At 57.3% G+C, this 55,800-nt stretch carries 57 protein-coding genes and 1 riboswitch (2 of these 58 cut by a window edge); of the genes, 22 read left to right on the top strand and 35 right to left on the bottom strand.

Annotated features, from left to right (window positions below; genetic code table 11):
• Positions 1-3, bottom strand: partial view of an ATP-binding cassette domain-containing protein gene (locus tag NYE85_RS20695; protein ID WP_259006620.1) — the start only. 708 nt of this gene lie to the left of the window's left edge; the window shows 3 of its 711 coding nt (coding positions 1-3); it begins with the start codon at positions 1-3; its stop codon lies beyond the left edge, outside the window.
• A gap of 1,171 nt (positions 4-1,174) precedes the next feature.
• Between NYE85_RS20695 and uvrB the strand changes: the two genes are divergently transcribed.
• Entirely contained in the window at positions 1,175-3,187 is a 2,013-nt protein-coding gene (gene uvrB, locus NYE85_RS20690; protein ID WP_259006619.1) for an excinuclease ABC subunit UvrB, read from the top strand.
• A 105-nt stretch (positions 3,188-3,292) separates the two neighbouring features.
• On the top strand, positions 3,293-3,538 hold the full coding sequence (locus tag NYE85_RS20685; RefSeq protein WP_259006618.1) for a VF530 family protein: 246 nt from the start codon (positions 3,293-3,295) through the stop codon (positions 3,536-3,538).
• Here NYE85_RS20685 and yvcK read toward each other — a convergent pair.
• A complete protein-coding gene (gene yvcK, locus NYE85_RS20680) occupies positions 3,535-4,452 on the bottom strand; it encodes a uridine diphosphate-N-acetylglucosamine-binding protein YvcK (protein ID WP_259006617.1) in 918 nt (305 codons plus the stop codon). The genes NYE85_RS20685 and yvcK overlap by 4 nt on opposite strands.
• Before the next feature lie 385 nt (positions 4,453-4,837).
• A riboswitch (molybdenum cofactor riboswitch) is annotated at positions 4,838-4,980 on the top strand.
• Between yvcK and moaA the strand changes: the two genes are divergently transcribed.
• The 7 genes from moaA (at position 4,967) to NYE85_RS20645 (ending at position 9,165) form a co-directional block, all read left to right on the top strand.
• Complete coding sequence (gene moaA / locus NYE85_RS20675; protein ID WP_259006616.1) at positions 4,967-5,953, top strand: GTP 3',8-cyclase MoaA; 987 nt, start codon at positions 4,967-4,969, stop codon at positions 5,951-5,953. (Overlaps the previous riboswitch by 14 nt.)
• Positions 5,954-6,002: 49 nt before the next feature.
• Positions 6,003-6,515: a molybdenum cofactor biosynthesis protein B gene (moaB, locus tag NYE85_RS20670; RefSeq protein WP_259006615.1), complete on the top strand. Its 513-nt coding sequence runs from the start codon at positions 6,003-6,005 to the stop codon at positions 6,513-6,515.
• Between the two features lie 4 nt (positions 6,516-6,519).
• A complete protein-coding gene (moaC, locus tag NYE85_RS20665; protein WP_259006614.1) occupies positions 6,520-7,002 on the top strand; it encodes a cyclic pyranopterin monophosphate synthase MoaC in 483 nt (160 codons plus the stop codon).
• Positions 6,995-7,240: a molybdopterin synthase sulfur carrier subunit gene (gene moaD, locus NYE85_RS20660; protein WP_004965690.1), complete on the top strand. Its 246-nt coding sequence runs from the start codon at positions 6,995-6,997 to the stop codon at positions 7,238-7,240. Before moaC ends, moaD begins: the two co-directional genes overlap by 8 nt.
• Positions 7,241-7,242: 2 nt before the next feature.
• Positions 7,243-7,695, top strand: coding sequence for a molybdopterin synthase catalytic subunit MoaE (gene moaE, locus NYE85_RS20655; RefSeq protein ID WP_259006613.1), 453 nt, complete (start codon positions 7,243-7,245; stop codon positions 7,693-7,695).
• 124 nt (positions 7,696-7,819) lie between these two features.
• Positions 7,820-8,530, top strand: a complete 711-nt coding sequence (locus tag NYE85_RS20650; RefSeq protein ID WP_259006612.1) for a Bax inhibitor-1/YccA family protein — start codon at positions 7,820-7,822, stop codon at positions 8,528-8,530.
• A gap of 206 nt (positions 8,531-8,736) precedes the next feature.
• Entirely contained in the window at positions 8,737-9,165 is a 429-nt protein-coding gene (locus tag NYE85_RS20645; RefSeq protein WP_259006611.1) for a DUF2628 domain-containing protein, read from the top strand.
• Between the two features lie 31 nt (positions 9,166-9,196).
• Here the strand turns inward: NYE85_RS20645 and NYE85_RS20640 are convergent, their stop codons facing one another.
• Genes NYE85_RS20640 through cecR form a run of 6 tightly spaced genes read right to left on the bottom strand, consistent with a single transcriptional unit; the run spans position 9,197 to position 15,324 of the window.
• Positions 9,197-9,514: a hypothetical protein gene (locus tag NYE85_RS20640; protein WP_259006610.1), complete on the bottom strand. Its 318-nt coding sequence runs from the start codon at positions 9,512-9,514 to the stop codon at positions 9,197-9,199.
• Between the two features lie 46 nt (positions 9,515-9,560).
• The gene (locus tag NYE85_RS20635; protein ID WP_259006609.1) at positions 9,561-10,667 is read right to left on the bottom strand and encodes an ABC transporter permease; all 1,107 of its coding nucleotides are present in this window, start codon (positions 10,665-10,667) and stop codon (positions 9,561-9,563) included.
• 9 nt (positions 10,668-10,676) lie between these two features.
• Complete coding sequence (locus NYE85_RS20630) at positions 10,677-11,837, bottom strand: ABC transporter permease (RefSeq protein WP_259006687.1); 1,161 nt, start codon at positions 11,835-11,837, stop codon at positions 10,677-10,679.
• A gap of 8 nt (positions 11,838-11,845) precedes the next feature.
• Positions 11,846-13,594, bottom strand: coding sequence for an ATP-binding cassette domain-containing protein (locus tag NYE85_RS20625; protein WP_405050695.1), 1,749 nt, complete (start codon positions 13,592-13,594; stop codon positions 11,846-11,848).
• A 17-nt stretch (positions 13,595-13,611) separates the two neighbouring features.
• Positions 13,612-14,607 (bottom strand): secretion protein HlyD, encoded by a 996-nt coding sequence (gene hlyD, locus NYE85_RS20620; RefSeq protein WP_259006607.1) that lies wholly within the window; start codon positions 14,605-14,607, stop codon positions 13,612-13,614.
• Positions 14,608-14,625: 18 nt separating this feature from the next.
• Positions 14,626-15,324: a transcriptional regulator CecR gene (gene cecR / locus NYE85_RS20615; RefSeq protein ID WP_259006606.1), complete on the bottom strand. Its 699-nt coding sequence runs from the start codon at positions 15,322-15,324 to the stop codon at positions 14,626-14,628.
• Positions 15,325-15,630: 306 nt separating this feature from the next.
• Here cecR and rhlE point away from each other — a divergent pair, with 306 nt between their 5' ends.
• Together rhlE and dusC are read left to right on the top strand one after the other, a co-directional pair.
• Positions 15,631-16,977 carry an ATP-dependent RNA helicase RhlE gene (rhlE, locus tag NYE85_RS20610; RefSeq protein WP_259006605.1) on the top strand — a complete coding sequence of 449 codons (1,347 nt, stop codon included), beginning with the start codon at positions 15,631-15,633 and terminating at the stop codon, positions 16,975-16,977.
• A gap of 122 nt (positions 16,978-17,099) precedes the next feature.
• Complete coding sequence (gene dusC / locus NYE85_RS20605; RefSeq protein WP_259006604.1) at positions 17,100-18,035, top strand: tRNA dihydrouridine(16) synthase DusC; 936 nt, start codon at positions 17,100-17,102, stop codon at positions 18,033-18,035.
• A gap of 36 nt (positions 18,036-18,071) precedes the next feature.
• Here the strand turns inward: dusC and ansP are convergent, their stop codons facing one another.
• Together ansP and NYE85_RS20595 are read right to left on the bottom strand one after the other, a co-directional pair.
• The gene (ansP, locus tag NYE85_RS20600; protein ID WP_259006603.1) at positions 18,072-19,538 is read right to left on the bottom strand and encodes an L-asparagine permease; all 1,467 of its coding nucleotides are present in this window, start codon (positions 19,536-19,538) and stop codon (positions 18,072-18,074) included.
• Between the two features lie 562 nt (positions 19,539-20,100).
• Positions 20,101-20,538 (bottom strand): PACE efflux transporter, encoded by a 438-nt coding sequence (locus NYE85_RS20595; protein ID WP_259006602.1) that lies wholly within the window; start codon positions 20,536-20,538, stop codon positions 20,101-20,103.
• Between the two features lie 135 nt (positions 20,539-20,673).
• Between NYE85_RS20595 and NYE85_RS20590 the strand changes: the two genes are divergently transcribed.
• Positions 20,674-21,555 (top strand): LysR family transcriptional regulator, encoded by an 882-nt coding sequence (locus NYE85_RS20590; protein WP_259006601.1) that lies wholly within the window; start codon positions 20,674-20,676, stop codon positions 21,553-21,555.
• A gap of 133 nt (positions 21,556-21,688) precedes the next feature.
• Here NYE85_RS20590 and NYE85_RS20585 read toward each other — a convergent pair whose 3' ends face one another.
• Complete coding sequence (locus NYE85_RS20585) at positions 21,689-22,255, bottom strand: DedA family protein (RefSeq protein ID WP_259006600.1); 567 nt, start codon at positions 22,253-22,255, stop codon at positions 21,689-21,691.
• A gap of 291 nt (positions 22,256-22,546) precedes the next feature.
• On the opposite strand from NYE85_RS20585, the gene pbpG reads away from it, so the two are divergent.
• Together pbpG and NYE85_RS20575 are read left to right on the top strand one after the other, a co-directional pair.
• The gene (gene pbpG / locus NYE85_RS20580; RefSeq protein ID WP_259006686.1) at positions 22,547-23,476 is read left to right on the top strand and encodes a D-alanyl-D-alanine endopeptidase; all 930 of its coding nucleotides are present in this window, start codon (positions 22,547-22,549) and stop codon (positions 23,474-23,476) included.
• A gap of 369 nt (positions 23,477-23,845) precedes the next feature.
• Positions 23,846-24,763: a DUF808 domain-containing protein gene (locus tag NYE85_RS20575; RefSeq protein WP_259006599.1), complete on the top strand. Its 918-nt coding sequence runs from the start codon at positions 23,846-23,848 to the stop codon at positions 24,761-24,763.
• Positions 24,764-24,797: 34 nt separating this feature from the next.
• Here NYE85_RS20575 and NYE85_RS20570 read toward each other — a convergent pair whose 3' ends face one another.
• The 6 genes from NYE85_RS20570 to NYE85_RS20545 all read right to left on the bottom strand — a co-directional run bounded on the left by NYE85_RS20570 (position 24,798) and on the right by NYE85_RS20545 (position 29,524).
• Positions 24,798-25,349: a GNAT family N-acetyltransferase gene (locus tag NYE85_RS20570; protein WP_259006598.1), complete on the bottom strand. Its 552-nt coding sequence runs from the start codon at positions 25,347-25,349 to the stop codon at positions 24,798-24,800.
• 150 nt (positions 25,350-25,499) lie between these two features.
• Positions 25,500-26,528: a MerR family transcriptional regulator gene (locus tag NYE85_RS20565; RefSeq protein WP_259006597.1), complete on the bottom strand. Its 1,029-nt coding sequence runs from the start codon at positions 26,526-26,528 to the stop codon at positions 25,500-25,502.
• Positions 26,529-26,658: 130 nt separating this feature from the next.
• The gene (locus NYE85_RS20560; protein WP_259006596.1) at positions 26,659-27,471 is read right to left on the bottom strand and encodes a MetQ/NlpA family lipoprotein; all 813 of its coding nucleotides are present in this window, start codon (positions 27,469-27,471) and stop codon (positions 26,659-26,661) included.
• 114 nt (positions 27,472-27,585) lie between these two features.
• Positions 27,586-28,419 carry a DUF1460 domain-containing protein gene (locus NYE85_RS20555; protein ID WP_259006595.1) on the bottom strand — a complete coding sequence of 278 codons (834 nt, stop codon included), beginning with the start codon at positions 28,417-28,419 and terminating at the stop codon, positions 27,586-27,588.
• A 98-nt stretch (positions 28,420-28,517) separates the two neighbouring features.
• The gene (locus NYE85_RS20550; protein WP_259006594.1) at positions 28,518-29,057 is read right to left on the bottom strand and encodes a GNAT family N-acetyltransferase; all 540 of its coding nucleotides are present in this window, start codon (positions 29,055-29,057) and stop codon (positions 28,518-28,520) included.
• Positions 29,057-29,524 (bottom strand): acyltransferase, encoded by a 468-nt coding sequence (locus NYE85_RS20545; protein WP_259006593.1) that lies wholly within the window; start codon positions 29,522-29,524, stop codon positions 29,057-29,059. Before NYE85_RS20545 ends, NYE85_RS20550 begins: the two co-directional genes overlap by 1 nt.
• 203 nt (positions 29,525-29,727) lie before the next feature.
• Here NYE85_RS20545 and NYE85_RS20540 point away from each other — a divergent pair, with 203 nt between their 5' ends.
• Complete coding sequence (locus NYE85_RS20540) at positions 29,728-30,318, top strand: Yip1 family protein (RefSeq protein WP_004965639.1); 591 nt, start codon at positions 29,728-29,730, stop codon at positions 30,316-30,318.
• 59 nt (positions 30,319-30,377) lie between these two features.
• On the opposite strand, the gene NYE85_RS20535 is transcribed toward NYE85_RS20540, so the two are convergent.
• The 5 genes from NYE85_RS20535 to NYE85_RS20515 all read right to left on the bottom strand — a co-directional run bounded on the left by NYE85_RS20535 (position 30,378) and on the right by NYE85_RS20515 (position 35,961).
• Entirely contained in the window at positions 30,378-31,229 is an 852-nt protein-coding gene (locus tag NYE85_RS20535; protein WP_259006592.1) for a DMT family transporter, read from the bottom strand.
• Between the two features lie 445 nt (positions 31,230-31,674).
• On the bottom strand, positions 31,675-33,048 hold the full coding sequence (locus NYE85_RS20530; RefSeq protein WP_259006591.1) for an NAD-dependent succinate-semialdehyde dehydrogenase: 1,374 nt from the start codon (positions 33,046-33,048) through the stop codon (positions 31,675-31,677).
• A 164-nt stretch (positions 33,049-33,212) separates the two neighbouring features.
• Positions 33,213-34,931: a D-lactate dehydrogenase gene (gene dld, locus NYE85_RS20525; RefSeq protein WP_259006590.1), complete on the bottom strand. Its 1,719-nt coding sequence runs from the start codon at positions 34,929-34,931 to the stop codon at positions 33,213-33,215.
• A gap of 35 nt (positions 34,932-34,966) precedes the next feature.
• Positions 34,967-35,761, bottom strand: a complete 795-nt coding sequence (gene map / locus NYE85_RS20520) for a type I methionyl aminopeptidase (RefSeq protein WP_259006589.1) — start codon at positions 35,759-35,761, stop codon at positions 34,967-34,969.
• Complete coding sequence (locus NYE85_RS20515; protein WP_004965629.1) at positions 35,758-35,961, bottom strand: ParD-like family protein; 204 nt, start codon at positions 35,959-35,961, stop codon at positions 35,758-35,760. The genes map and NYE85_RS20515 overlap by 4 nt, the downstream gene beginning before the upstream one ends.
• Positions 35,962-36,131: 170 nt before the next feature.
• Between NYE85_RS20515 and ddlA the strand changes: the two genes are divergently transcribed.
• Positions 36,132-37,238, top strand: a complete 1,107-nt coding sequence (gene ddlA, locus NYE85_RS20510; protein WP_259006588.1) for a D-alanine--D-alanine ligase — start codon at positions 36,132-36,134, stop codon at positions 37,236-37,238.
• A gap of 42 nt (positions 37,239-37,280) precedes the next feature.
• Here the strand turns inward: ddlA and NYE85_RS20505 are convergent, their stop codons facing one another.
• Together NYE85_RS20505 and NYE85_RS20500 are read right to left on the bottom strand one after the other, a co-directional pair.
• Positions 37,281-38,063, bottom strand: coding sequence for an ABC transporter substrate-binding protein (locus tag NYE85_RS20505; RefSeq protein ID WP_259006587.1), 783 nt, complete (start codon positions 38,061-38,063; stop codon positions 37,281-37,283).
• Positions 38,064-38,096: 33 nt separating this feature from the next.
• On the bottom strand, positions 38,097-39,251 hold the full coding sequence (locus NYE85_RS20500) for a methionine aminotransferase (RefSeq protein WP_259006586.1): 1,155 nt from the start codon (positions 39,249-39,251) through the stop codon (positions 38,097-38,099).
• A 114-nt stretch (positions 39,252-39,365) separates the two neighbouring features.
• Here NYE85_RS20500 and NYE85_RS20495 point away from each other — a divergent pair, with 114 nt between their 5' ends.
• Both NYE85_RS20495 and bglX read left to right on the top strand, forming a co-directional pair.
• Positions 39,366-40,295: a LysR substrate-binding domain-containing protein gene (locus tag NYE85_RS20495; protein WP_259006585.1), complete on the top strand. Its 930-nt coding sequence runs from the start codon at positions 39,366-39,368 to the stop codon at positions 40,293-40,295.
• A 298-nt stretch (positions 40,296-40,593) separates the two neighbouring features.
• Positions 40,594-42,894: a beta-glucosidase BglX gene (bglX, locus tag NYE85_RS20490; RefSeq protein WP_259006584.1), complete on the top strand. Its 2,301-nt coding sequence runs from the start codon at positions 40,594-40,596 to the stop codon at positions 42,892-42,894.
• Positions 42,895-43,069: 175 nt separating this feature from the next.
• Here the strand turns inward: bglX and NYE85_RS20485 are convergent, their stop codons facing one another.
• The 6 genes from NYE85_RS20485 to lsrK all read right to left on the bottom strand — a co-directional run bounded on the left by NYE85_RS20485 (position 43,070) and on the right by lsrK (position 48,625).
• Positions 43,070-43,384, bottom strand: a complete 315-nt coding sequence (locus tag NYE85_RS20485) for a hypothetical protein (RefSeq protein ID WP_259006583.1) — start codon at positions 43,382-43,384, stop codon at positions 43,070-43,072.
• Positions 43,381-44,016 carry an AAA family ATPase gene (locus tag NYE85_RS20480; protein ID WP_259006582.1) on the bottom strand — a complete coding sequence of 212 codons (636 nt, stop codon included), beginning with the start codon at positions 44,014-44,016 and terminating at the stop codon, positions 43,381-43,383. The genes NYE85_RS20485 and NYE85_RS20480 overlap by 4 nt, the downstream gene beginning before the upstream one ends.
• Positions 44,017-44,362: 346 nt before the next feature.
• Positions 44,363-44,704, bottom strand: coding sequence for an HNH nuclease YajD (gene yajD, locus NYE85_RS20475; protein ID WP_004965614.1), 342 nt, complete (start codon positions 44,702-44,704; stop codon positions 44,363-44,365).
• Positions 44,705-44,775: 71 nt separating this feature from the next.
• The gene (locus tag NYE85_RS20470) at positions 44,776-45,669 is read right to left on the bottom strand and encodes a LysR family transcriptional regulator (protein WP_259006581.1); all 894 of its coding nucleotides are present in this window, start codon (positions 45,667-45,669) and stop codon (positions 44,776-44,778) included.
• A 53-nt stretch (positions 45,670-45,722) separates the two neighbouring features.
• On the bottom strand, positions 45,723-46,907 hold the full coding sequence (locus tag NYE85_RS20465; protein WP_259006580.1) for an MFS transporter: 1,185 nt from the start codon (positions 46,905-46,907) through the stop codon (positions 45,723-45,725).
• 152 nt (positions 46,908-47,059) lie between these two features.
• Positions 47,060-48,625 carry an autoinducer-2 kinase gene (lsrK, locus tag NYE85_RS20460; RefSeq protein WP_259006579.1) on the bottom strand — a complete coding sequence of 522 codons (1,566 nt, stop codon included), beginning with the start codon at positions 48,623-48,625 and terminating at the stop codon, positions 47,060-47,062.
• Positions 48,626-48,806: 181 nt separating this feature from the next.
• Between lsrK and lsrG the strand changes: the two genes are divergently transcribed.
• The gene (lsrG, locus tag NYE85_RS20455) at positions 48,807-49,100 is read left to right on the top strand and encodes a (4S)-4-hydroxy-5-phosphonooxypentane-2,3-dione isomerase (RefSeq protein ID WP_259006578.1); all 294 of its coding nucleotides are present in this window, start codon (positions 48,807-48,809) and stop codon (positions 49,098-49,100) included.
• A 106-nt stretch (positions 49,101-49,206) separates the two neighbouring features.
• Positions 49,207-50,115 carry an EamA family transporter gene (locus NYE85_RS20450; RefSeq protein ID WP_259006577.1) on the top strand — a complete coding sequence of 303 codons (909 nt, stop codon included), beginning with the start codon at positions 49,207-49,209 and terminating at the stop codon, positions 50,113-50,115.
• A gap of 21 nt (positions 50,116-50,136) precedes the next feature.
• On the opposite strand, the gene NYE85_RS20445 is transcribed toward NYE85_RS20450, so the two are convergent.
• Together NYE85_RS20445 and amyA are read right to left on the bottom strand one after the other, a co-directional pair.
• Positions 50,137-50,982 (bottom strand): PA4780 family RIO1-like protein kinase, encoded by an 846-nt coding sequence (locus tag NYE85_RS20445; protein ID WP_259006576.1) that lies wholly within the window; start codon positions 50,980-50,982, stop codon positions 50,137-50,139.
• A 113-nt stretch (positions 50,983-51,095) separates the two neighbouring features.
• Positions 51,096-52,586, bottom strand: coding sequence for an alpha-amylase (gene amyA / locus NYE85_RS20440; protein ID WP_259006575.1), 1,491 nt, complete (start codon positions 52,584-52,586; stop codon positions 51,096-51,098).
• A 252-nt stretch (positions 52,587-52,838) separates the two neighbouring features.
• Here amyA and NYE85_RS20435 point away from each other — a divergent pair, with 252 nt between their 5' ends.
• The gene (locus NYE85_RS20435; protein ID WP_259006574.1) at positions 52,839-53,765 is read left to right on the top strand and encodes a bifunctional helix-turn-helix transcriptional regulator/GNAT family N-acetyltransferase; all 927 of its coding nucleotides are present in this window, start codon (positions 52,839-52,841) and stop codon (positions 53,763-53,765) included.
• Between the two features lie 74 nt (positions 53,766-53,839).
• Here NYE85_RS20435 and NYE85_RS20430 read toward each other — a convergent pair whose 3' ends face one another.
• Together NYE85_RS20430 and NYE85_RS20425 are read right to left on the bottom strand one after the other, a co-directional pair.
• A complete protein-coding gene (locus NYE85_RS20430) occupies positions 53,840-54,097 on the bottom strand; it encodes a YdgH/BhsA/McbA-like domain containing protein (protein ID WP_259006573.1) in 258 nt (85 codons plus the stop codon).
• Positions 54,098-54,299: 202 nt separating this feature from the next.
• Entirely contained in the window at positions 54,300-54,557 is a 258-nt protein-coding gene (locus tag NYE85_RS20425; RefSeq protein ID WP_259006572.1) for a YdgH/BhsA/McbA-like domain containing protein, read from the bottom strand.
• A 173-nt stretch (positions 54,558-54,730) separates the two neighbouring features.
• Between NYE85_RS20425 and NYE85_RS20420 the strand changes: the two genes are divergently transcribed.
• Positions 54,731-55,375, top strand: coding sequence for a TetR/AcrR family transcriptional regulator (locus NYE85_RS20420; protein ID WP_259006571.1), 645 nt, complete (start codon positions 54,731-54,733; stop codon positions 55,373-55,375).
• 38 nt (positions 55,376-55,413) lie between these two features.
• Here the strand turns inward: NYE85_RS20420 and NYE85_RS20415 are convergent, their stop codons facing one another.
• Positions 55,414-55,800 carry the 3' portion of a GNAT family N-acetyltransferase gene (locus NYE85_RS20415; RefSeq protein WP_259006570.1) on the bottom strand. Its footprint extends 54 nt past the window's final position, so the window shows 387 of its 441 coding nt (coding positions 55-441); its start codon lies off the right edge, out of view; the stop codon is at positions 55,414-55,416.

The following is a 55,800-nucleotide window of genomic DNA, read 5'->3' as shown; positions in this document are numbered from 1 at the left end:
CATTCGGCATTCTCCTCAAAGACCTGTTTCACACTCATGCAACCTGTGCCTCCGTGCTTTTCCTTCCCTTCGCGGTTAGCGATTTCTTTCCCGAGTGGTTTAACGTCCAGAACAAAATGCCGCCTGTGCTGCGCTGAAATCGCAGTACAGGTTGGGGCTAAAAAAGCGATATTTAGATAAAAAGGTGCTTTATGACCGAATTATGCGTCTAGTCATTTTTTTTGGCGCTCTGTCCCGCCATGGTTGGCATGGCGTCAGCGCAACGGCACGGCGTTATTCCTGCCAACTTTTACCAAAAAGCGAGCGAACTGCCCCTGGTCTGTCTGTCAGTACTGCAACTCCCAGGCCAACTTTTATCGGACAATAAAAAAGCAGGTTGTTATGGTTATGTTAAGCTGAGCGCCTGCGGCGACAGGGGGCGCAGCTCAGGGCAAAATATCGGCGCAGCTCGCTTCGAACGTTTTTTGCACTGTTACGGTGCCAGCGCGCTGAACCATGGTGCAAGCCTGTGGCGCAGATGAGCGGCGTTTCGCCACCGTCGGGGGATAATGAGTAAAATACGTTTATGGCAATGGGCTTTTTTAGTATTTATAGGCATAAACAAAGCAATAAAAGTGTCAAAAAATAACTAAAAAAGCCGCCTCAAGGCCGATGTCAGGTAAAAAGCGATTTTTCTGTAACTCCCGTGGCTGGCGGGGCGGTGAGAGTTATCCACTATTCCTGTGGATAACCTTGTGTATTAGATTTAGAAAAGCGGTTTAAAGCGAGAGCCGGCGCGGGTTGTCTTCCCATTGCCCGGATTCTCGTCTTTTTGCTAAAGTTATTAATTATCAATAGCTTATTTAAAAGCAATACGCGAACGTATTGCTGTCAATGTTATGTATGATTTTTCGCCTCGCTGCTATCAATAAGTTAATTCGCGACAAATTCTGGGGATAAAACGGTTATTGACAATAAAAATGTCACCGCAGTGTAACCTTGGCGGTGCAAAGCGTTTTTTGGCAGGTAACTCAAAGCCACTAATCCGCTTGAAGCTGGTTTTATATCCAGTATCATAGGCACTGGCGAAAATCGCCGCGGCTTTCCATACTTACAGGTCGCTGTGCCGACCGGTTCGCATCCACGCTTCAGGTGGGCGCAGGCAACCCTGCGCGACGAGAATGATGAAGGGTATATGAGTAAACTTTTTAAACTGCATTCGGACTTCAAGCCGGCCGGCGACCAGCCGGAGGCCATTCGCAAGCTGGAAGAAGGGCTGGAAGATGGCCTGGCGCACCAGACGCTGCTAGGGGTAACCGGTTCGGGGAAAACCTTCACCGTTGCCAACGTGATAGCCGATCTGAACCGGCCAACGATGGTGCTGGCACCCAACAAAACGCTGGCGGCACAGCTGTACGGCGAAATGAAGGCGTTTTTCCCCGAGAATGCGGTGGAATACTTTGTCTCGTATTACGATTACTACCAGCCGGAAGCCTACGTGCCGAGCTCGGATACCTTCATCGAGAAGGACGCCTCGGTAAACGAACATATCGAGCAAATGCGTCTGTCGGCGACCAAGGCGCTGCTGGAGCGGCGCGACGTGGTGGTGGTGGCGTCGGTCTCGGCGATCTACGGTCTGGGCGATCCGGATCTTTACCTCAAGATGATGCTGCACCTGACCAAGGGTATGCTCATCGACCAGCGCTCGATCCTGCGCCGTCTGGCGGAGCTGCAATATACCCGCAACGATCAGGCGTTTCAGCGCGCCACCTTCCGGGTGCGCGGTGAAGTGATCGACATCTTCCCGGCGGAGTCCGATGAACTGGCGCTGCGCGTTGAACTGTTCGACGAGGAGGTCGAGCGGTTGTCGCTGTTTGATCCGCTCACCGGTCAGGTCGAACAGGTGGTGCAGCGCTTTACCATCTACCCGAAGTCGCATTACGTGACGCCGCGCGAGCGCATCCTGCAGGCGATGGAAGAAATCAAGGTCGATCTGGCCGAGCGACGTCAGGTGCTGCTGGCCAATAACAAATTGTTGGAAGAGCAGCGGCTGACGCAGCGCACCCAGTTCGATCTGGAAATGATGAACGAGCTTGGCTACTGTTCCGGCATCGAAAACTATTCGCGCTATCTGTCCGGTCGCGGCCCGGGCGAGCCGCCGCCGACGTTGTTCGATTATCTGCCTGCCGATGGCCTGCTGGTGGTGGACGAATCGCACGTCACCATCCCGCAGATTGGCGGCATGTACAAAGGCGACCGTTCGCGCAAGGAAACGCTGGTGGAATATGGTTTCCGCCTGCCTTCGGCGCTGGATAACCGGCCAATGCGCTTTGAGGAATTCGAGGCGCTGGCACCGCAAACCATTTATGTGTCGGCGACGCCGGGCAAATACGAGCTGGAAAAATCCGGCGGCGACGTGATTGACCAGGTAGTACGGCCGACCGGTCTGCTGGATCCGCAAGTGGAAGTGCGGCCGGTGGCGACCCAGGTTGACGATCTGCTGTCGGAGATCCGTAAACGGGTGGTAATCAACGAACGGGTGCTGGTGACCACGCTGACCAAACGCATGGCGGAAGATCTGACCGAATATCTTGAAGAGCACGGCGAGCGCGTGCGTTATCTGCACTCCGACATCGACACCGTCGAACGCGTCGAAATCATTCGTGATTTGCGTCTGGGCGAGTTTGACGTGCTGGTGGGCATCAACCTGTTACGAGAAGGTCTGGACATGCCTGAGGTGTCGCTGGTGGCGATTCTCGACGCCGATAAAGAGGGCTTCCTGCGTTCCGAACGATCGTTGATCCAGACCATCGGCCGTGCGGCACGTAACCTGAACGGCAAGGCGATTCTGTATGGCGACAGAATCACCGACTCGATGGCCAGGGCGATTGGCGAAACCGAGCGGCGTCGCGCCAAGCAGCAGGCGTACAACCAGGAAAACGGTATTGTGCCGCAGGGATTGAACAAGAAAATCGCCGACATCCTGCAACTGGGTCAGCCATCAACGCGCGGCAAGGGCAAAGGGAAGAGCAAAGCGGCAGAAAACGCCGCCCAGTATCAGCAGCTCACCCCTAAAGCGCTGGATCAGAAGATCCGCGAGCTGGAAGCCCAGATGTACACTCACGCACAGAATCTGGAGTTTGAACAGGCGGCGGCGCTACGGGATGAAATCCACCAGTTACGCGAGCAGTTTATCGCCATCTCCTGACGCAACCGCAGCCGGGCGATAAAATGACAAATTTCTTGTCGCGCCCGGCAAAGCTGATTAAGGTGTGCGGCCAACTATGCCAAGCCAAATGAGTCGAACTGCAAGATGAGCGAACATAAATCCAAAGATCCGCTGCATGGCATCACGCTGGAGCAGTTATTGAACCGGCTGGTGGCAACCTACGGCTGGCCCGGGCTGGCCGAGCGCATTCGCATCAACTGTTTCAGCAGCGATCCGAGCATCAAGTCCAGCCTGAAGTTTTTACGCCGCACGCCGTGGGCGCGCAAGCAGGTCGAGGATCTATATATCGCCATGATCGGCGAGAATCCGTGGTATCAGGGCAAAGACTAAGGGCGCGCAGCCAGTTCAGTCAGCGCCCTTTCGAGCGCCTGGCGCAAGAGTTGACGATCGTGACGATAGGGAATATCGCTGGCCTCAAGATTTTGCTGAATCACAACCCGATCCTGCACCGAGGCGCTATTGATCGCCGGGCTGACGATCACTGCGTCTATCATTTTGCGGCCGATCTTCTCTTCCATCAGATCCAGCTTGTCTTTTAGCGACAGTGCGGCGGCGGCAACGCTGAGCTCGCGCCCCAGGTTATCGATATAAATCAGATTGGCGCTGCTGCGGCGCAGAGCCTGAGTCAAATCGTCAAGCAGCAGCAGCGGCATCAGGCTGGTCAGGAAGCTGCCCGGGCCAATCAGAATCAAATCCGCCTGCGCAATCGCATCCACCGCCTCCCGGGTGGCGTGCACATGCGGCGACAGCATCAATTCCTGTGGCATGGCGGTCAGTTGATCGACATTGACCTCACCGTAGACATGATTGCCTTCGTGATCGTGCGCCATCAGATCCACCGGCTGTTCCGACATCGGGATTAACGCCGCATCGACTTTCAACAGACTGCGTACCAGATTGATCGCTTCCAGCGGCCGCACGCTCAGATGATCGAGTGCCTTTAGCATCAGATTACCCAGATTATGTCCCGACAGCTCACCGTTGCCGCTGAAACGGTATTCAAACATGGCGGAGGCGACGCTGGGTTCGGTTATCAACTGGTTAAGGCAGTTACGGGTGTCGCCCCAGGCAATACCGCCCTCAGAACGACGGATCCGCCCGGTGGAGCCGCCATTATCGGTGGTGGTGACGATGCCGGTCAGGCGAGATCCCAAAGACGACAGCGATGACATCACGCGGCCAAGGCCATGGCCGCCACCTAATGCCACTACGCGATCCAGATCGGCAAGGGTACGATTACGCATAAAATTCCTTATCCCTGTCCGTTTGCTATCGCAGGACAGGCGTATTTCTGAGACTGGTTTACCGGCAGATGCCCGTTACGCAACACGCTGTTTAGCGCATAAAGTAGCGGATTTGCCGCAAAAAGGCGAAGAAGAGTGTCATTTGCCTGATTCTGGTCAATTCGCCTGCACAAGCAGCGGTTATCATGCTTAACTTGTTTGGCAGAGTCTAAAATCGCTGTATAGACAACTATATAGCGAAATTGCACATTGGCTATCGTCGCGAATAGGCGCTAGAATTCTGCTGAAAACCACGGTTTCATTCCGGCTACTTGCTGAGCCGTATTCCCGCTGGTGACAAACGACCACCGTCTATCTTGGCGGTGCGGTTTGCCAGACGGAGAAGATGAAATCAAAACTCCTAGCCCTTGGGCCTACGTCATTGCGCGCAATGATATGGCGCCTGGGCCGTGGCGAAGTCAGCCACCAGGGTGCGAGATAGAAATGTCTGCATCTCCCGACTTGGAAAGGTGTTATGGTGCCGCAACTTACCGATGCTTTCGAGCGCAAATTCTATTACCTGCGCCTGTCGATCACCGACGTGTGCAACTTCCGTTGTACCTACTGTTTGCCGGATGGCTACAAACCGGCCGGCAGCCCCAAGGCCTTTCTGTCGCTGGATGAAATTCGGCGCGTCAGCCGGGCGTTTGCCGAACTCGGCACCGAAAAGGTGCGGCTGACCGGCGGCGAGCCATCGTTGCGCCGCGACTTTACCGACATTATTGCCGCCGTACGTGAAAACCCGGCGATCCGTCAACTGGCGGTGACCACCAACGGCTATCGCATGGCGCGCGACGTGGCGCAGTGGCGCGACGCCGGCTTGACCGCCATCAACGTCAGCGTCGACAGCCTCGATGCACGCCAGTTTCATGCCATTACCGGTCAGGACAAGTTCCATCAGGTCATGGCGGGCATCGATGCCGCTTTTACTGCCGGCTTTAGCAAGGTGAAAGTCAATGCGGTGCTGATGCGCGACGTCAACCATCACCAGCTCGATACCTTCCTCAACTGGATCCGCCAACGCCCGATTCAACTGCGTTTCATCGAACTGATGGAAACCGGTGAGGGAGGCTCGCTGTTTCGCAAACATCACGTTTCGGGAGAGGTGCTGCGCCAGCAGCTGGAACGGCAAGGCTGGCAACGGCAACCACGTGGCCGCAGCGATGGCCCGGCGCAGGTATTCAGCCATCCGGATTACCAGGGCGAAGTCGGGCTTATCATGCCGTACGAAAAAGACTTCTGCGCCAGCTGCAACCGGCTGCGGGTTTCCGCCATCGGTAATCTGCATCTGTGTCTGTTTGGCGAACAGGGGATCCCGCTGCGCGATCTGCTGGCTGACGATCGGCAGTTGCCGATGCTTAAGGAACGTATTCAGAGCGGGTTGCTGACCAAAAAACAGACCCATTTTCTGCATCAGGGCAACAGCGGCATTACCCAGAACCTTTCTTTCATTGGCGGCTGATCCTGCGTTTGCCGAGGCAAGCAGGATCTTACAGTACAGGAGCAGCAACATGAGCCATGCCAGCAGCGAATTCATCCCGGCGCGTATCGCCATTTTGACCGTCTCCGACAGTCGTGGTGAAGAAGATGACACCTCCGGTGACTATTTGCAGCAAGCAGCGCTGGAAACCGGGCATCAGGTGGTTGCGCGTGCCATTGTCAAAGACAACGTTTATCAGATTCGCGCTCAGGTCTCCGCCTGGATCGCCGATGATGGGGTGCAAGCGGTGCTGATTACCGGTGGCACCGGCTTTACCGCGCGCGACAACACGCCGGAAGCGCTAGTGCCGCTGTTCGATCGTCAGATTGACGGCTTTGGTGAACTGTTCCGCATGGTGTCATATGAAGATATCGGCACGGCGACCATTCAGTCCCGTGCGCTGGCCGGTATTGCCAACCAGACGGTGCTGTTTGCCATACCGGGCTCTACCCGCGCCTGCCGTACCGCGTGGGAACGCATTATCGAATCGCAGCTGGATGCGCGTAACCGGCCGTGCAATTTTCACCCACATCTGAAGAAGTAACGTTATGACGCAGCTAACCCATATTAATGCCGCCGGCGAAGCGCATATGGTCGATGTCTCGGCCAAGGCGGAAACGGTGCGCGAAGCACGGGCCGAGGCCTTTGTCGAGATGCATGCCGCCACGCTGGCGATGATCGTCGATGGCAGCCACCATAAGGGCGATGTGTTTGCCACCGCGCGCATTGCCGGCATTCAGGCGGCGAAACGTACCTGGGAACTGATCCCGCTGTGCCACCCGCTGATGTTGAGCAAAGTCGAAGTCCAACTGGAAGCACAACCGGAGCACAGCCGGGTGCGCATCGAAACCCGCTGCCGCCTGAGCGGCAAGACCGGGGTGGAAATGGAAGCGTTGACCGCAGCGTCGGTGGCTGCACTGACCATTTACGACATGTGTAAAGCGGTGCAGAAGGACATGGTGATTGGCCCGGTGCGCCTGCTGGCGAAAAGCGGCGGCAAATCCGGCGATTTTGAGGTGAGTTATGATTGATATTCTGTTTTTCGCCCAGGTACGCGAACTGATCGGCACCGAAAGCCTGAGCCTGCCGGCGGAGTTTGCCAACGTTGAAGCACTGCGTCAGGCGCTGTGCCAGCGCGGCGATCGCTGGGCGCTGGCGCTGGAGTCAGGCAAATTGCTGATGGCGGTAAATCAGTCGCTGGTGGGGGCGGAGCACCCGCTGAACGCCGGTGATGAAGTCGCTTTCTTTCCGCCGGTAACCGGAGGTTGAGCGTGGAAAATACGCGTATTCGCGTGGGTAGCGCGCCGTTTGGCGTCGGTGAAGAATACCAGTGGCTGGCGCAGTGCGATGACGACGGTGCGGTAGTGACCTTCACCGGCAAGGTTCGCAATCATAATCTGGGTGCTGACGTCAGCGCATTGACGCTGGAACATTACCCGGGAATGACCGAAAAGGCATTAACCGCCATCGTGGTGGAAGCGCGCGAGCGTTGGCCGCTACAGCGCGTCAGCGTCATCCACCGGGTGGGTGAACTGTTCCCCGGCGATGAAATCGTCTTCGTTGGTGTCACCAGCGCGCATCGCAGCATGGCGTTCGAGGCCGCCGAATTTATCATGGACTATCTGAAGACCCGCGCCCCATTCTGGAAGCGTGAAGCCACCGGGCAGGGTGAACGCTGGGTTGACGCACGCGACAGCGATCGGCAGGCGGCAAAACGCTGGTAGACCGCCGCTGGCCAGGGTAACAAATCCATACCGTTGTCCGCAGCGCGTTACATATTCTGTGGTACGCTTAATACCGGTGGGGGCTTTCCCCGAACTTTGGTTTTACATGTAAAAGGTAACCGTCATGGACCGATATCCACGTTCCAATGGTTCGATCGTCGAACGTGCCGGCAGCGGCATTCAAACCTATATGGCACAGGTGTATGGCTGGATGACCTGTGGCCTGCTGTTAACGGCCTTTGTTTCCTGGTACGCGGCGAACACGCCAGCGATACTCAACTTCATCTTTTCCAGCCAGATCGCCTTTTTTGGCCTGATCATCGCGCAGTTGGCGCTGGTGTTCGTTATTTCCGGCATGGTAAACCGTCTGAGTGGTGCGGTGGCCACCTCGCTCTTCATGCTGTATTCGGCGTTGACCGGCCTGACGCTGTCCAGCATCTTTATCATTTACACCTATAGCTCGATTGCCAGCACCTTCGTGGTTACCGCCGGCATGTTCGGCGCCATGAGCCTGTATGGCTACACCACCAAACGCGATCTTAGCGGTTTCGGCAATATGCTGTTTATGGCGCTGATCGGCATCGTGCTGGCCTCGCTGGTCAACTTCTGGCTGAAGAGCACCGCATTGATGTGGGCGATCACCTATATCGGCGTGGTGGTGTTCGTTGGCCTGACAGCGTATGACACCCAGAAACTGAAAGCGATGGGCGAGCAGTTGAACCCGGATGACAAGGACGGTTTTCGCAAATACGCCATCGTTGGCGCGCTGACGCTGTACCTGGATTTCATCAACCTGTTCCTGATGCTGTTGCGCATTTTCGGCAACCGCCGCTGATAACCAGAGCGCGCCAGAGCGGCGCGCAAATCAGCGAAAACCGCCCCCGGGCGCTGTCTGACGACGGCGCCTTTTTTTGCGTCAGCTTATAATTCATTAATAATTCTTTGCTGTTTTGTCGACGTGTATCGGGCTATTCCGTTGAATGTATAGGCTGTATGGAAGACTAATCATTTAAAAATAGCGGTGATGGTAAAGAGGTGTTTATGTATAAGGCGTTAAGCTCAAAATGGCAGGCTCGCTTTGCGCTGTTCGATAGCGTTGGCGGCGATATCACGTCTACGCAATACCGGCAGAAAATCAAGGAACTGGGTTTCTTTGGCCGCATGAAGTACATAATGAATTTTTTCGCCTTTTTCTTTGGCATTATCTATTTCTGCATTCTCGGACTGTGGAAGAAAGGGCTGGTGCTGTTCGTCGGCATGTGCGTAGTCAATATGATCATCGGCATGGTGGAGTACTCGACCGGTAACGATCTGGACGGACTGGTACGTGCGGTAAATATCGCCTACGCGGCGATGTGCGCCATGACCGCCAATTACGCCTACTACCTGAAGGAAACGAAGGGTATCCAGGGCTGGAACCCGTTTGAAGGCTTTAGCAAAAGCTCGGCGGCTAACATCGCGCAACGCTAGGCACCGGCCATGGCCAGGAAGTCACTGCCGGCTATGTCACCAGCAGCAGGGCAATGGCGTACAGTGCGAATACCGCCAGCGCAATCAGCAATGACAGCAGCGCGCGCCATTTCAACGACGATTTGAACAGCCCGACCAGCGCCAGGTAAAACACCGCCAGATTGGCAATCAGATTGCAGCCGGCCAGTGCCAGCATCGCCAGATTGATCCATTCCGCGCTGTCTTCGGGCAGCAGCACGCCGGCCAGATAGATACCCACCACCATCAGCAGGCTGATGACGGCCAGCCGAAAGGCAAAGCGGATCATGCTGTTGAATTCGTCGTTTTTTATCGTCTGATTATCGCTCACCACAGTTTCTCCACGGATTGATCAACAATGCGCCGTTGCCGCGCCGTCAGGCAATCTTACGGCGGAACATGGCATAGGCGGCGCTGCCGGTGGTGACGGCGATCGCCAGCAGCGGCCACAGACTGTGCCAGATAATGCCAAAGCTGGCGTCTTTCAGGTAGATCTGTTTGGTGATGTCGGTAAAGTGGCGAATCGGGTTGGCCCAGGTCAGGTTCTGCAACCACACCGGCATGTTTTCCACTGGTGATACGTAGCCGGAAAGCAGAATGGCCGGCATCATAAACACGAACACGCCGATAAATGCCTGCTGCTGGGTAGCGCATAGTGAGGAAATCAGCAGCCCGAAGCCCACCAGCGACAGGCCGTAGACCAGCATGGTGGCATAGAACAGCAGTAGTGAACCGGCAAACGGGATCTGATAGAGAAAGATGCCAATCAACAGCACGATCGAAGCCTGAAAGGTGGCGACCATCAGTGCCGGCACCGCTTTGCCGATAAATATCTGCCAGGTATTGAGTGGGGAAACCAGCAGTTGCTCCAGCGTACCTTGTTCCCGTTCGCGCGCCACCGACAGCGAGGTGACGATCATCACGCCAATGGTAGTGATCATGGCAATCAGTGACGGCACGACAAACCATTTGTAATCGAGATTCGGATTGTACCAGTTGCGTACCACCAGCTCGCTGTTATTGGGTTTCTGGCGCTGGCCAATCAGTTCGTTTTGATAATCCTGCACGATCTGCTGAACGTAGTTGGCGGCAATCTGCGCGCTGTTGGAATTGCGGCCATCAAGGATCAGCTGCAGCGGCGCCGGGTTGCCGTTGGCAATATCGCGCGAAAACTGCGCCGGAAAGCGGATCAGCAACAGCGCCCGCTGATTATCGATGGTTTCGCGGATCTGCTGCGGGCTGCGCAGCAGCAGTACATGCGGAAAGGCTTTCGCTTTGGCGAAGCGTTGGGTCAGCTCGACCGATGCGTGCCCGCTGTCCTCGCTGTACACCGCAATGGTGGCATTGGTCACTTCCAGCGTGGCGGCGAACGGGAACAGCAGCACCTGCAAAATGACCGGCAGCACCAGAATCGCGCGGGTCTGCGGATCGCGTAGCAAAGACTGCAATTCCTTGATAATCAATGTCCAAAGCCGATGGAACATGGTTTCCCCTTAATCCAGACGTCGCTGGGTCTTCCAGGCGGTCAGGCCAATGAATACCACCGCTGAAGCAATCAGGAACAGCAGGTTGATCAGCAACATCGAGCCGATATTGCCCGCCAGAAACAGCGTTTTCAGCGTGCTGACAAAGTAGCGTGCCGGGATGATATAGGTAACGGCGCGCACCACTGCCGGCATGCTGTCGATCTGAAAAATAAAACCGGAAAGCATAATCGAAGGCAGGAAGGCGGCGTTCAGCGCCACCATTGCCGCATTAAACTGATTGCGGGTAATGGTGGAAATCAGCAGTCCCATACCCAGGGTGCTTATCAAGAACAGGCTGCTGATAACCAACAGCAACAGTAGTGAACCGCGGTACGGCACGCCAAAGACAAACACTGACACCACCATGCACAGCGCCATGGCGATCATGCCGAGAAAATAATAGGGCACCAGTTTGGACAGCAGCAGCTCGCTGCGCGTCACCTGCGTTGACAGCAGCGCTTCCATGGTGCCGCGTTCCCATTCGCGGGCGATGACCAGCGAGGTGAGGATCGCGCCGATCACCGTCATGATGATGGTGATGGCGCCGGGAATGATAAAGTGCTGGCTGATGGCCGCCGGGTTGAACCAATAACGCATCTGTACCTCGATCGGCGGTCGATCCTCACGCCCGGCGTCGGTGGCACGCTGTTGCTGCCACACCTGCCATACTCCCTGGGTGTAACCCTGTACGAAGTTGGCGGTGTTCGGCTCGCTACCATCGGTGACGATCTGGATCGGTGCCTGATCGAACGGCCGCGCCATGCGCTGGGCAAAATCCACCGGGATCACCACCAGACCACGGATGGCGCCTGCCTGCATTTTTTCGATCAGCGCCTGACGATTATCGCTGATGGTGGGATCGATATACGGCGATCCGGCAAAGGCATTGGCCAGATCGCGTGCGTCTTCGCTTTGCTGTTCCAGCAGGATACCGAGGCGCAGCTTGCTGGAATCCAGATTGATGCCATAACCAAAGATAAACAGCAGCATCAGCGGGATTAAAAATGCGATCAGCCAGCTGCTGGGATCGCGCAGCATCTGTCGCGTTTCCTTGAGGCACAGCGCGCGCAGCCGTCGCCAGGAAAATCGACTGTCGTCCGTGGGTGCCGAATTGCGCTTATTGTCCATGCCGTTGCTCACGACTGTTCCTCCCGATCGTACCCCTGTACCAGTTCAATAAACGCCTGTTCCATCGACGGATTCGGATTATCGTCGCTGGCGATGCGTTGTTTGAGATCGTCCGGCGTGCCGGCGGCGATGATTTTTCCGCGATACACCAGCCCGATACGATCGCAGTATTCCGCTTCGTCCATAAAGTGGGTGGTGACCATCACCGTCACGCCTTTATCGACCATGCCGTTGATATGCAGCCAGAATTCACGCCGGGTAAGCGGATCGACCCCGGAGGTCGGTTCATCGAGAAACAGAATGTCCGGTTCGTGCATCAGCGCACAGGCCAGCGCCAAACGCTGCTTGAAACCGAGCGGCAGCGCATCCGGCGTCTGGTTGAGGATCGGCGCGAAATTGAAGGCGCTGGACATTTCGCTGATTTTCTCGCGCTGTCGTTTGCCGCTCAGCCCATAAACGCCAGAAAAGAATTTAAGGTTCTGCGCGACCGTCAGGTTGCCATACAGCGAGAATTTCTGCGCCATATACCCCAGGTGCTGACGCGCCTTGCCGGAGCCGGTTTTAAGATCCATCCCCAACACCAGCGCCTTGCCGTCGCTGGGCACCAGCAGGCCGCACATCATTTTAAAGGTGGTGGACTTGCCGGCACCGTTCGGTCCCAGCAGGCCGAAGATTTCGCCTCGCTGCACCTTGAAATCGACACGATCGGTGGCGGCAAAGTCGCCAAACCTTTTGGTCAGGTTTTGCGCTTCGATTACCGTCTCCGTGCTGTCGCCCTCGACGCTGGGCATGATATCCGCCAGAGCCGATCGACTGTTTGGCCCGCCGCCGAGCAAATCGATAAACGCATCTTCAAAGCGTGGCTCTGCCTCCGTCAGTTCTGCATCGGCGATCGCCAGATCGTCAAGCACCTGACGATGGTCGGCATGCTGTTTCAGGATCAGGCGCAGGTATTTGCCCTGGATAACGCCGTCGGTGACCGTCGGCAGGCAGATCGCCCGCTGCAACAGCGCGCGGTGGCTGCCCGCCGGTACGGCAATCAGCACCGTTCGCCCGGCCATTCGCCGGGTGAGCTCTTTGGGCGCGCCGCTGAACAGCAGTTCGCCTTCGTTCATCAGCAAAACTTCGCGACACTGCTCGGCTTCGTCGAGGTAGGAGGTACTCCACAGGATCAGCATGCCGTCGTTGGCCAGCTCGTGTACCATGCGCCATAGTTCGCGCCGCGAAATCGGATCGACCCCGACTCCTGGTTCATCCAGCAGCAGCACCTGCGGTTCGCCAACCAGGGTACAGGCCAGCCCCAGTTTTTGCTTCATGCCGCCGGAAAGCTTGCCGGCCAGGCGATCGGTAAAACGCGTCAGATCGGTAAATGCCAGCAGGCGTTCGAAGGTGGTGCGGCGCTGCTCGCCGATGACGCCACGCAGATCGGCATACAGCGTCAGGTTTTCCATCACCGTCAGATCTTCATACAGCCCGAACTTCTGCGGCATATAGCCAAGAATGGCGTGCAGTTGCCGATCCTGCGCGATCGGATCCAGCCCGGCGACGCGCAGCGTGCCGCTGCTGGGTTTCAACAGACCGGCCAGCATGCGCAGCAGGGTAGTTTTACCCGCACCATCCGGCCCCACCAGCCCGGTCACCGCGCCGCTGCGCAGTTGGGTGGTCAGGCTGGCTACTGCCGGTTTATCCAGCGCCGGGAAACGCTTTTCCAACGCCTCCAGATCGATGGTATGTGCCCGTTGTTGTTCCATCACCATCCCTAACAGATTATGGCCTATCGTTGCTGGCGGTTGGCAAAGCGCAGGGTGACCGGCATGCCCTGGCGCAGCCCGTCGTCGGCGTCGGACACGATCACCCGCAAGCGGTACACCAGATCGGTACGCAAGTCGGTGGTTTCGACGCTTTTCGGCGTAAATTCGGCGGTTGGCGACACGAAGCCGATTTTGCCATGGTAGGGTTTGCCTGGGCGCCCGTCGGTATAGATTTCCAGTTCGGTCCCCGGCGCTGCCTGGCCGAGACTGGCTTCACTGACGTAGGCTCGTACCCATACCGGTGAGGTCAGCGACAGCGTGAATACCGTACTGCTGGCGCTGAGCATGGTGCCCGGTTCAACCGCCCGGGTCAGTACGGTGCCGGCAGACGGCGACAGTAGGCTGGTGTCCTGTACGTCCAACTGCGCCTGGGCCAGCGAGGCTTGCGCCTGTGCCACTTCCGCTTTGGCCTGCTCGATTTCCTGCGGGCGATTGCCGCTGAGATATTGCGCCAGCTTGTCCTTTGCCGCCTGCAAGCTGGCCTGGGCCTGGTTGCGCGCGGTGCGGGCATCCTCCAGCGCATCGGCGGAGGTGGCGCTTTTTGCCCATAATCCCTGCTGACGCTTTAGAAAACTGTCGGCATAGTTGAAGGCAGAGAGTTTCTGCGCCATTTCGGAACGCACCTGGGCGATCTCTTCGGCGCGATAGCCGGCCAGCAACAGCGCCAGTTTGGCCTGCGTGCTGCCAACGTTGGCCTTTGCCTGTTGCAGCGCATTGAGATAAGGACCGTCATCCAGTTTGCCGAGCAGTTGGCCGGGTTGCACGGTATCGCCTTCATCCACCGTCAGCGACGACAACCGCCCGCTGACGCGAAAGCCCAGATTGACGGTGCGGATGTCCACATTGCCATACAGCGTCAAGGGTTTGTGCTGCTGTTGCTGGTAATACCACCATCCGGCTGCTGCGGCAGCGAGCAGTGCCACAATCGCCAGCATCAAGATGACTCTTTTCTTGTTCATAACACTCCCTGCCAAAGTTTAACCGCCATAGCGTTGGCGCAAGCCATTAACCAGAAGATCGATATGTTCAGCCAGCACCTCAGCGATTTGCGCCGCTTCATCCGGGCCAATGTGTTGCCAACCGGCCTGACGGCGGATGGTTTCTCGTGCCACGCGGAACGACAGCACTTCGCCGAGTAACGCATGGGTATGCAGTACGATTTTGGTGGATTGCGCGTCGATACCGCTGTAGGCCGCCAGCAGTCGGCACAGTTTGTCATGCAGCGGAGCGATGACCTGTTGATGGATCAGCGGGTAAGCGTCAGAAGGGGAGAGCTGCTCGCGTGACATGATTTTGCTGAGATTGAGCGTATGTGGCTGGGTCATCAGTTCACTGAAGGCCAGCAGCCCGCGCTTGAGGTGATACAGATAGTGTTCCGGCAAGCGTTCCGCTGCCGGTAGCAGCCAGAAACGGTCGATTTCGTCGGCCAGAGGTCGGAAAGCCTGCTGGATGAAATCGGCAATCCATTGCGCTACCGCCCGATAAAGCCCTTCTTTGGAACTGAAATAGTAGGTAATAGCGGCGATATTCTGGCCGGCTCGCTGGGCGATAGCGCGGGTAGTGGCGCCCTGAATGCCGAATTCGCCAAATACGTCGATGGCAGCGCTAATCAGCTGTTCACGCGCCTGTTCGCCGCGCGGGCGGTTGTTGGGGGGCATGCTTTCAGCAACAGGCATACGGTGTCACCTGAAAAAGTTAATCAATCGTATGATTGACTTTAGGCGGGTTCTTCGAGAATGCAAGCACCAAATCCCTTCATTTTGTAAGTCAACTGGCGGTTTAATGGCCGGTGTCCGGCATAATGTGCTTTCGCGCGCTAAAATTGCCTTTTCTTGTTCGACTTCTGCTACAATCTGCGGCTTGGTGCACTGCAGTTTGTGCCAATCCCTCGTGGTCATGCTTAATGCCCCGTCTGATCGTCCTCCCCGGAAACTGCACCGAACATTGTTTAGGTTAGGGGGGATCTGGAGTCTTTCTCTACTATGTCATTTGAAACCCTCGGCTTAAGTGCTGAAATCCTGCGCGCTGTTGAAGAACAGGGCTATCGCGAACCTACGCCAATCCAGCGTCAGGCGATCCCTGTGGTGCTTGAAGGCCGTGATTTGATGGCCAGCGCCCAGACCGGTACCGGCAAAACCGCTGGTTTTACCCTGCCGGTATTGCAACTGCTGAGCAAGCATGACCATGCGGTCAAAGGCCGTCGTCCGGTGCGTGCGTTGATCCTGACGCCAACCCGCGAACTGGCGGCGCAAATCGGCGAAAACGTGCAAGCCTACAGCAAACACCTGCGCCTGCGTTCGCTGGTAGTGTTCGGTGGCGTCAGCATCAACCCGCAGATGATGAAACTGCGCGGCGGTGTAGACATTCTGGTGGCGACGCCGGGCCGTCTGCTGGATCTGGAACATCAGAACGCCGTTGACCTGTCAAAAATCGAAATTCTGGTGCTCGACGAAGCCGACCGCATGCTGGATATGGGCTTTATCCATGATATCCGCCGCGTGTTGTCCAAGCTGCCGCCGAAGCGCCAAAACCTGCTGTTCTCCGCCACTTTCTCCGACGAAATCAAAGGGCTGGCCAGCAAGCTGCTGCACAACCCGGCGTCGGTAGAAGTCGCACGTCGCAACACCGCCTCCGAGCAGATCGAACAAAGCGTGCACTTTGTTGACAAGAAGCGTAAGCGGGAACTGCTGTCGCAGATGATCGGCGAAGGTGACTGGCGTCAGGTGCTGGTGTTTAACCGTACCAAGCACGGCGCCAACCATTTGGCTGAACAGCTGAACAAAGACGGCATCACCGCCGCCGCCATCCACGGCAATAAAAGCCAGGGGGCGCGTACGCGTGCATTGGCCGACTTCAAGGACGGCAAGATCCGCGTATTGGTTGCCACCGATATCGCCGCGCGCGGTCTGGATATCGACCAGTTGCCACACGTGGTGAACTACGAGCTGCCGAACGTGCCGGAGGATTACGTGCACCGCATCGGTCGTACCGGTCGGGCCGAACGTACCGGTGAAGCGATTTCACTGGTGTGCGTAGACGAACATAAACTGCTGCGCGACATCGAACGTCTGCTCAAGCGTGAAATTCCGCGTATTGCCCTGCCAGGCTATGAACCGGATCCGACCATCAAGGCGGAACCAATCATCAATGGTCGTCAAGGCGGCGGGCGCGGTGCGCCACGCGGCAATGGCAACGGCGGTCAGCGTAATGGCAACGGCGGCGGTCAGCGTGAAAACCGTGGCAATGGCAACGCGCGTCCACAGGGCGATGGCCAACGTCGCGGTGCGCCACCGGCGCGTCGCCCACGTCGCAGCAAACCGGCTGAGTAAGCTCGCCGAGTCAATCATCAGGCCGCCGTTTATCGGCGGCTTTTTTTATGCTGAGATAGGGTTGTCTGGCGCTGGGGTTCCCCCGTATCATTGCGCCTCTTTTTTAGCTGGAGTAGTTGATAATGCGCGTTTTATTGGCGCCGATGGAAGGAGTTCTCGACTCCCTGGTCCGCGAATTGCTCACCGAAGTGAACGATTACGACCTGTGCATCACCGAATTTCTGCGCGTGGTCGATCAACTGCTACCGGTGAAATCGTTTTATCGCCTGTGCCCGGAACTGCATCATGCCAGTCGCACGCCATCCGGCACGCTGGTACGTATCCAACTGCTGGGGCAGTACCCCGAATGGCTGGCGGAAAACGCCGCTCGCGCGGTAGAGCTCGGCTCGTATGGCGTGGATCTCAACTGCGGCTGCCCATCGAAAACGGTCAACGGCAGCGGGGGCGGAGCGACACTGCTCAAGGATCCCGAGCTTATCTATCAGGGTGCCAAGGCCATGCGCGCGGCGGTGCCGGCTGAACTGCCGGTGACGGTCAAGGTGCGGCTGGGGTGGGATTCGCTCCAGCACAGCCTTGAAATCGCCGACGCGGTGCAACAGGCCGGTGCGAGCGAGCTGGCGGTGCATGGCCGTACCAAGGAGGACGGCTACAAGGCCGAACGCATCAACTGGGCGGCGATTGGCGAGATCCGCCAACGGCTGTCGATCCCGGTGATTGCCAACGGCGAGATCTGGGATTACGCCAGTGCACAGCAATGCATGCAGATCACCGGTTGCGACGCGGTGATGCTCGGGCGCGGCGCACTTAACATCCCCAATTTGAGCCGGGTGGTGAAATACAATGAACCGCGGCTGCCGTGGCCGCAGGTGGTGCAGCTGCTGAAAAAATACGTACGGTTGGAAAAGCAGGGCGATACCGGCCTGTATCATGTGGCACGCATCAAGCAATGGCTGGGTTATTTGCGCAAGGAATACGCCGAGGCCAGCGATCTGTTTGCCGAGGTGCGCGCGTTGGCTACTTCGGCCGATATTGCGCGGGTGATTAGCGCGCAAAACTAATGGGGCGCCATTGCGGCGCCCCGGTTAAGCCAGCGGTTACTGCTGGGGTTGCTCTTCGTGCGCCTGTTGTTCCAGTTTTACTTCCGCCGCGCGCTTGCGCAGACCGAACCAGCCCAGAACCAGCAATATCGCCAGGACCGGAATGGTGCCAACCGTCCAGGTGCCGTTCGGATAATCGAAGGCCATCATGATAACGACTACCAGCAGGAACAGCAGCGTCAGCCAGGAGGTGACCGGCGCGCCCGGCATCTTGAAGGAAACCGGTTTGGCCTTGCCTTCTTTGATAGCCTTACGCAAACGCATCTGACAGACGATGATAAATGCCCATGAGCTGATGATGCCCAGCGAGGCAATGTTCAACACGATCTCAAACACCCGCGACGGCACCAGATAGTTCAGCAACACGCCGATCACGTAAATGCCGCAGGTCACCAGAATACCGGCATAAGGCACTTGCTGGCTGCTCATCCGGGCCATGAACTTCGGCGCCGAGCCGCCCATCGACAGCGAACGCAGAATGCGCCCGGTGGAATACAGCCCCGAATTCAGGCTGGACAGCGCGGCGGTCAAAACCACGATATTCATGATGGTACCGATGTACGGCACGCCAAGCTTGCTGAAGAAGGTGACGAACGGGCTTTGACCGGCCTGATAGGCGTTCCATGGCAGCAGCATTACCAGCAGCACCACCGAACCGACATAGAACAGTCCAATACGCCAGATCACGCTGTTAACCGCTTTGGGCAGCATTTTTTCCGGATCCTTGCACTCGCCGGCAGCGGTGCCGATAAGCTCGATACCGGCGAAGGCAAAGATCACCCCTTGCACCAGCACCAGAGCTGGCAGCAGACCGTGTGGAAACATGCCGCCGTTATCGGTAATCAGGTGCAGACCGGTACCGTTGCCGTCAATCGGCGTGCCGACGCCGAGGAACACTACGCCAACCACCAGGAACAGCGCAATGGCCACCACTTTGATCAAGGCAAACCAGAACTCCATTTCGGCAAACCATTTCACGCCGATCATGTTCATGGTCGCGACGATACCCAGTGCGCACAGCGCAAACAGCCACTGGGGTACGTCGGCGAAGGTGCCCCAGTAGTGCATGTACAGCGCCACCGCGGTGATGTCGACGATGCCGGTCATCGCCCAGTTGAGGAAGTACATCCAGCCGGCGACATAAGAGGCTTTTTCGCCAAGAAATTCGCGGGCATAAGACACAAAACTGCCGCTGGTAGGGCGATGCAGCACCAGTTCGCCCAACGCACGCAAAATAAAGAACGAGAAGATCCCGCATACCAGATACACCAGCGCCAGCGCCGGCCCGGCCATTTCGAGGCGCCCGCCGGTACCGAGGAACAAACCGGTACCGATGGAACCGCCGATGGCGATCATTTGTATTTGCCGGTTGCCCATACTTTTGTGATAACCGGATTCATGTGAGTCTAACCAACGTCTCCTCGCCGCGTGCTTGTCATGCGCCGACTTTGTGTGTGATTTCATCATCCGTCCTGTTTTTCCTGTCTATCGTTGAGTTTGCTCCGACTGCAAGCAAACGATTGCTATTGGCAATCGCATGAGAATGAGGTCATGGCTTCATTCTGCTGTTTATTGTTTGTACACTTGCCGTTAAATAACGGCGGAGCATGCTACCTTTTCTGTTTAAATGAGGCAAAAGTTCCCTGCACGAAATCGTGAATAATTGTGTTTATTATTTGTTAATTTAATGAAAGTACATATTTATCAAAACGATAAAATATGTATAAAGAACTTGGCGGTAAATAGAAGAATGTGATGAATATCCCAAAAATAAACCGCATTTTCGGCGGGGAAATAATAACTATGCAGTAGGATGCTTGTTATAAAATATATTTGTCTGATATTTAAAACTGCTACCGACGGGGAATATTAGCCAGCTTGGTAATCAGCAGCTTCTGCTGCAGAGAACGATTTGCCCGTCAGTTCATGTTGTCAGCCAGGGCCACGGCTGCGGTGTTGATGCCAGGCAGGATGGGGGGGGTAATCGAGCCGTGGCACATTGCCTGCCTGCGTCACGGCTCTTGGTTCAGGCGGTTTCTTCTGCCGGCAATGCCGAAGCCGGCAAGCCAAACAGTTTATCGAATGCCCAGTTATAGACGAAGGTATAGCAGGGAATAATGACAATCAGCGCCATATCCAGCAGCAGCGCCTGCCACAGTGAAATTCCCATCCACCAGGCAATCAGCGGTATCAAATACACCACCAGCGTCAATTGAAAGCCAACCGCATGAAAAATTCGGCGTCTAACCGTGCGGGTACGCGACGCCTGGCGGCTTTCCCAGAATTCAAACAGACAGTTGTAGATAAAATTCCAACTGACCGCGATGGTGGTGATCGCCACTGCCAGCGGCCCGGTACTGCTGGGGGCGCTGCCCGATAGCAGCGCCAGCCCGAGCGCCGAAATCGCCATCCCGATGATTTCATAAGCGGTGACATACACCAGTTTGCGTTTAACGCCTTGCATGGGGGTCTTGCTCCTTCATTTTTCTGGCCGATAAGAGGATCGCCGGTGACGGCTGGTCAAGAGACGGCTAAGATAGCGTCAATGCTATTGATAGAAAAAGTCGGGAGCTGTCAGTTTATCTGATAGGTTGGCGTGATGAATTTTTCCAGTGACAATATTGAGCTGTTTCTGGCGGTGCTCGATCGCGGTTCGTTTTCCGCTGCTGCCCGGGCGCTACGGCGCGTGCCATCGGCGGTCAGCATGGGCATCGCCAACATGGAGGCGGAGCTGGGGTTTCAGCTGTTCGACCGCACGCATCGCGAACCGGTGCCGACGGCGATGGCGCTGGCATTGGCACCGCATGCGCGGCTGATTGCCGACCAGCTGAAACAGTTGCAAATCCATGCTATCGAGCTTTCGCAAGGGCTGGAAAGCACCCTGTCGATCGGCGTGGCGTCCGACATTAACAGCAGCGCGTTGTTGACGGCGGTCACCACGCTTGCCGAACGCTATCCGCTATTGAATATCGAAGTACTGACAGCGCCACAGGATGATGTACTGCATATGCTGCATCAGCGGCGGGTGGGCGTTTGCCTGGCGTTTGGCGGTTTGAACGTCAATATCAAAGAGCAGTTTCACTTTATCGGCAGCGAGTCGCTGATCGCCACGCTATCTGCGCAACATAGCGCGTTGCGGCATGCCGACGCGGCGCTGTACCTGGAGGATCTGGTCAATGTGCGGCAAATCATCATCGCCAGCCGCGACCTGCCGATGGCCGACCTGCGGCCGCGGGTGGCGGAATCCTATTGGCGCACCGACAGTTTGCAGATGGCACTGAACATGGTGGAAGCCGGATTGGGCTGGGGCAACTTCCCGCAGTCGCTGATCGCCCCGCTGTTGGCACAGGGGCGGCTGACTCGCCTGAAATTCAAGAATACCAAGAATGAGCTGCGGTTGCCGATCCACCTGATTTGGCTGAAGAATCAGCCGCTGGACAAAGCTGCCCGCGAGCTGGTAGCGCTGATGCGCCAGCAATAACCGTCGTTGCTCCCCTTGCTGGTCGATCTGCCGTGGTATGCGTTAGTAGCCTTTGTTCTGTTTGCACCGCGTCCACGGCGGATTTCCCCGCGCTGGCGGCGGGGTGTTGGCATTGCGAGGGCTGAATAAATGACTATTCATTTGCATGGCGACGGCGCCACCAGTAGCGCGCCAGCCAGATAATGGCGATCGCCACAACCACCAGCAGCACAGCGGAGAGCTTTTTGTCGATGCCGGCAAGAAAACCTTCCATTGCCTGCCCGCCAAAGTAGCCGATCAGCACGAAAATCGTTGCCCATAATAATGCCCCGAGCAGATTCAACGGGATAAAGCGCGACGGCGGTAACCGGCTGGCGCCGATCAATACCGGGCCGATAATCCGAAAGCCGTACATGAAACGCACGCCGATGACAAACAGCATCGGATGGCGAGCGATCAGTTTTTGTGCACGCTCAATGCGCTGCTGCTGGCTTTTCAAACGGGCAATCGCCTTGCCACCAAAGCGCCGACCGGCGAAATACAGCAGTTGATCGCCCAGCGTGCCGCCAAGTGCCACCACCGCCAACACCCAGGGCAGTTGCAGCAACCCTTCATGGGCGGCCATGCCACCGAGCATGGTAATGGTTTCTCCCTCCGCCAGGCAGCCGATGAATAACGCCCAGTAACCGTAATCCGTAATGTAATGGGCCAGTTCGTTCATCCGATACTCCTCGTATTGCCGACAGTTGGGGTAAGTATACGCGCCAGTGTGACGACCGGGCACGCTGACGGCGCACGATCGGCCTATCCACTGGGCTGAAACGACGCCAGCCAGCGGCGCTGTCACTTTTTGACGGGGGGCGACCAGCCCGCCAGACGGGCGCGTTGCGCCTGTTTGCCGCCGACAGAATTTGTCACAAATAGGCACGCATATTCACAGTGCCAAGACCCTAACGCTAATTTATACTTCCTCGCAGTTTCTCAAACCATCCCCCCTATCTGTGACAGAGTAATTCATGTGAAAATCCGAGTTTTGGTTCTGACCCTATTGGCATTGCAGTCTGGCGTGGGTTTGGCGCCACGCGCACTGGCCAGTGAAAGTGCGACCGCCCTGCATGCCACCCAGCCTGAGCTGGCCTCTGGCAGCGCGATGGTGGTGGACATGAGCAATCATAAAGTCATTTATGCCCGTAACCCGGATGAAGTGGTGCCGATTGCCTCGATCACCAAGTTAATGACCGCCATGGTGACGCTGGATGCGCATTTGCCGCTCGACGAGATGTTGACGGTGGACATTCAACAGACGCCAGAAATGAAAGGGGTCTATTCACGCGTCAGGCTGAACAGTGAAATCAGCCGCAAGGATATGTTGCTGCTGGCGTTGATGTCGTCGGAAAACCGTGCCGCCGCCAGTCTGGCGCACCACTATCCTGGCGGGTATAACGCGTTTATCAACGCGATGAACGCCAAGGCCAAGGCGCTGGGGATGACCCGAACTCATTACGTTGAACCGACCGGGCTATCGATTCACAACGTGTCTACCGCACGCGATTTGAGCAAGCTGCTGCTGGCCACCAAGCAGTACCCGCTGATCGGCCAGCTGAGCACCACTACCGAACGCATGGCGACCTTCAAAGACCCCAATTACACGCTGCCGTTCCGCAACACCAACCATCTGGTGTATAACCCGAAATGGAATATCCAGCTGACCAAGACCGGTTTTACCAATCAGGCCGGCCACTGTCTGGCGATGCGTACCATGATCGGCAACCGCTCGGTGTCGCTGGTGGTGCTGGACGCGTTCGGCAAATACACCCATTTTGCCGACGCCAGCCGACTGCGCAGCTGGATTGAAACCGGCAAGGTGACGCCAATTCCGGCCGCCGCGCGCGATTACCGCCGTCAAAAGGATGCGCGTCTGGCGAGCAACGCCGCCGAATAAGCCTTAACCCGGCCCGGAATGTCACGGGCCGGCCAACTCCCGCCGCAAGATGTTCTATGCTTAATCAAACGCTGACTGATCCATAAGATAGCCACGCATTGGTGGTTAAATCCCGTTATGCTGGCAAAGTTTTGTTTTGTGAGATTGGTGACAGAGTTACCGTTGGGGCGAGATACCCGGGCCTGGCGCACCTGGGGGCAGGCGGGGGACACATCCCCGTTTCCCTGGCTGCGGGCCAATCTGAAGGTTGTTCAAATTTGCTGCCGGCAAATTTGTCCGGCGGCTCACGCCGCAGCGGCCGTAACGGTATGCTCCCCCATATCTGACTTTGCCGCATTTGATTTTCGTTTTTGATAAGGATGACCCAAATTGGCCGGAAGTAGCTTACTGACTCTGATTGATGACATCGCTTCGTTGCTGGACGATGTCTCGCTGATGACCAAAATGGCGGCAAAAAAGACCGCCGGGGTGCTGGGAGACGATCTGGCGCTGAATGCGCAGCAGGTCACCGGGGTAAAAGCCGATCGTGAATTGCCTGTGGTATGGGCGGTAGCGAAAGGCTCATTGATCAACAAGGCGATTCTGGTGCCGCTGGCGCTGCTAATCAGCGCCTTTGCGCCTTGGGCGATTACGCCGTTGCTGATGGTGGGCGGCGCCTATCTGTGTTACGAAGGTTTTGAAAAAGTGTTCCATAGCCTGACGCATAAAAAGGGCGAAGGGGAACACCGTGAACCGCTGAACCCAGATGAAGACGTGGCGGCATTTGAACAGCGCAAGGTGAAAGGAGCGATACGTACCGACTTTGTACTGTCGGCGGAAATCATCGCCATTACGCTCGGCACCGTAGCCGCTGCCAGCTTCAGCCAGCAGGTGATCGTGCTGTGTGGTATCGCCATTGTCATGACCGCCGGCGTATACGGCATTGTCGCCGGCATCGTCAAGCTGGACGATCTGGGATTGTACCTCAGCCGCAAAACCAGCTCGCTGGCGCAGGTGGTTGGCCGTGCGATCGTCGGCGCGGCGCCGTATCTGATGAAAACCCTGTCGATCGTCGGTACCATTGCCATGTTTATGGTCGGTGGCGGCATTTTGACCCATGGTTTGCCGTCAGTGCATCACCTGTTTGAAGACTGGGCGTCGCATATCACGGTGATACCGTCATTCGATCACATCGTGCAGGGGGGGGTGCCTTCGCTGCTGAACGTAGCGTTCGGCTTTGTCGCCGGCGGCGTAGTGCTGTTGCTGGTGTCGACGCTGGGCGCTATCCGCGGTCGTTTCAAAGCCTGATCCGACCGGGCAGGGCGCGCCTGCGCTCTGCCGACTATTCTGCCAGGGTGGTATGCCCTTCTCCCAACGACCGCTGCATCAGGTGGGTATCGCGCCAACTGCCGAACTTGAAGCCGACGGCGTTCAATGTGCCAATGCTGCTAAAACCCAATTTACGGTGCAGTTCCAGCGAGCCGAAATTATTGGCCGAGTCGCCGACCACCGCCAGCATCTGGCGCCACTGACCGCGTTCACAGCGGGCAATCAATGCGCCAAGCAGCGCTTTTCCGATGCCTTTGCCCTGCATGCCGGCGGCGATGTAGACCGAATCTTCCACGGTAAACCGATAGGCGGGGCGGGGTCGATACGGCGTGGCGTAGCAATAACCCACCACCCGCTCCTCCAGCTTCGCTACCAGCCACGGCAATCCGGCAGACAGCACGCTATCGTGACGATGCTGCATTTCTGACAGTGACGGCGGCGTTTCTTCAAAAGATCCTGCGCCGTGCAACACATGGTGACGATAAATATCCGCCACGACGACGAGGTCTTCAGGCGTGGCATCGGTAATCGACAGCAGCACCTGCGGCATTGCGGAAAGCGTCATGATATATCCTGTTTACCGAGTGAAATCAGATGGGAAACCATTATGCACGTTGTTAAACGACAAGATAAATTGCTGTTTGTTATCGCATTATAAGCAAGCGATCTGGCTACAGGAGGACGTTACCCGCGGGGGCGGGTAACGGGGGCAAAACTATTGGCCGTGCATCAGGTTGGTCACCGCCTGGCGCAGATAGGCCAGCAGGGCCGGCGTCAGCCAGGTGCCTTCGCTCAGCGTCGGCTCCTGTTCCATCGCCTGGCGGATTTTCATCTGCGTCGCCGGGTTGTCGCCGGCATAGGAGCGGAACAGCGCCAGCCACTGGGACGCCAGCTGTCGGGCGTGCTCGCTGTCTGCCGGGACGCCGTCGTCGAGCGCCTGCTGGAAACCGGCGATCAGCGCAGGCCATTCCTGCATCCGATCAAAATAATGCTTGCGCACGTAGGCATATTCCTCGGCAGACAGGTATTGCCGGTAAATCGCCAATTTGGTTTCGGCAAATGCCCGGGTAATGTAATCGGTCATCGCCGGCGTAATACCGGTTTGCTGGCGCATGGACGGTTCGTCGGCGTGCATGGCGTTCAGTCGGGTAAGAAACGCCGGATTGCCGGCGGTGTCGCGCTCCAGCGTCACCATCCAGCGCCGTGCGATGGCCTGGGCCTGCGGATCCTGCGCCGCAACGCCGTTTTGCATCAGTTGGCGAACCTGCTCCACCATCGACGCCCATTCCTGCTGACGTTGGGCGTCAGGCTGGTAAAACGGCAGTTGCGTCAATTCGTCAGCGGTAAAATATTTGTCGTACATGGTCATTAACTCCAAGGTGGTCAGCCAGTCGTTCATAGCCGGTTCGTCGCCAACCGTCAGCTGTGCGTGCAGTTGCTGCAAGCGATGGCGCAGCGTGGCGATTTGAGTCAGCTGCCGGTCGAGCATGGCAAGCTGCTTTTCAATCACCGCCGGCAAAGCCAGCTCTGAACGTGCCAGAATCGCCCCGACTTCCGCCAGCGTAACCCCCATACGGCGCAGTGCCTGTATCTGGTGCAGACGGGTGACATCAGCACGGTTATACAAACGATAACCGGCGTCGGAACGCGCCGAAGGGACCAGCAGGCCAATATTGTCGTAATAATGCAGGGTGCGAACGGTAATGCCGGACCGGCGTGCCAGTTCACCGACTTTTAATAACATGCTGTATTCCTCCCTTGTGCGTGCAGAGAGACTACAGCCTGACGTGACGTCAGGGTCAAGCGGAGGATTGCCATTTTTTGTCTGGCGATCGGGAGCTGAGTGCCCCCGACCGCCGATGAGGCGTTGCGGTTTACCAGCCCTTGACTGCACCGCCGTTAAACAGGGTGGTTGCGGCGTTGGCGACCTCGTCCGACTGATAGGCCTTCACGAAGTTTTGCACGTTTTGCGCATTTTTATTGTCTTCGCGCGCCACCACGATATTTACGTAGGGTGACTGCTTATCTTCTATGAAGATACTGTCTCGGGTGGGAGACAGCCCGATTTGATTAATGTAGGTGGTGCTGATGATCGCCACCGCCACCTTGGCATCGTCCAGCACGCGCGGCAGTTGCGCGCCTTCCAGTTCCATGATGCGGTAATTGTGCGGGTTGGCGCTGATGTCCAAGGCGGTCGGCAGCAGTCCCTTACCCGATTTGAGCGTAATCAGGCCGGTTTTTTGCAACAGCAGCAGCGCCCGGCCAAGGTTGGTGGGATCGTTGGGAATGGCGATGGTTGCACCGTCCGGCAATTGGCTGACCGAGGTGTATTTTTTCGAGTAACCGGCCATCGGGAAGACGAAGGTGTTGCCGACGGCCACCAGCCTGTAGCCATGATCGTGGTTCTGCTGTGTCAGAAATGGCCGATGCTGAAACACGTTGGCATCCAGATCGCCCTTGTCGGTGGCGTCATTGGGCAGCAGCGAACCGCTGAATCCCACCAGTTCGACCTCCAGGCCGTATTTTTCCTTTGCCACCCGTTTGGCCACTTCGGCAACGTCCTGTTCGGCGCCGTTGATGACCCCGACCCTGATATGGTTTTGATCGGACTTTTGCTCACAGCCTTGCAGTAACGCCGTTGCCGCCAATGCGGCCGCCAACGCGCCGTAACGCCAGTTAATCGCCATCTGTCACTCCCTGAAAAAAACAAGAAAATCAGTCATTTTGTCCAGACAGATAAGCGCAGCGGCGACGGGAAGTCAAACCCGGCCTCAGCACATTCGCTTATAAAATATAACCGTTTAAAGCGGCCGTAGTACCACGATACCGGGGGTGGCTACCACATAATCGATAAAGGGCGAATCCACCACCCGGCGATTATGTTCGCGCGAGGAGGCATTGCGCAGCACCGGACCGCTGGGGGTCATGAGGTAGATACCGACATGGCTGACGTCCAGACCGGGCAGGTTGCTGTAAATGCCGATATAGTCACCGGTGCGCAACTGGCTCAGCAGGTGGTCGTTAACGTAACCACTGGGAATATAGCTGATGGCGTGCGTGACGTTTGGCAAGCCGGGCAGGTATTGGCTGCCGTCGGCTTTGCGGTTCAGCGTCTTGTTCAGCGTGACTGCGTGCGGGCTGAGTTGAGCGCTGATGTCTTTGACGCTGGCGTGCGGCGGCTGTGACCAGTCGCTGAAGAAATGTTTGCGGGTCAGGAAGCCGATCTCTGCGTTGACGTAACGCACGGTAGTCAACCGGTGGATAAACTGCGGGTAATCCTCGGCGTTGCGCAGCGCTTCAACGTAATCCAGCAAGGTGAAGCAATCCACGGCGCGAAAATCAATCGTCAGCTGCTCCGCGTTGCTGGCGGAGCCGATCAGCATCTTCGCCAGGTAAGGCGTGTCGAGAAACTGCTGTGAAATCAGCGCAATGCGTTGTCCGTTGTTCAGCGCTGGCTGAGAATTGCGCAGGGCGAGTAAGGCGTCGATCCTGGCACGCGTTAAAGGGTCAATGTTCACCTGGCTGTCCGTGGGTTGTATGGGTTGCGGTGCGGGCGGGGCGTGGGTGGCGAGTGGTGGCTGCCCGGCGCATCCGCCCAATAATAGCATTAACGTCCATTGCGCTGCCTTGCCCATGTATCCCCCGTCGGTGGCCTGTGGTGTCGAATGACCGCAATTATCACTCCACCGTGACGGATAAAGTCTAAACCATGACCAAACCGCTGTGCATTGGGTTAATAGCCGACCTGATTGTTGAAGGGAAAATACCAGAACAGCGCGATTTCATGGTCGGCGATATCCGGTTGGCCGCGGTACAGCAAGCGATCGATACCCCCCAGGGTAAAACCGTAACGCTGATAGCAGCGGCAGGCGGTCAGATTGTTATTTTGCGTTTCCAGCATCAGGCCGGCGGTGTCACGCTCGCGCGCCCATTGCTGTGCCGCATTCAGCAGCGCGGTGCCGATGCCGCGCCGCCGCGCCTGACGGCTGACCGCCACTTCTTCAATCAGCGTGTAATCATTCCAGTTTTTGCTCAGAGTAATATGGCCGACCGCTACGCCGCGCTGTCGGGCAAGAAAGGTATCGCCTTCGTCGTTGACGAACGGCGCCAGCGGGTAGTTTTTGCGAAACGGTACCACCGGCAGCATTGGCCACTGTTCCAGCGGCGTGTCAAAGCGGGGCTGGGCGTACTGTTCGACGTAAAAGGTAAAATCGTTATTTTCCAGATAACCCTCGGGCAAGTCGGTGATGCGTTCAATCACGATCTCGCTCATTACGGCAACTCCCGCAGCAGTTTGGCCGGATTGCCGGCATAGATACCCTTGCGCGTGATATTTTTGGTCACTACCGCGCCCGCACCGATCACCGCGCCGTCGCAGATATCTACCGCTAAAATGGTCGCACCGGAGCCGATAGATACCTGGTTGCCAATCTGCGAGCGTCGCCAGTTCGCGGCGTTGGCGTCCGGCGTGCCCTGCTTGAACAGGTCGTTGGCAAACATCACGCCATGACCAACAAAACAGTCCTCGCCAAGCGTGACGTATTCGCAAATAAAACTGTGCGATTGAATTTTGCTGCGTGCGCCGACGGAGACGTTTTTTTGTATTTCGACAAACGGCCCGACAAATACGTCGTCCCCCAGATAGCAGCCGTACAAATTGCTGGGTTCAACCACCATTACGTTTTGCCCGACCTCAACGTCGGCAATGCCGCTTTGGCGGGTACGAAGTTTTGGCGTCATGGTATTTCCTCCCAAAGTGCTAACAGTTTGATTATAGAGTAAACCGCCCGCTGAACCCGCTTGTGCGAACGTTTTTTCAACAAAAGACTATAATATTGTCAGGGGGAGAGCCCTGTGGCCGCTGACCTCAAGCGGACGAATGTCCGTCAGAGGTGTGTTTTTCCTCGCCGAGTGCGGCCTACGGCGAGATGAGGAGGTGTTTCATGGTTAATCATGTTTGGGGGCTGTTGACTCATCCCAACACCGAGTTCAAGGAAATTCAGCGCGAGAACGAAAGCGTCTCGCATCTTTATACCCACCATGTGCTGTTAATGGCAGCCATTCCGGTGATCTGTGCGTTTATCGGCACCACCCAACTGGGCTGGCTGTCCGGTGACGGGCATGCCATTCAGCTGGATATGTTTACCGCCTTGTATACCGCCGTGGCCTTTTATCTGCTGATGCTGGCGGGTGTGGCGGTGATGGGCAAGGTGATCCACTGGATGGCTCGGCGTTATGAATCCCGCCCGAGCCTGCATCGCTGCATGGTGTTTGCCGGCTACGTTGCCACGCCGATGTTCCTCAGCGGCCTGGTGGCACTGTATCCGGTGGTATGGCTATGCCTGTTCGTCGGCGTTGTCGGCCTGTGTTACTCCGGCTATCTGCTGTATCTGGGTATTCCGCATTTCCTGGGCATCGACAGCCGGGAAGGTTTCATCTTCTCGAGTTCCACCTTCGCCATCGGCATTCTGTTGCTGGAGCTGCTGCTGGGTCTGACGGTGCTGATGTGGGGCTATGGTGTCTGGCTGTTTTGACCGTTAATCCCTGCCGCTGAATCGCCCCTCATGTCGGCCCGGCATGAGGGGCCTGTTATTTATGCCTTACGGAACACCAGCAGCACGCCGCACACGATCGCCGCCATGCCGGCCAGGCTCAGCGGCGCCAGACGGTGGCCGAGCAGCAGGTAATCGAGCAGCGCGGTGACGGCGGGGATCAGATAAAACAGGCTGGTGACCTGCACCAGATTACCGCGCTGTATCAGCCGGTAAAGCAGCAGGGTGGCCAATACCGAAATCACCACTGCCATCCACACCAGCGGCAGCACCAGCGCCGGTTGCCAGTCAATGTGTTGGGGCGTAAGCGGCATCGCCGCCGCGCACACCAGCAACCCGACGGCATATTGCAATGGCAGCACCGCCAGCGGCGGCTGATCCATCCCTTTTTGTAGCAGCGTACCGACGGTCATGCAGCCCAGGGCGATAAACGCGCAGGCGATGCCGGCCGGCGAGAAGTGCGCCACCATCACGCTCTGATATACCACCAGCACCAATCCACCCAGCGCCAGCAGCAGACCAACTGCGCGCAGTCCCGCACAGCGCCGTTCGGTAATGAACTGAGTGAGGATCGGCTGCACGCCGAGCAGGGTTGCCAGCACCCCGGGCGTGATGCCCAATTCCAGCGCCAGCAGATAGGCCGTTTGGTAACAGCCGATCATCAGCAGGCCGATAAGCGCGACCCGCCAACGGCTGCCGGGCGCCGGCAATAGCCGCCGTTGCCACAGGCCGAGCGCGATCAGCAGCGTGAGCGCAATCGTGCAGCGCAGACTTAAAAATACCAGAGCGGAGGCGTGCTCCAGCCCCATACGCGAGAAGATGGCGCCGCTGCTCCACAGCAGCACAAACAGCGTTGCCAGGCCGGCATTGGCCGGCTGAGAGATAGTTCGCATTCAATTTCACCTGTCAGGGAATAACAGACTCCGGCGCAGACGACGCTTCAGGTCATACGCAATCAGCTAACCGGAGGGATAAATTCAGTGTGGGTTTAACGCACCACCACGCGGCGCGGCGGTGGAGCCACGCCAGCCATGACGGCGACCACGACAGATGAAACGGCAGGAGGGGAGACGGAAACACAAGGCACAACGGCGGCCGGGAAGGTCGCTGATGTTGGATCGCTTGCCTGTGTGAAAACGCTCATTGAGATGCCCGTTAGTATGGATTTAACAGCGTAAACAATCGACCGTGGCTCAACGCGAGCCGTGGGATAGCGCAACGCACTACGCCAGGCGCGGAGCACAACCGGCGGTCAGTAAAGTAAATTATGCGTTCTAGCGCGGGTTTGCAACAATAAATTAACAGCACTCTCCGCAAAGAGAGTGCCGGAAAAGACGGTTAGTGGCGACTGACCACCACCAGTTTCTGGTTAACGAATTCCTTGATGCCCAAATCTGACAGCTCGCGGCCAAAGCCGGAGCGTTTTACGCCGCCGAACGGCAACTCTGGCGCGGTATCGGTCAGCGAATTGATATACACCATGCCGGTTTCAATGCGCGAGGCCAGCCGTTTGGCGCGCTCGATATCGCCGCTGAAGATTGCGCCGCCGAGGCCATAGTGCGAGTCGTTGGCCAGTTGTACCGCGTGGTCATCGTCTTGTACCACGTAAATCTGCGCCACCGGGCCGAAGAACTCTTCGAAATAGGCCGGATTTTCCCGACTGATATTGGTCAGAATGGTGGGTTCAAAGAAATTGCCGTCATGCTGCGGCGCCTCGCCGCCATAATGCAGGGTTGCGCCATGGTCGACGGCGTTTTTGACCTGCGCTATCAGCCCGTCGAGCGCCGCTTTTGACGACAGCGGCCCGAGGGTGGTGGCCTCATCCAGCGGATCGCCGAGGGTGACCGAACGGAACCGCTCGGTGAGTTTTTGCAAAAATGCCTCGGCGACGCCCTGTTGCACGATAAAACGCTTCGCTGCGGTACACACCTGGCCGGCATTGTTCAGTCGCGCCTGGGCGCCCACTTTTGCCGCTCTGTCCAGGTCGCAGTCGTCGAGTACCACAAACACGTCGTTTCCGCCCAGTTCCAGCGTGGCCTTCTTCAATTTTTTCGCTGCCTGTGCGGCAACGACGCTGCCAGCCTTTTCCGAGCCGGTGAGCGCCACGCCCTGTACCCGCGGATCGGCGATGATATTGGCCACCTGATCCGTTGAAATGAACAGATTGGTATAGGCGCCCTCGGGAGCACCGGCCTCCAGCAGCAACTGTTCAAACGCAACGGCACAGTTGGGTACGATGCTGGCATGCTTGACCATTACCGGGTTGCCGGCGGCCAGGTTCGGCGCCAGCACGCGCATCAGTTGATAATACGGGAAGTTCCACGGCTCAACCGCCATCAGCACGCCGATCGGATGATGTTCTACCCAGGCTTCGCCCAACGTGGAGTCATAGCGTACCGGCGCCAGGAACTGCTGGGCATGATCCGCGTAATAACGGGCGATTTGCGCGCACAGGGCCACTTCGCCGCGGCTTTGGTTAATCAGTTTGCCCATTTCCACGCTGGCAATCTTCGCCAGTGCTTCCCGCCGGCTGTCCATCAGATCGGCCAGTTTATGCAGCACCGGCAGGCGTTGCGCGATATCACCCCTGGCCCAGGCGGAATGATACAGCGCGTCGGCCTGTGCCAACGCCTGTTCGATCTGTTGGTCGCTGTGTGGCGTATATTCTTTGATCAGCTGGTTGTTAAAGGGGTTGATGGTCTGGTATGCCATGAAATAGCTCCTTTCGTCGTGCAAAATGGCGCAAACGCAATAACGCAGGCATAGCTGCCGCGTCCATCAACAAGTTTAGGTCAATAGCGTTGGGGAAACTGCCTGGCATCGGCAAATTGCCGCTGCTGCCGCGTATTACCGGGCTGCGGCGGCAGACGCAGATGTTACCGGGTATTGCTGCCCCAGTTTTTCAGCTTGCTGGTTTTGCCCAGGCCAGGGTTGAAACTGTTGGTGGGATCGGCCTGCTGATAGAAGGTTTGTAACGCCGGTTTGGCGTAATACAGGTGGCCGACGTTATGCTCGGCCGGGTATTCCGCGCCACGCCGATCGAGGATTGCCAACATCTGTTGTTTCAGTTGGTGCGTGTCGACGCCTTTCTTCACCACGTAGTCCTGGTGGAACACGTGACACATAAAATGGCCGTAATACAGTTTGTGCACCAGCTGGCTGTCGATTTCCGGCGGCAGCGTTTCGAACCATTGGTTGTCGTTGCGGCGCAGCGCGATATCCAGCGCCAGAATATCCTCCACCTTATCGGCGTGAACCGCATGGTAACGCACCGCGGCACCCGCGGCGGCAAAGCGATGCAGGAAGGCTTTTTTGCCTTCGTCGGCGGTACAGACAAAAAAGTCGCCGTCGGCGCTGGCAAAGTAGTGTTTCAGATAGGCATAGGCTTCTTCGGTGCCGGCACCGGACATTTTTAACAGCAGGTGGTGTTCAAAGCGATCGCGATACGCCTTCATGCGTTTCGGCAGGTGACTGGGAGCCAGATGGCTCAACCCCTGCATCAGGCGGTCGGTCAGGTTATGCGGCAGCAGCGGCAGTTTGTTGAACGTGGCGTCGACGCGACCCTTGAGGGTAAAAAAGCGCGGCATCTGGTCGGTGCCGAGCTTGTCGATCATCAGGAAGGTGTCCTTGCCGTAGGTTTCGGCGATGTCGAAAATGTCCCGATGCATATACTCGCCGGCCACCGGCAGGTTTTCGAACTGGCTCAGCATGTGGCGACGCAGCTCGGTCAGTACCGCCGTGTCGTTGGTGCCGATATAAAATACCTGTTCCTGCGTTTCCTTTTCGAAGGTGTCGAGCCGTACCGCGAACACCGCCAGTTTGCCGGCGCAGCCGGAGGCTTCGTATAATCGGCGCTGGTCGGCGTTGAAGCGTGAAGGGGTGTCGGCATCCACGTCGCGTACCCGCTCGGCGTATTCATTATCCGACGCGCGCAGCTCGCCGTACTCCACGTCCTCCGGTCGGTAATCTCCCTGTTCCAGCCGGGTGAGGATTTCTTCTGGCGTGTCGCCAAGCCGGATACCCAGATGATTGACCAGCCGCAACTGGCCATCGGCGCCCAGTTGGGCGTACAACGCCATTTCGGTGTATGCCGGGCCGCGTTTGACCAGCGAACCGCCGGAGTTGTTGCACACCCCGCCGATCACCGACGCGCCGATACAGGACGAACCGATCACCGAATGCGGCTCTCGGCCATAGGGCTTTAGCAACTTTTCCAACTGGTTCAAGGTACTGCCCGGGAAGCCGACCACCTGCTTGCCATTATCCAGCACCTGGACATGATCGAGCCGCAGGGTGCTAACGATCACCACATCGCGATCGTAATCATTACCGCTCGGCGTAGAGCCTTCGGTTAAACCGGTGTTTGCCGCCTGCATGATGACAATCTTGTCGGCAGCGACGCAGGCCTGGAGGATTTGCCACAGTTGCAGTAGCCGGGTGGGGAAAACCACCGCCAGCGCGTCGCCAACCCCGGAACGAAACCCTTTGCGGTAGCGTTCGGTACTGCGTGCGTCGGTCAGCAGTTGCTGGCCGCCGACGATGTTTTTCAACTGACTGATAAATGCCTGCTTTTCGCTGCTGGCGGACTGCGTCATGCCGATCTCCCTGTCACGTTATCTTGGTGTTCGGATTAATAGCGTTCTGAAAACCCGTTCTGACGCTCTTCTTCACGCAGCGTCAGAATTTCCACCCCGTCGGCGGTGACCGCTACGGTGTGCTCCCACTGGGCTGACAGTTTTTTGTCGCGGGTGATCACCGTCCAGCCATCTTTCTTCTGTTTGATACGGCGATCGCCCTGGTTAATCATCGGTTCGATGGTAAATACCATCCCTTCCTGCAACGTCATGCCGGTACCCGGCTGGCCGAAGTGCAGCACCGCCGGCTCTTCATGCATCTCGCGACCGATGCCGTGGCCGCAATATTCACGCACGATGCTGTAGCCGGCCTGCTCGGCGTGTTGCTGTATGGCATGACCGATATCACCCAGCGTCGCGCCCGGTTTTACCGCGCGGATGCCGGCCCACATCGACTGATAGACATTGTTTACCAGCCGTTTGGCGACCGGCGATGGTTGGCCGATGCAATACATTTTGCTGGAATCGGCGATATAGCCGTCGTTTTCCAGCGTGATGTCGACGTTGACGATCATGCCGCTGCGCAGGATTTTACTGGCGGACGGGATGCCGTGGCACACCACTTCGTCGATTGAGGTGTTCAGCACATAAGGGAAATCGTACTGGCCCTTGCTGGCCGGGCGCGACTTCAGCTCATTGACGATGAATGCCTCGGCGCGGTCGTTGATCTCCATGGTGGAGATGCCTTCACGGATCGCTCCATCGAGCATAGCAAACACCCTGGCCAACAGTGCGCCAGAGTGCCGCATTTTGGCAATCTGTTCCGGCGTCTTGATCACAATCTGTTTCACCCGACAATCTCCTTCAGCGTCAGCGCGTTATCTTTCATCATTTTCTTGACCAATTGCGGATAGGTCAGTTCCGGGTTGAATTCGGCCAGCATGCCGATCTTGATCCAGTATTCGGCCTGCGCGTTGATGGAACGCGTCATGGTCAGGCTGGCAAGGCGCAGATCGTCGTGCAGGGCGTCGGTGATTTTCACAATCCCCATTTCGGTGCTCCCTAAGTGGCAAATATACGAATTGTATACGGTCCGTATGGTTGGGGTGTGGCCGTTTGTGGCGTCGGAATTTTCTGCCTGGCGCCGATTGCCGTGGCCTGGCAATGCGTTTATTGTGTTTGCCGAGGTATTGGCATGACTTTTTTAGAAGGATTTCAGGCGTGACTAAATTGCGTGTTGGGGTAATTTTTGGCGGTAAGTCGGCGGAACATGAGGTTTCACTGCAATCGGCCAAAAATATTGTCGATGCTATCGACAAAGAAAAATTCGAGGTCACGCTGTTGGGGATCGACAAGCAGGGGCAGTGGCATATTAACGACGCGTCCAATTACCTGTTGCATGCGGAAAACCCGGCGCTGATCGCGCTTAACCATTCCAATCACAATGTGGCGCTGGTGCCCGGTCAGCAAAGTCGGCAACTGATTGCCGCCGATGGCGCCGGTGTGCTTGACCAGCTTGACGTGGTGTTTCCGATCGTGCATGGCACGCTGGGCGAAGACGGTTCGCTGCAAGGTCTGTTGCGCATGGCCAATCTGCCATTCGTCGGCGCAGGCGTGCTCGGCTCGGCGGTCAGTATGGACAAAGACGTCACCAAACGTCTGCTGCGCGACGCCGGGCTGGCGGTAGCACCGTTTGTTACGCTGACGCGCGCCAACCGCAGCAAATACGATTTCGCACAGTTGAGCGACCGGTTGGGATTGCCGCTGTTCGTCAAGCCGGCGAATCAGGGCTCGTCGGTTGGCGTCAGCCGGGTAGAGGATCGCCAGCAGTATGAGGCGGCAATCGCGCTGGCGTTCAGCTTCGATCATAAAGTGCTGGTGGAGTCGGCGATCGTCGGGCGTGAAATCGAATGCGCCGTGCTGGGTAACGATCAACCGCAAGCCAGCGTGTGCGGCGAGATCGTGCTCAATGAGGCATTCTATTCTTACGACACTAAATACATCAGCGAGCAGGGGGCTCGGGTGGTGGTGCCGGCGGCCATCTCCGAGGCGGCCAGCGACAAGATCCGCCAGGTGGCCGTCAAGGCATTCCGCGCCCTGGACTGCCTCGGTATGGCGCGTGTCGACGTGTTCCTGACGGCGGATGATAACGTTATAATTAACGAAATCAACACATTGCCTGGTTTCACCAACATCAGCATGTACCCGAAACTGTGGGCTGCCAGCGGCGTGGACTACCGGCAGCTGATTACCAGGCTTATCGAACTGGCGCTGGAGCGCCATCAGCAGGATTGTGGCTTGCAAAGCTCGGTGTTCGAGCGCGCGTAAACGGCTATGTCGCCCCTCGGCCGCTGGTCGAGGGGCAAAATGCTACTTCACCGTGACGTCGATGTCGCCGAAATACTTCTTCGCCAGCGCCTGTACCGTACCCTGTTGTTGTACCTGTGCAATGGCCGCATCCAACCGCTGCTTCAACGCCTGATCGTCTTTACGCAAGCCAAAGGCGATGCCGGAACCAAAGATTTTCTCGTCCTGTACCGCGTCGCCAACAAAGGCGAACCCTTTGCCGTCCGGGTGTGCCAGGAAGCCGCTCTGTCCGGCAGGCGCCATGATCAGCGTGGCATCCAGGCGGCCGGCGGTCAGGTCAAGGTAGACCTGGTTCTGATCCTGATAGGCAACAACTTCCACGCCCTGTGGCGCCCAATGGGCTTTGGCGTAGTTTTCCTGAATAGACCCTTGCAGCACGCCGACGCGTTTGCCGGCCAGTGCGCTGGCGTTCGGCGTCAGGCCGCTGTCGGCTCTGGCAATCAGGCGGTTTGGCACCTGATAAATCGCCTTGGTGAAGCCGATAGCCTGCTTGCGCTGTTCGGTGACGTTCATTGCCGAGTTGATGACGTCGAACTTACGCGCCTGCAGCGCCGGGATCAGGCTGTCGAACGAGGTTTCAACCCAGCTGCATTGCAACCGGGCGGCGGCACATACCGCATTGCCCAGATCGATATCGAATCCTTCCAACTGGCCGCTGGCGGATTTTGACTCAAACGGCGGGTATAGTGCCTCTACGCCAAAGCGCAGGCCATGTTCGGCGGCCAGGGTAGAACCGGCGGCCAACAGGCAGCCGGCGGCGATCAGCGTTTTCAAGGTAGTTTTCATCAGTGCCCCTTTCCCAAGGTGAAATACGTTCTGTTATACGCGATGCAGGCGACGAGCGCCTTCCAGCAGGGTCTCGTTGTCTTTGGCGAAACTCAATCGAATGATGCCGGTATTGCTGCCGTCGCTGTAAAACGCCGACAGCGGCAGGGTGGCAACTTTGGTTTCGCGGATCAGCCGCACTGCAAAATCGTTGTCGCTTTCCTGACTGAAGCCGCTAAAGCGCGCCAGCATAAAGAAACTGCCGCGGCTTGGCAGCAATTGCAGACGGGATCCCTGTAATGCGCTCGCCAGCAGATCGCGCTTTTGCTGATAAAACGCGGCCAACTCCAGGTACTGCTGCGGATCGGCCAGGGCATTTGCAAAGGCGTATTGCATCGGCGTATCGGCGGAGAACACCATAAACTGGTGTACCTTGCGGATTTCTTCCATCAATGCTGCCGGTGCCATGCAGTAGCCGACGCGCCAGCCGGTGACGTGGTAGGTTTTACCGAAGGAGGAGACGATCACGCTGCGTTCCGCCAGCCGTGGGTGGCGGGCCATGCCATGATGGATTTCGCCGTCGAATACCACATGTTCGTACACTTCATCCGACAGGATGATGATATCGGTGTTACGCGTCAGCGCCGTCAGACGCTCGATGTCATGCTGGTCGAACACGCTGCCGGTGGGATTATGCGGGCTGTTGACGATAATCATGCGGGTTTTGCCGTTGATGGCGGCAGCCACCCGATCCCAATCAATCTGCAGATTATGCAGCGACATGGCGATCGGCACCGCGGTGGCACCCTGCAGACGCACGATTGGCGCATAGCTGTCGAACGCCGGTTCGAAATAAATCACCTCGTCGCCGGCGTGCACCAGTGCGCTGATGGCGGAGTACAAACCTTCGCTGGCGCTGGCCAGTACCGTGATTTCATCGTCCGGGTGATAACGTGCGCCATACAATCGTTCAGCCTTGTCGGACAATGCAGCGCGCAATGCCGCCACGCCGCTCATCGGCGCATATTGATTATGACCTGAGCGCATGGCTTGCGTCACATCCTCGATCAACTGCGGCGCACAGGCAAAGTTGGGGGCGCCCTGTGACAGGTTGAGCGCCTGGTGTTCGGCGCTCAATTGGCCGATAACGCTGAAAATGGTGGTGCCGACGTCGGGTAATTTCGAACGCGGCGAGCAGGCGCTGAGCATGGCGTCTCCTGGCAACGGTGAGAGGTTGAGTGATTAAGCATCAGTCGGCATGGCGCGACAAGAGAAACTTTGTCATGCTTGCCATGCGTTTTGATCATGACTGGAGAGGCCGATATGCGAACAACACTGCCGTCGCTCGATGTGTTAAAAACCTTTGTGGTAGTAGCGCAACGGCTGAATTTCACCCATGCCGCGCAGGAGCTGCATCTGACGCAGGGGGCGGTGAGTCGCCAGGTGCTGGGGCTGGAACAACGGCTGGGCTATGCGCTGTTCAGCCGTCGTGCCCGCGGACTGACGCTGACGCCGCAGGGCGCACAGCTGTTGGTGCCGGTACAGCAGGCGCTGGAGCAACTGGCACAGGCGCTGGAGCGCGTTGCTGCGCAGCCCGGCGTGTTGCGCATCAAATGTCCGACCTGTGCCATGCGCTGGGTGTTGCCGCGCATTATTCGCCTGCAGAACGACAGGCCGGAAATGCGTATCGAATTAACCGCTTCGGTGTCGCATGGGCTGGACTTTGCCAGCGAACCGTTCGATGCGGCGGTGGTGTTCGGCGTGCCGCGCGGCAAACGCCTGAGCGTCCATCCGCTGTTTGACGAGGTGCTGACGCCGGTGTGTACCTCGGATTATCTGGCAAACGCCAGCCAGCCGTTGACTGCGGCCGATCTGGCGGACAAAACCCTGTTGCATCCGACCCGTGACCGGCGCGACTGGCTGCGCTGGCTGAAGGCGGCGGGGCAGGCGCCGCTGCCAGAGGCTAAATCACAGCATTTCGATACGCTTGATTTGGCGATGAGCGCGGCGCTGCAAGGTTTCGGCATCGCCATTGGCGATCTGTGTCTGCTGGAAGACGATCTGCAGGCGCGTCGCATCATCACCCCATTCCCGCTTAGCGTCGCCAGTGGTGCCGGTTATTATTTGGTCTATCCTGAACATGCGGTAGTGCCACCAACATTAGTACAACTGGTGGATTTCTTGACCGAGGAAGCACAATACAGCCGCAATAGGCTCAATCGCTACCTGTCAGCCACGTCTAACAGCTTGTAACCATTAACGTTACGAATTGTTTCTGCTGAGAAAAAGAGTGTGGCACACTGTCAGACAGCGGACAAAGCCGGCGCACGACAAACGTCTGCCGCTGGGGTTGCAGCGGCGGGCCGCCAATGTATTTGCCGGCAGCCCGTTTGTGCTCCCCGTGGTTGGCCCATAGGAGATGAAATGCGGCCCGATAGCCTCCCGAGTGCGCCGGAGGCGAGTGGACAGGTCGCTTTGCCATCAACCGCACCCGTTTTCCTGTTTAATTTTCCTGCCGTGTCTGTGGCGGGAACATGCCTGAGATAACAATATGAAATGGCTTTGTGTAGTGAGTCTGTTGTCCGGTCTGGCCATCAGCCCGGCATTTGCGCAGGACACCTCCAGCGCAACGCAAGGAATCCACGCGCAACAGCGCGATGCGTTCGTTAGCAATCTGATGAAGCAAATGACGCTGCAAGAAAAAATTGGCCAGTTGCGGCTGATCAGCGTTGGGCCGGATAACCCGAAAGAAGCCATTCGCGAAGGCATTCGCCAGGGGCAAATCGGCGCGATTTTCAATACCGTCACCCGGCCGGATATCCGCGTGATGCAGGATCAGGCGATGCAGCTCAGCCGCCTGAAAATCCCGTTATTCTTCGCCTATGATGTGCTGCACGGTCAGCGCACCGTATTCCCGATCAGCCTGGGGCTGGCGGCCAGTTTCGATCTGGAAGCCATTGCGCTCAGCGGCCGGGTATCGGCACAGGAAGCCAGCGACGACGGCCTGAACATGACCTTTTCGCCGATGGTCGACATTACCCGCGATCCACGCTGGGGGCGGGTGTCGGAAGGCTATGGTGAGGATACCTGGCTGGTGTCGAAAATCGCCAGGGTGATGGTGGAGGCCTACCAGAACGGCGACCCGTCCAAACCGGGATCGGTGATGGCCAGCGTCAAGCATTTCGCGCTGTACGGCGCCACCGAAGGCGGTCGCGACTACAACACCGTCGACATGAGCCCGCTGCGCATGCAACAGGACTACCTGCCGCCGTACAGGGCGGCAATTGACGCTGGCAGCGGCGGGGTGATGGTGTCGCTCAATGCGATTAACGGCATTCCGGCCACCGCCAACCCGTGGCTACTGAAGGATCTGCTGCGCAACCAGTGGGGCTTTACCGGCATTACCATTAGCGATCACGGTGCGATCAAGGAGCTTATCAAGCATGGCGTGGCGCAGGATGCGCGCGATGCGGTGCGGCTGGCGATCACCTCCGGCGTCGACATGAGCATGAGTGACGAGTATTACGACAAATATCTGCCGGGGCTGGTCAAGGAAGGGCTGGTGTCGGAAAGCGATATCGATCGTGCCTGTCGAGACGTGCTGAATACCAAGTACGATATGGGGCTGTTTAAAGATCCATACGCCCATCTGGGGCCGGTGGGTTCAGATCCGCAGGATACCAATGCCGAAAGCCGGCTGCACCGCGCCGAAGCGCGGGTGGTTGCGCGCAAAACCATGGTACTGCTGAAGAACGAACATCAAACGCTGCCGCTGCACAGGCAGGGCACCATTGCGCTGGTCGGGCCGATGGCCGACAGCCAGCGTGACGTTATGGGCAGCTGGTCGGCGGCGGGCGTGGCCAAGCAGTCGGTGACGCTGCTGCAAGGCATGAAAAACGCCGTCGGCGACAAGGCGAAAATCATCTACGCCAAAGGCGCCAACATCACCCAGGACAAGAGCATCATCGATTATCTGAACCTGTACGAGCCGGCGGTAGAGTTCGATTCCCGTCCCGCGCAGCAAATGATCGATGAAGCGGTCAACGCTGCCAAACAGGCCGACGTGGTGGTGGCGGTAGTGGGGGAATCGCAGGGTATGGCGCATGAAGCGTCCAGCCGTGCCGACATCACTATCCCGCAGAGCCAACGCGATCTGATCGCGGCGTTGAAAGCCACCGGCAAGCCGCTGGTGCTGGTGTTGATGAACGGCCGCCCGCTGGCGCTGGAATGGGAAAGCCAGCGGGCGGATGCGATGCTGGAAACCTGGTTCAGCGGCACCGAAGGTGGGAACGCGGTGGCCGACGTGCTGTTTGGCGACTATAACCCGTCCGGTAAACTGCCGATGACCTTCCCGCGTTCGGTGGGGCAGATCCCGATGTATTACAATCACCTGAACACCGGTCGGCCGTTCAGTAAAGAAAATCCGGGCAAGTACACCTCGCGTTACTTCGACTCACCGAACGGCCCGCTGTATCCGTTTGGCTATGGCCTGAGTTACAGCAGCTTTGCGCTGTCGGACTTCACGCTTTCCAGCCCCACCATGGCGCGCAACGGCAAAATCACCGCCAGCGTCACGCTGAAAAACACCGGCAAATACGACGGCGCCACCGTGGTGCAGTTGTATATTCAGGATGAAACGGCAACGGTCAGCCGCCCGGTGAAGGAGCTGCGCAACTTCAAGAAGGTGATGCTGAAAGCCGGTCAGGCGCAGACGGTGGAACTGCCGATCGTTGAAGACGATCTCAAGTTTTACAATGCCAAGCTGCAATGGGGCGCCGAGCCGGGCAAGTTCAACGTATTTGTTGGGCTGGATTCTGACAATCTGCAACAGCAGAGCTTTACGCTGAAGTAATCCGCCGCTCGGGGCGCAGTCTGCCACTGCGCCCCGAGCGGTGTTTTGCGTTACCGTTGGGATGACTATTGAGGATAACCGTTATATTTTAGATGGTTATCTTTACCTTATTAATTAATTAGCTTATCAGCTTGATAACTTGCTTGCTTGGTAAGTTACTGGCTTGGTGGTTTGCTCAGTTCTTTTTCAGCAGTGCCAGCAGCTGGGCTTCGGTGTTGTCGGCCAGGCCGTCGATCGCCAGCTTGATAATGTCGGAGCGGGTAATACGCACCAGGCCATTGCGCGCAGCCAGCACGATTATGTCGTCGATGGCGTCGACGTGGCTGTCGGTCAGGCTGACGGAAATGGCTTTATAGGTGCGTTTGCGGCCCTGCGTTTTGGTTTCGCTGGTGCTGGTGCTGGCGCTGGCGGTGGGGAGCAGCGTATGCGATGTGGCGCTGTTGATAAACTCGTCTTCCGACATGCGGTGGGTCGGCGTACGCTTTTTCATAAGATCACCTCTTTTACCAGGCTTTCAATTTCGTGCTGCGCTTTGGGGTTGTGCGCTTCGTGAATGGTTTTTGCTTCGCCCCAGGCGTCACGATAAATCTTGCGATCGCACAAGCGGTTGCCCACCAGGGTGAATTGCGGGTATTCGCTTAACACCTCTGCCGCTTCATTGGCTTCGTTAATGAAGATATTGGTCGGACACATGTTCAGCACAATATAGCCCTTCACTTTTTCATTGTATTCCTGCGCGGTGGAGAACATTTCCGACAGGTAGCCGACGGTGTCGAGGTCCATTTGCGACGGACGCAGCGGCGACAGGAACAGATCGGCAGCCAGCAGACCGGAGCGCAGCTCGGCGCTGTCGCGGCCGGCAGTATCGACGATCACGTAATCGTAGTGACGGTTCAGTTCCAGCAGGGTCTCCTTGATTTTGCCAGACGCTGCCACTACCGGAATATGCGGCAGCCCGTCAACGTTTTGCCGATCGTTGTACCAGGTCATGATCGATTTTTGGTCGTCGGCGTCAACGATTATTGCCGTTTTGCCTTCCTTGAGTATCAGATACCCGGCGATATTGACCGCCTTGGTTGATTTCCCTACGCCGCCTTTTTGCGAGCCAATCAAAACAATCATGCTGCCATCTCTCAAGTTATTAAGCTGTTAACTTATTAAGTTAGCTGCTTATTAGGTTGATAATCAAACAGGTTAACAGGATACAATATGCCCGAAGCTGCCGAGCTTGCCAAGTGGCTATGCTGCTAACTTAACGTATTATTTTGCTGGCAAGCGGTCAGGCAGGTAAGTAGGAATTCTCTGGGATTAAGCGCAGGAGTGGTTATTGGCAGGTTACTAACCTAGGCAGTTATCAGGCTTTATTCGGTTGTTAGCTTAATAAGTTATTGCGCTATTAGCCTGGCAGGCTATTGATGCGTATGGCACGGAAGGTCTGTCGGGCGCTGCGGCCACAGCGCCCGTTGCGTTACTTTTTCATCAATGCCTTGAGGTTGGCAAACGGGTTGTGCGTAGCGATGCCGACGTCCTGCTGCGCATCCTCGCCGGCCACCACCGTCGAACCGTACTGGTCTGCTTCGGTGTATTTTGAATGCTCATGATCGTGACAATACAGGCATAGCATTTCCCAGTTGCTGCCATCCTCCGGATTGTTGCTGTGGTCGTGATCGATGTGATGCACCGTCAATTCGCGCAAGTTGGAATAAACAAACTCGCGTGAGCAGCGGCCACAGACCCACGGGAACAGTTTCAGCGCCTTTTCGCGATAGCCGACTTCCAGTTTCGCGTAGTTTTTTGGGATATATGCCATGGTATGCCTGCTGATAGGAAACGATATTGGCGCAATAATACCACAAAGTTTCCGCTGACAACGGTTGGCCGTTAGCCGAACCTTTCCACCGCCCAGTCGATAAACACCCGCAGTTTGGCGCTTAAATGGCGGTTGGACGGATAGACCACATACAGGTGATCGGCCGGCGGCTGCCAGTCGGTCAGGATGCTGACCAGTTCGCCGCTGTCCAGCTGTGGCTGGGCCATAAAGCGCAGCGTTTGTATGATGCCCAGATCGGCCAGCGCCGCCGCGATCAATGCGTTGCCTTCGTTGACGCTGATTTGATAACGGTGCTGAATATCGATGACTTTGCCGCCGTCGACAAAATGCAGTGGATGAATGCGATCGTTCACCGCGTGGCGGTAATGCGCCAGTGGGAAGCCTTGTTCCAGATCGCACGGATGGTGAGGCGTGCCGTGGCGGGCAAGGTAGCGCGGGGTGGCACAGGTGACCCACTCAAGTGCCAACAGCCGGCGGGCGATCAGGCTGGAGTCCGCCAGTGGGCCGCTGCGCAGCACGCAATCGGCGCTGTCGCTGATTAAATCAATTTGCCGATCGCCGACGCCCAGATCGATCTGGATCTGCGGATAGCGAGCAAAAAAGTCCGGCAGGGCAGGCAACAGTAGCTGGCGTGCGGAACCGCCGCCGACGTCGATACGCAGCACCCCCTGCGGCGCGCTTTGTGATTCCGTCATGCTGCCTTCCATCTGTTCCAGCTCCGCCAGCCATTTTACCGTGCGCTGGTAATAGCATTCGCCCTCCGGCGTTACCGATACGCTGCGGGTGGTGCGCTGGAACAGTTTGGTTTGCAGATGATTTTCCAGGCTTTGCACCAGCTTGGTGACGGTGGCTTTCGGCATGCGCAGCGAGTCTGCCGCCCGGGTAAATCCGCCGGTTTCAACCACGCGGGTAAACACGCGAATGGCAAGTAAATGATGATCCATAATGCTCCCAAGGCCCAGAACCCGGCGCTAGCCGGGCATATTTTTACTCTGCTCTAGGATTGTTTAGCGTCAACCATGCCGGAGCGCAAGGACAAACCGAACACCAGCGCCGCCGACAGGATCAGCGCACCGCCGAACAGCATGGCGCTGCTGACGCCTTGCCAGTCAACCACTTCACCGCCGAGCAGCGCACCCGAGGCCAGGGCGATCTGAATGACGCACACCAGTAACGCCTGACCGGCTTCCGGCGCCTGCGGTACGGCGTTGAACATCCAGTTGGTGGCGCAAACCGGTACTGCGCCAAACGCCAGTCCCCAGATCAGTACCATCAGCGTCGCGCCGGCGATACCGCTGAGCAGCGGTGACACAATCAAGATGCCCGCCAGCATAACGGCTATCAGGATAAAGGTGGCGCGCAGGCTGTGTTCAGCCAGACGCTCGCCGGCGAAGGTACCCAGCAGACCGATCGCGCCGTAGGCCAGCAACTGCATCGAAATGGCCGATGGACTCAGCACAAACACCTGCTGCAGCAGCGGTCGCAGATAGGTATAGGCGGCGAAGTGGCCGATAAACAGCAGTACGATGGCAATCAGGCCAATGCGCGCCAACGGCAGGCGCAGCGGCAGCAGCAGATCGCGCGGTGTCACCGCACGGCTTGGCGGCACCGGGGACAACAGGCGCGATTGTGCGATTAACACTGCCAGCGCCAGCACGGCGCTGCCAAAGAAGGCGGCGCGCCAGCCGAACAGGTCGCCAATCAGCGCGCCTGCCGGCACGCCACACACTGCGCCGACCGAAATGCCGCTCAGGATCAGCGCCGTTGCGCGGCCCTGGCTGGCTTCAGGCACCAGATGGCGGCCATAGTTGGCGGCGAACGACCAGAAGCCACCGACGCAAATGCCGAGCAGTACGCGGCCGAGCAGCATCATCGGAAAATTGACCGCCAGCGCGGAAACCAGATTGGAGACAATCAGCAGCAGCGACAGACCGAGCATCAGCAGTCGGCGATCGAGCCGCCCGGAGGCCAGACTCAGCGCTGGCGCGGCGACCGCAGCCACGATGCCGGGCATGGTAACCATCAGGCCGGCGGTGCCGGTGCTGACGTTGAGGGAAGGGGCAATATTGGTCAGCAAACCGATCGGCAGGAATTCTGTTGTCACCATGACAAAGCAGGCAACCGTCAGTGAAAAAATGGCCAGCCAGGCTGATGATGCAGGTTTATCTTTATTATTCAGCATAATACCGCTCGTCTCAGAAGATATTGTGATTCGCTCGCACCGGCAGCGAGTGACAGAGATCACAATTTACGCAGCGTTATACGCCAGATAAATCCGTTTGCGGTAATTACACTGTTTCTGTGCAGGAACAATCGCGCCGTACGGCGCTCAGACTAGAGCCCCGGAGCCTTCCACAGTGAGGTGGTCAGGCCGTGATCCACCAGCGTCAGCTGATCGGCATACACTTCCAGCCAGGTCTCCTTTTGCCGTTGATACAACGCATGCTGGGTCATGTCCGGTTGATATTGCCGCTCCCAACGCACCAGTCGTTCACCGGTTTCCGCCAGCGACGGATACAGCCCGACGCCAACCCCGGCGGCAATGGCGCAGCCCAGTGCGGTCGCCTCTTTCACTACCGGCACCTGCACCGGCAGGCCGGTGACGTCGCTGAGGATCTGGCTCCACAGCCTGCCTTTGGCGCCGCCGCCGGCGAACACCAGCGACTGCGGCTGTACGCCGGAAAAGCGCGCAATTTGCTGCAGATTGCAGGCGGAAACAATCGCCGCATTTTCTTCCAATGCGCGAAACAGCGTCTGCTTGTTGCAGCGTTCAGGATCCAGCGACATATTGATAAACGACGGCGCGGCGTGATACCAGTGGTTAAAATGCATGGCGTCGGAAAAAATCGGCATCACGCCGTAGGCACCGGGCGGTACCCGCGCCGCCATCTCCTCCAGCAGCGCATAGGCGTCGACCCCCAGCCGCTGTGCCAGCAGTTTTTCTTCCGCACAGAATGCATCGCGGAACCAGCGCATGGTCAGGCCGGTGAAGAAACTGATGGATTCCGCCTGCGCCATACCGGGGATCACGTGTGGGTTAATGCGAATGTTCATCTCTGGATCGGTCAGCGGCTGGGGCAGATTGACGATTTGCTGCCAAAAGGTACCGCCCAGCACCGCCGTTTGCCCGGCGCGCACCACCCCCAGCCCCAGACAGCCCAGTTGCACATCGCCGCCGCCCATGACCACCGGCGTGCCGGCCAGCAGCCCGCTTTGCTGCGCCGCCAGCGCGGTGACCTGGCCCAGCAGGCTGCCGGTTTCCTTTACCGGCGACAGCATATCGGCGCGCAGACCGGCCATATCCAGCAGTTCGGGCCGCCAGTTGCGGCTGGTCAGATCCAGCATGCCGGTGGTACCGGCATTGGAGGGATCCACCGCCAGTTCGCCGCTGAGACGGTTTGCCAGCCAATCGCCGATCATGGTGATCGTCGACGCACGGCGATAGATGTCAGGCCGATTATGCGCCAGCCACAGCAGGCGCGGCATGGCGCTCAGCGCCAGAGTCTGGCCGGAATGGCGGTAGACCTCGTGCTCAAAGCCGTGGTTTTGCAGCTCCTTGAGCTCGCTGACCTCGCGGCTGGCACGAGCGTCGACGTTGGCGCAGGCCCAGATGGCTTCGCCGTCGCTATCGTACAGCACGATACCTTCGCGCATCGAACAGCATGCTAGCGCACGGATCTCCTGCGCCTCGGCGTTGGCCAGCTGCAACGCCTGCCGCATGCACTGGCAGGCCAGTTGCCAGTTGTGGCCCAGATCGAACTCCATCGAACCGGGCACGTTCGGCACCGCCAGATGGTGCCATTCCGCCTGGCCGCTGGCGATTTGCTGGCCTTCCAGATCGAAAATGACCGCTCGAATGCTGCCCGTGCCTGCGTCCAATGCCATCAATAAATTGCGCATAGTTCACACTCTGTGGAAGACCGATCTTAACTATAGATGGCGTGTGGGATTGACGAGGCAGGCGAAGCGGGCGTGACGTTTAGAACTGTGAGGCGGGCTGCAAAAACGCCGCGCGGAGGCGGAAATACGCCCAATAGCGCCTAGCATTGGGGGATATCCCCCGTGTCAGCAAGGAGCCGTTATGCAGGTTACGTTAGTCGAAATCAACGTCAAGCCCGATAAAGTGGAGCAGTTTCTCGCGGTGTTTCGTGCCAATCATCTTGGCGCCATTGCCGAACCGGGCAACCTGCGTTTTGACGTACTGCAGGATGAAAATATCCCGACGCGCTTTTATATCTATGAAGCGTATCGGGATCGGCAAGCGGTGGACGCGCATAAAAAAACGCCGCATTACCTGCGATGCGTGGAACAATTGGAGTCGCTGATGACCGAGCCACGCAAGAAAACCTCGTTTATCGGCGTGATGCCGGCATAGCCTCTATCGCCGCGTGTCGTAGGGGCGGCATAAAATTTGATTGAGTTGCAGGGCATATCACCGCTAACGTAACGCCTATCACATATCCCGTTGCTCTGGAGCAAACATGGCAGTTCGCGATCGGTTATTGGCGTTGTTGGTGGTGATTATCTGGGGGGTGAATTTCGTCATTATCAAGTACGGCTTACAGAATATGCCGCCTTTTCTGCTGGCCGGGCTGCGTTTCCTGTTGGTGGCGCTGCCGGCGATATTCTTTATTCCCCGCCCACAGCTGCCATGGAAATGGCTGACGCTGTATGGCCTGACCATGAGCTTTGGCCAGTTTGCGCTGTTGTTCCTGGCTATCAAGGTTGGCATGCCTGCCGGTTTGGCGTCGCTGGTGCTACAGGCGCAGGTGTTCTTTACGCTGTTATTGGCGATGCTGTTGCTGGGGGATCGGCTGCGCGTCAACCATCTGGTGGGGATCGTTATCGCCACCGCCGGTATGCTATTGCTGGCGCAGGCCAGCCTGCAGCAGGGGGGCGGCGCGGTACCGCTGGCCGGACTGTTACTGACGCTCGGTGCAGCGTTGTCCTGGGCGCTGGGCAACATTGCCAATAAAAAAATCATGAGTACTTTTCGCCGGCAGGGCATTTTGCCGCTGGTGGTATGGAGCGCACTGATTCCAATCTTGCCATTTTTTGCCTGTAGCTGGCTGTTCGACGATCGTCAGATGGCGATCGACAGCCTGCGTCATCTGCGCTTAAGCAGCGTATTGGTGATTGGCTACCTGGCGTTTGCCGCCACCCTGTTTGGCTATTCTATCTGGGGCAGCCTGCTGGCGCGTTATGAAACCTGGCGAGTGGCGCCGCTGGCGCTGTTGGTACCGTTGGTTGGGTTGGCCAGTGCCTGGCTGCTGATGGGCGAAACATTATCGACGTTGCAACTTGCCGGTGCGCTGTGCGTGCTGGCCGGCATGGCAGTCAATATGTTTGGCTTGCCGCGCTGGCGGCCGGTCGCCGCTGCCGGCAAATAACCAACGCAGACGGCGTGTGGTTTACTCTTCGTTGCGCGCCATTTGCTGGCGTTGATAGGCGTCGCTGGCGGCCTGTATTTCGTCCAGCACCGAACCCACGTCGGCGCTTTTGCTGCTTTCCTGATAGTGGCCGGTCAGTGTGCTTTCTGGCGTCAGCTTGCCTTCCTGATACAGCGCCCAGATTTCCTTGGCATATTTACTGCCCAGCAGCTGCGGCGCGAACTGGCCGTAATAATGAGTCATATTATTGATATCACGCTCAAACATGCTTTTAGCATGATTGTTGGCGGCAGCATCGACCACCTGCGGCAGATCGATAATCACCGGGCCGTTTTTATCCATCAGTACGTTGAATTCAGACAGATCGCCGTGCACCAGCCCGGCGCACAGCATGCGCACCGCGTAGTTCATCATCAAGGCATGATCTGCCAGCGCCTGTGCCGGCTCCAGCGTGATGTCGCTCAGGCGCGGAGCCACCAGGCCTTCTTCATCGGTGATAAGCTCCATCAGCAGCACGCCGTCAAGGCAGATATCCGGCTGTGGCACCCGCACGCCGGCCTTTGCCAGCAGGTGTAACGCATCGACTTCGGTATTTTGCCAGGCTTCTTCCTGCTGCTGGCGGCCAAAGCGAGAACCTTTGCTCATTGCCCGCGCATCGCGGCTGTTACGCACTTTGCGGCCTTCCTGATAATGCACCGCTTGCTTGAAGTTGCGTTTGTCCGCTTCTTTGTACACTTTGGCGCAGCGGATGTCGTTACCGCAGCGCACGATAAACACGTCGGCCTCTTTACCGCTTTTCAAACGGCGAATGACGTCGTCGATTAAACCATCATCTACCAATGGCTGGAGTCGTTTTGGAATTTTCATGCAGCCTTGTACCCTATTTAGGCTCTGGTGTGAATGGTTTGCCTGGACGGAATTGCCAATTAGACCAGAAAGCGGGCAATTAGTTTGCCCGCTGCTGGCATTGCAGCAGCCTGTCAGGCATTTTCCGCCAATACCCATACGCTGACGCTGTCGCCGTTAACCGGGAAGTCGGCGCGGCCATCCTGGTCCGTTTCGACCATCTCTTCGCGGTTGCCAAGGAAGTCGCGCCATTGCCGATGTGCCAGCGCATTGCCCAGCGTCACCGTCTTGTGATTTTCTGCACCGTTGGTCAATACCACCACGCAGCCCGGCGCTTCTGCGGTTCCGCTGCGGCTGAAGGCGACGCAGTGTCTATCGTCGAAGTAATCGGTTTGCGCGCCGTTGGCAAAACGCTGGCGGGCGAGGAGCAATTTTTCCAGCTCGGCAATGGCCGGCATCTCGATCTGGTACTCACCGCCGTCGCGGCCGGTGTCCTGGTAGCTTGCGCCGTACAGATCCGGATAAAACACACAGGGCACCCCCTGTTCGCGCAGCAGGATCAGCGCGTAGGCCAGCGGTTTGAACCAGGGTTCAACCGGCGCTTCCAGCGATTGTAATGGTTGCGTGTCGTGGTTGGCGACAATGGTCACCGCGTGGCTGGGGTTGGTGGCGGTCAGCGTATCGGTAAAGATCTGCGCCATATCGAATTGATCGGCCTGCTTCGATGCCTGGTGGAATTTCAGGTGCAGCGCCACGTCGAACAGCATCACTCTGCCATCCACCATATCGATGTATTGTTGCAGCGACGCCAAATCGTGCGACCAGTATTCGGCGACGATGAACAGATCGCGCTGCGCCGCTTCTCGCACGTGATCGGCCCACTGTTTGAAGAACCAGGCCGGAATGTGTTTGGCGGCGTCGAGGCGGAATCCGTCACAGGGCAGGGTGTCCAGCAGCCAGCGGCCCCAGTATTTCAGCTCCTCCGCCACCGCGTTATTACGGAACTCCACGTCGGCGCCCATCAGATAATCGAAATTGCCTTTCTCGTCATCGACCTGATCGTTCCAGCCGTCATCACCGTAGTCGTTGGCGATTTTAAAGATGCCTTTTTCCTGTGGGTCTTCCAGATAATCCACGCCGCTAAAGCAGGTGTAATCCCAAACGAAGGCGGAATATTTTCCCTGACGGCCGGGAAAGGTGAAACGCGTGTAGGCGGTGGCATCAAAGCCGAGGTCGTCAATGTCGTTACGATCCTGCGTATTGGTGCGGTGAACGTGAACCCGTTCGGTTTCGTCCGCTCCCATCTTGTGGTTGAACACCGTGTCGTAAATGATGCGCACCCCGTGCTCACGCAGAGTATTGGCAGCATCGATCAGCGATTCTTTGTCGCCGTACTTGGTGGCGCGGCTCCCTTTCTGATCGAATTCGCCCAAATCGAACAAATCGTAGGTGTCGTAGCCAACCGAATAGCCACCGGACGCCCCTTTGTAGGCCGGTGGCAGCCACAGGTCGGTGATGCCGATCTCGGCAATCTGCGCAGCGCGCTGCGCCGCTTCCTGCCATAGTTTGCCGCCATCGGGGTAATACCAATGGAAAAACTGCAATAAAGTGGTTTTTTTCGTCATGAGCCGGCATCCCGCTTAGCCAAAGTAATGAGGTGGGCCTCCGCAACTGACCGTTAGCCTACTGCGGCTGGCCTCGTTTAAGCATGGGTCAAAATTGGCAAAAGGGAAAATGGGCCGCGCCGCAACGGATCCTGTCGCTTGATTTTCCTGGGTAACATTCACTTTTTGCTGCCGATAGGTTATGGTGATTCATCATTTAGGTAACACTATCAACTAATTTTCATCAATGATGATGTAGAGAAGGAACATAGCGTGGAGATCCGAGATTTTCGGGCGCTGAGCCGGCACCTGGTGCGCGAGTTGGGGATGTTGAACAAGCAGAGTAACGGTTCACGCTTTTCACCGTTGCAAATACACCTGATGATTGAACTCAAGCAGCAGCCGCTGGCGGTGATGGAACTGGCAATGCGCCTGTGCATCGACAAGGCCAGCGCCAGCCGCGCGCTGAACAGTCTGGTAAAGGCGCAAATGATCGAAATTGTTGAACATCCGCAGGACCGGCGGCAGACCTTGCATCGGTTGACGCGCGAAGGGAAGAAAACGCTGATGGCCATCGATACCGATGCCGATGACTTTATGCTGGCCGCGCTGGCACAGCTGGACGACGACGAAATCGCCGCAACGGTGGCAACGATTAAAAAATTTGCCTCCGCGTTAGGCAGCGCCCGCCGACAGCGGGCGGCGGAGCTGCGCGTCCGGCCGATTACCGCACAGGACGATGCCGCGATGGCAGCGGTGATCCGCGCCACGTTTCGCGAATACGGCATGGACAAGATGGAAGGCGTCAGCGTACAGGATCCCCATCTCGACCAGTTGACCGCGGTTTATCAGCGCAACGGCGGCCACTATTGGGTGGTCGAGCGACATGGGGAGGTGGCGGGCGGGGTCGGCATTGCGCCACTGGTCGGTGGCGAGCCGGATTATTGCGAATTGCAGAAACTGTTTTTCAAACCCGAAATCCGTGGGTTGGGCATGGCGCGTTACATGGTGGTGCAGGCCATGCAGGCGGCGCGTGCTGCTGGCTATCGTTACTGTTATCTGGAAACCACTGAGCAGTTAAAAGAAGCGGTCGGATTGTACCGGTCGCTGGGTTTCAGCCTGCTGAACGAAAGACGCGGCAACACCGGTCACCACGGCTGCGCCATTTTCATGCTCAAGGAGTTGACCACGCTTGCGTAAAGCGTGTTTTCTCGCAGCGATAAAACACAAAAGGCGGCCAGGGCCGCCTCTTTGCACAACTGCTATTTCAGCAATTAATTGTAGATGATCGCAGTGCCGTGCAGTTTGTTGTCACCGGCAGTTGAAATGATCTGGAATGATTTTGCACCGGCTTCATCCGCTTTGGCCGCCAGTCTGTTTTCCAGGCTGGTCAGGTCAGAAGCGCCGCTTACCGTAACCACACCGGCTTTTTGCAGATCGGCAGGTTGGCTGTTAACCAGTTCGGCGGCAAAGCTACCAAATGAAACAGAAGCAAGAGCAATAGCAGCGATGGTCATTTTCAGGTTTTTCATAATCATATTCCTATCTTATGTTCGGTATGAAGTTTGTTCTGCTGGTCGTTAAATTAATTAACGATCGATAATTTAATGTTAGATGCCGATTTGGCGAATTGCAAGCTATTTTTTAATGTTCGTTAATTAATTCCTGGTTTTTCGTTTCCCGGAGAAGGATAAAACGGCGTTTCCTTGCGGGTGGAATTAAATTAACTTACTGTTATTTATAGATAACAGCCGTGCCATGCAGCTGATTGTTACCACCGGCACCGATAATGCGGTAAGACGAAGCACCTTGCTGCTCGGCTTTTTCTGCCAGACTGGCTTGCAGGGAGGTAATGTCCGATGCTCCGCTGCTGCTGACGACGCCGATTTTCTGTTGCTCTGCCGGTTGACTGTTAACCTGTTCTGCGGCAAAACTGCCGAAGGAGAGGCTGGCAAGGGTCATTGCTGCTAATGCTATTTTTAAGTTTTTCATAAAGTTATTTCCTATCCGAGAATTAGATTGAGTCATTTCGTCTTTGTCGTTACATTTAAATAACGATCGATAACTAAATGGTAATCGCTTCTCGACGTCGGCGCAATATTTTTTTATAATGATCGTTAATTTAATTGGAAAGCCCTGATTCGGGGCGCAACACGCGAGGGTCTATGACTATCAAAGAAGAGGTATGTGCGAAGAAAACCCGCGGCAGACCGAAACAGTTTGATCGCGACCAGGCGCTGGACCGTGCGCTCGATCTGTTTTGGCGCCACGGTTATGAATCAACTTCCCTGGCCGATCTGGTCGAGGTCACCGGCGCCAAAGCGCCGACGCTATATGCCGAGTTCGGTAACAAAGAGGGGTTGTTTCGTGCCGCCGTTGAACGCTATCTCAGCAAGTACATCACCTGTAGCAACCATTTGCTGGAACAGGCGTTACCGGTAGCCGAGGTGGTTGAAGCCTACGTACGTTCGTCGGCGGAGGTATTTACCGATCCGCAAACGCCGTCGGGCTGCTTTATGGTGTGTGCTTCCGCGGCACTGTCTCCGGCATCCGACGACGTGGCCGAAATGCTGCGCCGCAAGCATCATACGCAGGAAGCCAGCCTCAAGGCCTGCTTCGATCGCAAGGTACAGCAGGGGGAACTATTGGCGAAAACCGACACCGCGCTGCTGGCCAAGTACATTATGTGCACCATTGAAGGCATGTCGGTTCAGGCGCGTGAAGGGGCCAGCCGCGACGATTTGCTACGCCTGGTGGAGACGCTGATGATGATTTGGCCACGCCTGAGCCAGGTTGGCAACAAGGTATGATGCCGAGCGCCGGCATCCTCCATGCCATCGCCGAACGGCTAAGGCGCCTCACGTCTCATGTGCAGCAGCGGGAACGGCTCACCCTGTCCGTCCCGCTCTGAGCGGCCGATAACGCGAAAGCCGTAATGCTGGTAAAATGCTCTGGCCTGTGGATTCTGTTCATTGACGTCGAGCAACAGCACATCATATTGCTGCTCGACAAATGCCAACAGCGTTTTGCCGATGCCGTTGCCGCGCTGTTCGGCGGCCACGAACAGCATCTCGACTTTGTTGGCGCTCATGCCGATGAAGCCGCCAATCTGACCGCTGTCATCTTGAGCGACCCAAACGGTCAGCATGGGCAGATAGTGGTTGGCGATCAACGGACTCAGGTCGGCAATGCGCCTTTCCGTCAGAAAATGATGGGTAGCACGCACAGAACTCAG

The organism is Serratia sp. AKBS12 (genome assembly GCF_024793895.1).
Classification (GTDB): Bacteria; Pseudomonadota; Gammaproteobacteria; order Enterobacterales; family Enterobacteriaceae; genus Serratia_F.
The sequence above is the reverse complement of the archived record's forward strand: the minus strand, read 5'-3'. Positions and strand labels throughout refer to the sequence as shown.

What these genes read in the sequence shown, in the direction of transcription:
- dusC (WP_259006604.1), top strand. Translation starts at nt 17,100, where the DNA reads ATGCGCGTTTTATTGGCGCCGATGGAAGGAGTTCTCGACTCCCTGGTC.
- NYE85_RS20530 (WP_259006591.1), bottom strand. Translation starts at nt 33,048, where the DNA reads ATGGCATACCAGACCATCAACCCCTTTAACAACCAGCTGATCAAAGAA.
- NYE85_RS20650 (WP_259006612.1), top strand. Translation starts at nt 7,820, where the DNA reads ATGGACCGATATCCACGTTCCAATGGTTCGATCGTCGAACGTGCCGGC.
- NYE85_RS20635 (WP_259006609.1), bottom strand. Translation starts at nt 10,667, where the DNA reads ATGTTCCATCGGCTTTGGACATTGATTATCAAGGAATTGCAGTCTTTG.
- dld (WP_259006590.1), bottom strand. Translation starts at nt 34,931, where the DNA reads ATGACGCAGTCCGCCAGCAGCGAAAAGCAGGCATTTATCAGTCAGTTG.
- NYE85_RS20560 (WP_259006596.1), bottom strand. Translation starts at nt 27,471, where the DNA reads ATGGCGATTAACTGGCGTTACGGCGCGTTGGCGGCCGCATTGGCGGCA.
- NYE85_RS20585 (WP_259006600.1), bottom strand. Translation starts at nt 22,255, where the DNA reads ATGAACGAACTGGCCCATTACATTACGGATTACGGTTACTGGGCGTTA.
- bglX (WP_259006584.1), top strand. Translation starts at nt 40,594, where the DNA reads ATGAAATGGCTTTGTGTAGTGAGTCTGTTGTCCGGTCTGGCCATCAGC.
- hlyD (WP_259006607.1), bottom strand. Translation starts at nt 14,607, where the DNA reads ATGAACAAGAAAAGAGTCATCTTGATGCTGGCGATTGTGGCACTGCTC.
- NYE85_RS20480 (WP_259006582.1), bottom strand. Translation starts at nt 44,016, where the DNA reads ATGATTGTTTTGATTGGCTCGCAAAAAGGCGGCGTAGGGAAATCAACC.
- NYE85_RS20685 (WP_259006618.1), top strand. Translation starts at nt 3,293, where the DNA reads ATGAGCGAACATAAATCCAAAGATCCGCTGCATGGCATCACGCTGGAG.
- NYE85_RS20420 (WP_259006571.1), top strand. Translation starts at nt 54,731, where the DNA reads ATGACTATCAAAGAAGAGGTATGTGCGAAGAAAACCCGCGGCAGACCG.
- NYE85_RS20470 (WP_259006581.1), bottom strand. Translation starts at nt 45,669, where the DNA reads ATGGATCATCATTTACTTGCCATTCGCGTGTTTACCCGCGTGGTTGAA.
- yajD (WP_004965614.1), bottom strand. Translation starts at nt 44,704, where the DNA reads ATGGCATATATCCCAAAAAACTACGCGAAACTGGAAGTCGGCTATCGC.
- NYE85_RS20630 (WP_259006687.1), bottom strand. Translation starts at nt 11,837, where the DNA reads ATGGACAATAAGCGCAATTCGGCACCCACGGACGACAGTCGATTTTCC.
- NYE85_RS20570 (WP_259006598.1), bottom strand. Translation starts at nt 25,349, where the DNA reads ATGACGCTTTCCGCAATGCCGCAGGTGCTGCTGTCGATTACCGATGCC.
- NYE85_RS20485 (WP_259006583.1), bottom strand. Translation starts at nt 43,384, where the DNA reads ATGAAAAAGCGTACGCCGACCCACCGCATGTCGGAAGACGAGTTTATC.
- lsrG (WP_259006578.1), top strand. Translation starts at nt 48,807, where the DNA reads ATGCAGGTTACGTTAGTCGAAATCAACGTCAAGCCCGATAAAGTGGAG.
- NYE85_RS20555 (WP_259006595.1), bottom strand. Translation starts at nt 28,419, where the DNA reads ATGGGCAAGGCAGCGCAATGGACGTTAATGCTATTATTGGGCGGATGC.
- rhlE (WP_259006605.1), top strand. Translation starts at nt 15,631, where the DNA reads ATGTCATTTGAAACCCTCGGCTTAAGTGCTGAAATCCTGCGCGCTGTT.
- NYE85_RS20445 (WP_259006576.1), bottom strand. Translation starts at nt 50,982, where the DNA reads ATGAAAATTCCAAAACGACTCCAGCCATTGGTAGATGATGGTTTAATC.
- NYE85_RS20625 (WP_405050695.1), bottom strand. Translation starts at nt 13,594, where the DNA reads ATGGTGATGGAACAACAACGGGCACATACCATCGATCTGGAGGCGTTG.
- NYE85_RS20535 (WP_259006592.1), bottom strand. Translation starts at nt 31,229, where the DNA reads ATGCGAACTATCTCTCAGCCGGCCAATGCCGGCCTGGCAACGCTGTTT.
- NYE85_RS20430 (WP_259006573.1), bottom strand. Translation starts at nt 54,097, where the DNA reads ATGAAAAACCTGAAAATGACCATCGCTGCTATTGCTCTTGCTTCTGTT.
- NYE85_RS20465 (WP_259006580.1), bottom strand. Translation starts at nt 46,907, where the DNA reads ATGCTGAATAATAAAGATAAACCTGCATCATCAGCCTGGCTGGCCATT.
- NYE85_RS20425 (WP_259006572.1), bottom strand. Translation starts at nt 54,557, where the DNA reads ATGAAAAACTTAAAAATAGCATTAGCAGCAATGACCCTTGCCAGCCTC.
- NYE85_RS20545 (WP_259006593.1), bottom strand. Translation starts at nt 29,524, where the DNA reads ATGACGCCAAAACTTCGTACCCGCCAAAGCGGCATTGCCGACGTTGAG.
- lsrK (WP_259006579.1), bottom strand. Translation starts at nt 48,625, where the DNA reads ATGCGCAATTTATTGATGGCATTGGACGCAGGCACGGGCAGCATTCGA.
- NYE85_RS20595 (WP_259006602.1), bottom strand. Translation starts at nt 20,538, where the DNA reads ATGCAAGGCGTTAAACGCAAACTGGTGTATGTCACCGCTTATGAAATC.
- moaC (WP_259006614.1), top strand. Translation starts at nt 6,520, where the DNA reads ATGACGCAGCTAACCCATATTAATGCCGCCGGCGAAGCGCATATGGTC.
- yvcK (WP_259006617.1), bottom strand. Translation starts at nt 4,452, where the DNA reads ATGCGTAATCGTACCCTTGCCGATCTGGATCGCGTAGTGGCATTAGGT.
- NYE85_RS20500 (WP_259006586.1), bottom strand. Translation starts at nt 39,251, where the DNA reads ATGCTCAGCGCCTGCTCGCCGCGTTCGAAATTACCCGACGTCGGCACC.
- NYE85_RS20540 (WP_004965639.1), top strand. Translation starts at nt 29,728, where the DNA reads ATGGTTAATCATGTTTGGGGGCTGTTGACTCATCCCAACACCGAGTTC.
- cecR (WP_259006606.1), bottom strand. Translation starts at nt 15,324, where the DNA reads ATGCCTGTTGCTGAAAGCATGCCCCCCAACAACCGCCCGCGCGGCGAA.
- moaD (WP_004965690.1), top strand. Translation starts at nt 6,995, where the DNA reads ATGATTGATATTCTGTTTTTCGCCCAGGTACGCGAACTGATCGGCACC.
- NYE85_RS20590 (WP_259006601.1), top strand. Translation starts at nt 20,674, where the DNA reads ATGAATTTTTCCAGTGACAATATTGAGCTGTTTCTGGCGGTGCTCGAT.
- NYE85_RS20505 (WP_259006587.1), bottom strand. Translation starts at nt 38,063, where the DNA reads ATGAAAACTACCTTGAAAACGCTGATCGCCGCCGGCTGCCTGTTGGCC.
- moaB (WP_259006615.1), top strand. Translation starts at nt 6,003, where the DNA reads ATGAGCCATGCCAGCAGCGAATTCATCCCGGCGCGTATCGCCATTTTG.
- NYE85_RS20515 (WP_004965629.1), bottom strand. Translation starts at nt 35,961, where the DNA reads ATGGGGATTGTGAAAATCACCGACGCCCTGCACGACGATCTGCGCCTT.
- NYE85_RS20645 (WP_259006611.1), top strand. Translation starts at nt 8,737, where the DNA reads ATGTATAAGGCGTTAAGCTCAAAATGGCAGGCTCGCTTTGCGCTGTTC.
- NYE85_RS20550 (WP_259006594.1), bottom strand. Translation starts at nt 29,057, where the DNA reads ATGAGCGAGATCGTGATTGAACGCATCACCGACTTGCCCGAGGGTTAT.
- moaA (WP_259006616.1), top strand. Translation starts at nt 4,967, where the DNA reads ATGGTGCCGCAACTTACCGATGCTTTCGAGCGCAAATTCTATTACCTG.
- uvrB (WP_259006619.1), top strand. Translation starts at nt 1,175, where the DNA reads ATGAGTAAACTTTTTAAACTGCATTCGGACTTCAAGCCGGCCGGCGAC.
- NYE85_RS20565 (WP_259006597.1), bottom strand. Translation starts at nt 26,528, where the DNA reads ATGTTATTAAAAGTCGGTGAACTGGCACGCCGGTCCGGCATTACCGTT.
- NYE85_RS20450 (WP_259006577.1), top strand. Translation starts at nt 49,207, where the DNA reads ATGGCAGTTCGCGATCGGTTATTGGCGTTGTTGGTGGTGATTATCTGG.
- ansP (WP_259006603.1), bottom strand. Translation starts at nt 19,538, where the DNA reads ATGAAATCACACACAAAGTCGGCGCATGACAAGCACGCGGCGAGGAGA.
- amyA (WP_259006575.1), bottom strand. Translation starts at nt 52,586, where the DNA reads ATGACGAAAAAAACCACTTTATTGCAGTTTTTCCATTGGTATTACCCC.
- NYE85_RS20495 (WP_259006585.1), top strand. Translation starts at nt 39,366, where the DNA reads ATGCGAACAACACTGCCGTCGCTCGATGTGTTAAAAACCTTTGTGGTA.